We start from the raw sequence: 57,671 nt of genomic DNA on the forward strand, positions 1-57,671 counted from the left end.
ATAGTTACTTACCTGTTTCGTGGCGACTGCAACCTTAGCGATGCAGGCGCAGAGTTTGAAGTATCTCACGTTCAAAACCCGTTCCGGCACAGAGAAATCCATGTCTGTGAAAGGACTGAAGATGGTCTTCACGGGTGGAAACCTTCTGGCTACGAACAAAGAGACCTCGTTAACCTTACCCTTAACCGACATGAGTGACATGACATTCACTGCCGTACCTACTGCAATTGAGGCTGTGGGTGCCGCTACCGACCTTGTAAAGGTCAATGGCAACAGCCTGTGTGTGACGGCACGTAAAGGAACGGCGGTGCATATCTACACAGCCGATGGCCGCTTGATAACCGGCTTTACAGCCAACGGGAATCCCGAAGAAATGTCCCTGCAAAGCGGTGTCTATCTCGTCAGCATCAATGGTAAAACCTTTAAAATCGTAGTGAAATGAAAAAGATATTCCTCCTTCTGACTATCTGTGCCATGGCTTTTTCCGTACAAGCGCAGAATATCTTGGTGTATAAAGATTTGAGTATCAAATCCGTTCCGGCAACCATGGCCGGTACAATCGGTTTTTCTGCCGGCAAGATGTCACTGGTCGGTACCGACTACGACACGTCTCTTATCGACAGCGTGGTTGTGCGCGAAAGCAACGCACCTTTCATTCTTGGCCTTAGTAACGTAACGTTTACCTCTGTAGACGTAGACCTGAAACCTCAGAATGCGAACGACTTGTATTTCATTGCTACTATTTCACGCCGTCTCCTGCGCCGGTATCACAGCAATTCGGTAAAGAAATATATGGAAAACCTGCTGGCCGACGACATGTGGAAAGGCAAAACAATGGCTCAAATCATAGGGAATATTGCCGATAAGGGCGACTATTCCAACACGGTAGAAGAGTTGCTGCCGGGAGAAGAGTATGTGGCTTTCGCTATGGGAATCAATACGCAAGGGCAATTCACCACCGATACGCTCGTCGTACCTTTCCGCATGCGCACCGCTGTCTCTGAGAACACCTTCAGCGCGCAGTTCTCTAACATTTCGTACAATGGTGCTGACGTGAAGATTACTGCCACCAACAACGATACTTACTACTATACGTTCCGCTCCAAGGCATGGACATCACAGTATGCTAGCGACAAGGATTTGCTCGATGCCGTAGCAACGGAAGATGCCATGGTGATTCCTGCCTACGTGAAAAGTGGTAATATCGATGTTCCCAACGATGAAACGCTCTATACCGACCGCGACTATGAGCTGTTGATATTCGGTTATGATATGACTCATTACGTGCCTTCCACCCGTATCTATCGCTTCGCTTTCCGCACGGCTGCTGCCGGAATAGACCCTGCCACGGTTACTTATACGAGCAAGGTCGATAAGATTGGTCCCCGAAGTGCATCCGTTTCTGTTACGCCCAGCAATGAGAAAGTGATGTATTACTGGGATTTGATTCCCGATACCGATTATCAGAAACTCCACGGCGACATGACTTCCTATGCCAATCAGGTGCTCGACCATATAGGCCGTGCCAAGCTCGCAGACCAAGCTCTCTATCGTGGCGAAAGCGAATTCGATTACAACTACGTGCTCGACCCTGCTACGACTTACCATATCTGGGTAGCTGCCATCTCTGAAAATGGCACGATTGTAGGCACGGTGAAGAGTGCCGGCACGCTGACCACTGCACAGGGAAAAGTGAGCAAGACAAGTGCGTCGCTGCATTTTGATAAGTTTTACGATGGAACGGCTGTCTACGATGCCCTTCACGATTCGGCACCATGGAAGTATACCGAAGATTTGAAAGGACGGGCATACGTCCCCGTGACCATGGTTAAGAGCCAATCGCCTAAACCTATGCGAACGAGAGCCATCGCGGCAACGGGCGATTTCACCGATGAAAACGACATCACCGATGAACAAATCATTAAGGTGCTGCAAACCGAGGGCTATAATTGGGAGGGAACCATGGGTATCTCTGTGCCTTACGACGAAGATGTGACATTTATGGCCGTGGCCATGGACTCTGATGGAAACTACTCGAAAGTGTTCCGTAAGAAAGCTCGCTTCAATCCCATAAAGGCTTCTCCCATCAGTGACCTTACGGGTTCGCAAGCTCCGCCGGCAAAGGTGAAACTGTTGAAAACCATCTCTGCACCCAAGGCTTATAAACTGTTGAAAGTCAGTGAATAAGCTCTGATATTCTGAAAGCATAGCTTTTGCATGGTCATCGCTTAGCTTTCATCCCCTCAAAGCATAGCTTTTACATTGTGAAAGCTATGCTTCTTCATTTCCATAGATAATAGCCCAAGGCAACGCCTTAGGTAAACGGGGATAAAAAAGATGAGCGCTGTAAGTGCGATAGACCTTTTTCTTTCATTTTCAAATAGATGTTTGATAAAGATGTGTCGCACCTACAGCGCTCCACTTGGGGAAATGCTATATACCCAGCGCTATGCGCTGGGCTGATATGTTGCGCTCCTTCAGAGCTTATCCCCGTTATATGAACGAGTAAAATGTACATTGGTGAAGATCACAACTACATGCCATTAATGATTGAAAATGGAGTGCTGTAAGTGCGACAGATAATAGCCCAAGGCATCGCCTTGGGTAGAGAGAATGCCAAGCGCTGAAACGAAGTTCGCCGTGCGAAGCAAAGGCAAAGTGCGACAGACCTTTTTATTTCATTTTCATATATATGGATGAACGGGATGTGTCGCACCTACAGCGCTCCACTTGGGGAAATGCTATATACCCAGCGCTATGCGCTGGGCTAACATGTTACGCGCTTGCAGCGCTTACATTACACCTCACACTATTCTAATATGGTGTTGATACACCCCACAAAAATGCCTTGTCGGAACTTATTCCGTACCTCACACAATCATTTTATGACATCTATATGCCTTACAATGTGCCTCTTGCAGCGCTTATTTCTGCTGTATGAGTGAGGAGAATGTACATTGGTGGAAATCGCAACTACATGCCATTAATGATTAGAAGGTAAGCGCTGTAAGCGCGAAAGAGAATAGCCGAGGATAATGCTTTTGGTAAAGCAATGTTATAAAATGGAGCGCTGTAAGCGCGTAAGCTGTCAGCCCAAGGCATCGCCTTGGGTAAACGGGGGTAAAAAAGGTGAGCGCTGTAAGTGCGATAGACCTTTTTCTTTCATTTTCAAATAGATGTTTGATAAGGATGTGTCGCACTTACAGCGCTCCACTTGGGGAAATGCTATATACCCAGCGCTATGCGCTGGGCTAACATGTTACGCTCTTTGCTTTGCTTCCTCTTCGTGTCAGCGAACTTCGTTTCCGCTCCGCTCCGCACAGCGAACGTTCGTTTCAGCGCTTACTCTGCACCTAACCGCATTATAATATACGCGAGTTCGGGATAAGGCTATCGGACTGTAAGCCCCGAGGGGGCGTAAGACCTTAGGCAGGGTGTGAAGCTCGTAAGAGCGTAATTGAAAATCGCCGGCGCAAAACGGAACGTGAAGCGGAAAGGCAACCCCTGATAAGCATGTGCAGAAAGATGAACCCCGTGGGTGATGGAGGATGGAGGGTTAGTGTTCTGTCGCCCCTTCAGGGCTTAGACTGCGGGAATCCACAACACAGGGGCTGCGCTATTGCTTACCCCTGTCTAAGGTCTTATGCCCCCTCGGGGCTATTGGATAAGATTTTCTTATCCCAAACTCGCGTATAATATGGTATCAATATGTCCTATAAAGCAACTTTGCCAGCACTTATTGTATGTCTCAAATCATCATGATACGTTCATCTTTTTTGTGATATAGTGCTCCTTTTCTTGCTTGAAAACGGGCGGAGGAAAGTAGGAATATTATTCTTCCTTGAAGTCCACGTATTCCCCTTCGTTTTTCTTAAATATCTTTTTGTTGGCTTGCGAAGGGTCGCGTGTGTCAATGATACGTTCTTCGGTATCGGAGGTAGATGAGTTGTAACGGTGTTGGGGGTCATTGAAAGCCTCGTTCATCTGTTGCTTGAACCGGTCGGCAGCTTGGCGCATTTGATGGAAAAGTCGAAAAACGGTGACTCCACCGACGATAAGAGCGAAGAGGACACCCAAGAGAACAAGCAACAACAGGAATGCCATAGGACAGGGGAAATTAATCTTTTGTGGGGGCGGAGCGCCGTTGGTAAAAGTCAACGGCGATGGAAAGAAATACGTAGCAAGCAATGATGAGCGCAATGCCGCTTATCCGGAACAACAGCAGCACAGGAATGCAGAAAAGCAAGAATCCGTATTTCACCTCATTGCCTTTCCAACTCCATTGCTTGAATTTAAGTGCAAACATGGGAATCTCTGCTATCATGAGCCAACAACTCAGGCAAATGAGGAGCAGGAATGCAGGTACGACGGCCTTGGAGTTCTCCCACGACGGGGGGAAATCTACAATGAGAGCAGCCCAGAAGAGAGCGTTGGCCGGCGTGGGGAGGCCGATGAACGACGAGGTTTGCCGTTTGTCGATATTGAACTTGGCCAATCGCAACGCGGAAAAGACCACTAAGAAAAAGGCGAGATAGGGTATATAATTCTGTGCGGGCAATAAGGCCGCGGGATAGTTGGCTGTTGAGAGAGAGAATGCCACCATCATTGCAGGCGCAAAACCGAATGTGAAGACATCGGCAAGGGAATCTAATTCTTTGCCCATCGGCGAAGAGACGTGCAGCAACCGCGCACTCATGCCGTCGAAAAAGTCGAATATCGCTCCGATGATAATGAAGAGCAACGCCCGTTCCATGTCGCCCGTAAAGGCAAAAGATGTGGCAATACAACCGGAGAAGAGGTTGCAGCAAGTGATGGAATTGGGAATGTGGCGGGTTATGAAGTTTGCCATCTTTGTTATTTCATTTTGGCGATGACCGTTTGATCGCCTGTCGTGCTTTGCCCCATCTGTACGCAAACTTCGGTTCCGAGGGGCAGGAATACGTCTACACGAGAGCCGAATTTGATAAAGCCGAGATGCTCGTCAATATAGCAGTCTTCGCCTTCCTTGGCATAAGTGACGATGCGTCGTGCCACGGCTCCTGCAATCTGTCGGCAAAGGATGTCGGTTCCGTCGGGCGTGGTGATGATGATGTCGGCATGTTCATTTTCTTCGCTGGCTTTTGGAAGCCATGCTTTGTAGAAATTGCCGTCTACATGTTTCACCTTTTTCACTTTCCCATTGACGGGAAACCAGTTGGCATGGACGTTGAACAAGCTCATGAAAATAGAAATCATCAGTCTCTTTTCGTGAAAATATTCGGTTTCTTCCACCTCTTCAATCACGACCACTTTACCGTCGGCAGGTGCCACAACAATGCGGTCGTCCTCATCTTCGCTGAAGTATCTGATGGGGCATCGAAAGAAGTTTACAACTATGCCGTAGACGATTCCGGCAGTGATGGAAAAGCCCCAAAAGGGAATTTTGCAATCAAACGACCTCCATAAAATCACTGCGATGGCAACAAACAGAAAGAGTCCGTAGAGCAATGTGTCCGTACCCTCTCTGTGGATGCGTATCTTTTTGAGTTTCTTTATATTTTCGGTCATAGCAGTCTTGGTCATAATAACCGGCAGCAAAGGTACTTCTTTTTTGTCAATCACCCAAACATTTAACCTTTATATTTTGGTTATATCGGGTTTTCGGAGTACCTTTACGCCTCGTTTCAACCAGAGCAAAACCATCGTTATGCAAGATTTCGTACACCTGCACGTTCACACTTACTATTCGATTCTCGACGGACAGTCAAGCATCGAAAACCTTGTAGAAAAGGCCGTGGCCAACGGTATGAAAGGGATGGCTATTACCGACCATGGCAACATGTTCGGCACAAAAGAGTTTTACAACTATTGCAAGGGGGTGAATGCGCGGTTGAAGGCAGAGGGTAAACCAGCTTTCAAACCGATTATCGGTTGCGAAATGTATGTGGCACATCGTAAAAAGACCGACAAGGTGTTTGAAAAAGGCGACCGCAGCGGTTACCATCTCATCGTGTTGGCCAAGAATTACACGGGTTATAAGAATCTGATAAAGCTCGTAAGTCGGTCGTGGGTAGACGGTTTCTACATGCGGCCGCGCACCGACCGTGAGGATTTGGAACGCTTCCATGAGGGACTTATTGTGTGTTCAGCCTGTATTGCGGGAGAGGTGCCGCGGAAAATCCTCAGCGGCGATATGGAGGGTGCTCGCGAAGCAGTGGAATGGTATCATCGGGTTTTCGGTGAAGACTACTATTTGGAGATGCAGCGACATGAGGTGAAAGACCCCCATGTGAAAGCCAATAGGGAGACATTTCCACAACAGCAACGCGCCAACAAGGTGTTGCTCACGTTAGGAAAGGAGTATGGAATCAAGGTTATCTGCACGAACGACGCGCATTTCGTAGACCAAGAGAACGCAGAAGCTCACGACCATCTGCTTTGCCTCTCGACGGGGAAGGATTTGGATGACCCGAACCGGCTGATCTATACCAAGCAGGAATGGTTTAAAACGCGAGAGGAAATGAACGAGGTGTTTGCCGACCAGCCCGAGGCACTGACCAATACGCTCGAGATACTCGACAAGGTGGAGGTCTATAGCATTGACAGTCTGCCCATCATGCCGTTCTTTCCCATTCCCGAAAGTTTCGGAACGGAAGAAGATATACGCCGCCGCTATACGAAAGAACAACTCTTCGAGGAATTTACCCGCGACGAGAACGGCAACGAAATCCTCTCTCGCGAAGAGGCCGAGCAAAAGATTGAGAAGCTCGGAGGCTACGATAAACTCTATCGAATCAAGTTTGAGGCCGACTACTTGGCCAAATTGGCCTACGACGGTGCCAAGCCTCTCTATGGTGACCCCTTGCCCGAGGAGGTGGCCGAGCGCATCAAGTTCGAGCTTCACATCATGAAAACAATGGGTTTTCCGGGTTATTTCCTCATCGTGCAAGACTTCATCAATTCCGCCCGAAACAACCTTGGAGTACTTGTCGGACCAGGGCGCGGCTCTGCGGCAGGCTCTGTGGTGGCCTATTGTTTAGGCATTACGAAGATAGACCCTATCAAATACGACCTTCTGTTTGAGCGTTTCCTGAATCCCGACCGTATCTCCCTGCCCGATATCGATACTGATTTCGACGACGACGGACGAGGGAAAGTGCTCGAGTGGGTGGAAGACAAATACGGCCATGACAAGGTGGCGCATATCATTACCTACGGCACGATGGCTACGAAAAACTCTATCAAAGACGTGGCACGTGTGGAACGGTTGCCCCTCGAACAGGCCAATTACCTATGTAAGGTCATCCCCGACCGGTTGCCCGACGGCATGAAAATGAATCTGACCAATGCCATCAAGGCGGTGCCCGAGCTGCGCGAGGCCGAAGCCTCTCCCGATGAGCGACTCAGCAACACGATGAAGTATGCAAAAATGCTTGAGGGTACGGTGCGCGGAACAGGTATCCATGCCTGCGGAACCATCATCTGCCGCGATGCCATCAGCGACTGGGTGCCCGTCTCCGTTGCCGAAGACAAAGCCGACCCGGGGCATAAGTTGCTTTGTACGCAATATGACGGTCACGTGATAGAAGAGACCGGACTTATCAAAATGGACTTCCTTGGCCTGAAAACACTCTCCATTCTTAAAGAGGCCGTCGAAAACATACGCATCTCTACGGGTGATGTTATCGATTTAGACCATATTCCCATTGACGACAAACTCACCTATCAACTCTACTGCGAGGGGCGAACCATCGGTACGTTTCAATTTGAATCGGCCGGCATGCAGAAGTATCTGCGCGAACTACAGCCGTCGGTCTTCGAAGATTTGATAGCCATGAATGCCCTTTATCGTCCCGGCCCGATGGATTATATTCCCGACTTCATCGCCCGAAAGCGCGACAACTCGAAAATAAAATATGACCTCCCTTGCATGGAAAAATACCTGAAAGATACCTACGGAATCACCGTCTATCAGGAACAGGTCATGCTTCTCAGCCGGCAGCTGGCCAACTTCACCCGCGGCCAGAGCGACACTTTGCGCAAAGCGATGGGAAAGAAACAAATTGACAAGATGAACCATCTTGAGGGACTCTTTTATGAAGGAGGGGCGAAAAACGGCTACCCCAAAGAGGTGCTCAGTAAGATTTGGGAGGATTGGAAGAAGTTTGCCAGCTATGCGTTCAACAAGAGTCACGCCACATGTTACTCGTGGGTGGCTTTCCAGACGGCTTATCTCAAAGCGCATTACCCCGCCGAATACATGGCTGCCGTGATGAGCCGCAACCTCAACAACATTGCCGAAATCACCAAATTCATGGATGAATGCAAGGCCATGGGTATTTCTACCCTCGGCCCCGATGTGAATGAAAGCCGGCAGAAGTTCAGCGTGAATAAGAAAGGGGAGATTCGTTTCGGGCTCGCAGCCATTAAGGGAATGGGCGATGCTGCGGCAGATGCTATCATTGCTGAGCGTGACAAGAATGGCCCTTTCAAAGATGTCTTTGACGTGGTGCAGCGCATCAATCTCAATGCCGTGAATCGTAAAGCACTCGAAAGCCTTGTCTTGAGCGGCGGGCTCGATAGTTTCCGTATCGCCCGCGAGAGCTTCTTCGCCCCGGACAATCGCGGTAATCAATTTCTCGACACGCTTATCAGATACGGACAGCTTTATCAGATGGAGCAAAACGAAGCCCAGAACTCCCTCTTTGGCGGAACTGAAGCCGTGGAAATCGCTACACCCTCTGTACCTTCTGCTGAGCCATGGAGCCCTCCCGAACGGCTTAATCGCGAGCGCGACCTCGTGGGCATCTACCTCTCGGCACATCCCTTAGATGATTTCGGCATGATATTCCACAATCTCTGCAATACCGCCTGCACGGAAGTGGGACAGGACGGTCGACGCGAAGAACTATCCAAGCGCGATGAACTCATTTTCGGTGGCATTGTCACCTCTAATAAATCGAAGTTCACCAAGACAGGGAAACCCTGCGGATTCGTGACCCTCGAAGACTTTGAAGGCAGCGGTGAGCTCGCTTTCTTCGGCGAAGAATGGGGACGCTGGCAGGGCATGCTCATCGAGGGAGCCATCGTTATGATACGTGCCAAGTGTGTGCCCCGGTTCCGAGATTCCCACCTCTACGACCTCCGAGTGACCGACATACAGTACATGCAGACGGTGAAGGAAACATTGATAGAAACCTTTACCATTGCTATCAACAGCATGGCACTCGACGAACCGCTCGTTTCCGACCTTGTAACGCTTATCAACGACAGCCCGGGGAAGACCCGGCTCTGTTTCCAAATCAAAGATGCTGAAAGCAACAACGTGATTTCTCTGCGCAGCAAGGCGAAATCAATCGAGATTAAACGTGACCTCATCAGCTTTATCGAACGCAATCCTGCACTCTCCTATAAAATCAATTAACCCATTCTTTTCTGTTATCAACGAGACGGTTTCTATTCATGCGACAACTGTCTTATTAACAGAAATTCATCCGTTGTTATCTCGGTAATTGTCTTGTTAACAGAGAATCGCTCGTGTTGACAATGCCAGACAAAAAAATCTGCCCTTACTCACGCAAGGGCAGATTTCCTATTCACAACTAAAAGAACGGCATTACTCTCTGTATTGGGCAACACCGATTTCATACATGTCGTTGCCTTCAGAGTCTATTGCCACAATAACAGGCAGTTCCTCTACCCGTAGTTTTCGGATGGCTTCGGTGCCGAGTTCGTCAAAAGCGATGACCTCGGCTTCTTTCACGGCCTTTGCCATCAGTGCGGCGGCTCCGCCAATAGCGGCGAAGTAGATGCCGGTATATCTCTTCAGAGCCTCGATGACTTCCTTGCTTCGGGAACCTTTACCTATCATGACGCGCAATCCTTCGCGGATGAGCGTGGGTGAATAGGCATCCATGCGTCCGCCGGTAGTGGGGCCTACGGAACCGATAGGCTGTCCGGGCTTAGCGGGGCAGGGGCCGGCGTAGTAGACAGCTTGTCCGTGGAAGTCGAAAGGCATGGGTTCGCCGGCATCGAGCATCTCGCAAAGTCGCTTGTGGGCAGCATCGCGTGCTGTGTAGATGGTGCCCGAGATATAAAGCATGTCTCCGGCTTTGAGCGATTTTATTTTTTCGTCCGTGAATGGAGCTTCGATGATTCTCTTTGTTTCCATAACCGATGTATGTGGAGTTTATAAATCGCCTTCGGCGTGGCGCGTGGCGTGGCAGCCGATGTTTACAGCAATGGGTAAGCCGGCAATATGGGTGGCGTTGGTAAGTATGTTTACAGCCAATGCCGTGGTGGAGCCTCCGAAGCCGCAGGGGCCGATGCCAAGTTTGTTGATTTCGTTGAGAAGTTCTCTTTCGAGTTGAGCAATGGTGGGGTCGTGGCTCTCGCTGCCGACGGGTCTGAGCAAGGCTTTCTTGCTGAGGTAGGCGGCGCGTTCCATCGTGCCTCCGATGCCGATGCCCACGATGATGGGTGGGCAGGGATTGCCGCCGGCATGACGTATAGTGTCGATAACAAACTTCTTGATACCCGCGATGCCGGCACTGGGGGTGAGCATTTGCAATCCGCTCTTGTTCTCGCTGCCGAATCCTTTGGGGGAGACGGTGATGTGGAACCGGTCGCCGGGCACCATTTCGTAGTGGATGATGGCGGGTGTATTGTCGGTGGTGTTCACGCGGTCGATGGGGTCGCGCACCACGGATTTGCGCAGATAGCCCTTGCTGTAGCCCTGACGGACGCCTTGGTTGATGGCATCTTCGATAAATCCGCCAGTGATATGTACATCTTGTCCCATCTCAATGAAGACGACGGTCATGCCGGTGTCTTGGCACATGGGGCATTGCTCGTTTTTAGCGATGTCGGCATTCTGGATGATAGTGCCGATAATCTGACGTGCCAGCGGCGATTTCTCCACGTTGGAACGTTCGACAAGACGAGTGTAAATATCGCGGGAGAGCACGTAGCACGCCTCGATGCAGAGACGCTCTACCAACTCGGTAATCTTGGCTGCTTCTATTTCTCTCATTTAGCTGTTTCTTGTGAGGAAGTATTGGGTGTTCCGGTTCCGAATGTTTTCGCAATTGTTGTCTACCAATCCGATGAGGCAGTAGGTTTTTGTCTCCTCGTCGTACATGAGTTCTTTAACGAGTGAGAAGTCTTGTATCTCGGCAGTGTTCTTCACCTGCAAGCGAGGGCCGTCGCAATCTACGATGCGCTCACCTATCTTGATGTGTTCCTCGTCGTAGTAGGAGATAGGCTGCTTTTCGGCAATCACGGCCTTTACGTCTTCTTCGAGGCGGGAGATGTCGATGTCTTCCTGCTTGTAAAATTTCATGACGAAGCCGTTTCTGATGTCGGAAAAGAAGTAATGGTCGTGGTCAAGTCCATATTTCTCTTCCAAGATAAAGCGGGTGATTTCTTCCGCAGAGTGCGCCATCTTTCGGTACTTCAGCGATTTGTGCACAATCTCGTAAATGCTTTCGGGTAAAGGTCCGAACATGGAAGGGCGGGTGACGATAATCTCTTCGCCGATGCCCACGATGAGGTCAGCGTTACGTCCGAGGGTGGCGTGCAATAGGTTGAAGTGTTCGATGATGACACGCTTGTTGTGTTCGAGCAGCGTTTTCACGAACTCGGCAATCTCCCACATCTGCATGAACCCGTTGAGAAAACGTATGTCGAGATGGAACGAGGAGGCTTCTCTCACCTCATGCAGGGCGATGGTATCGCGTGCTAACATGATTTTACGTGGGTTGATAACGTCATCGTCGTTGGATAACTCCAGCCCGGGAAACATACCCTTAATGAGCGACGATTTACCGGAGCCTGCATCGCCCACAATACCAATGAGCCGGTCGGAATAGGCTAAGTGCCGTTGTGAGATGTGGTCGCCTAAAAAGATGAGACGTTCCTTGCCGCGCGGCGCAAAATACTGCGAGGCAATGCGGTATTGCTGAATGGGGTTAATCATACGGAAGCGGTAAAACTAAGAGAGAAGGCTCTCCACCCGCGCTGCCGGAGACATGAGCCGGCAACACAGGGAAGAGCCTTGCTCATTACATTTCAAACGAACTTTTCATCAAAGGCACATGCTGTTGTGCACCATACACATCGGTCTCGCCCAACGCTCCCGAGGGGATGGGGCGTACGATGGTAATCTTAATAGCCTTAGCAGGGTCGAAATGTACGATATTGATGATGTCGGACTCCTTGATTTTGTATAAGGCGGCAAACATCTTCTCATTGAAAATCTTGGCGGCCTTTACTTTGTTGTATGTCTCGAAGTCTTTGAAGATAACGTCGAAAGTCAGTTCGTAAGGTCCTGAATTCTTGCTGCGGATGACAGAAGCTACGTCTATCAAATTATACTTTGCCATAATCGTTTTCGTTTAACGGTTGCTTACTCCTTTATTGAATGTAACGTATTCTATCGGGAACAGGCTCACGGGGTCGTCTACCTGCAAGAGGTGATAGATGTTGAACTCGTAGACCTCGCCCATCTTGCAGTCTGACGGCGAGAAGGGAAATGCCAGATTGCCGGCTGTGGAGATACGTCCTTCGTAGCCGAAGTGAAGCATTGTGCTGCGGGCAAAGCTGCAGATGGTGTTAGCCGTCTCTTGTGTGTCGGCCACGGCCTCGATAATGATGAGCAGTTCGTCGGAGTGAGATTCTTCTGCCCCCTCAAACATAGCCATGACACCTTTCTTCCCATATATCTTGAAATCGAGGAAGAAGTCGGTGATGCCGTATTTTTCGAAGTTGTTTTCCACGCGTTCTCTGACGCTCTTGATAATGCTGTCTATCTTTGAAATCATCACAGGGTCTTTCACGGCGGCCGGTGACATGGTGCGGAAACCTACGCGGCGCACACCCTCGAGCTTCACGAAATATTGTTCGGTGGGTACGAACTTACTACCGGAAACGCGCACCTTGTTGTCGTCTATCTGCTCGAATTTAGATTCATGCAGGTCGATAGCACCGCCGGGGCCAGGCAGAACATAAGGATTGGTCTTTTCATATAAGGTGTGAGCAGCAATAGACAACGTTGTGCACTTGCGCAGGGGAGACAGCGGCTCAAGCACGAAGTCATCTTTGTGCAGATAGCCGAACATGCAGTCGCTTCCGCTTCCGGGCAATGCACAGATGGCTGCACACTCCAGAATCTTACCCAGATGGATGGCCAAGCCTTTGTTGAAACCTTCTTTGACGGCGAGGGCAGCAAACACGGAGGGGTCGTAGGAACGGCCGGCAATGATAACATCGGCACCTTCTTCGAGGGCTTTGATGTAGGGCTGTTCGCCGATTTGCGCCACGATGTGCACTGCCTCGTCTACGTCTTTCTCCTGAATAGGCTTGGCCGGTGCTAATGGTGTCACCTTGCCTTGGCGCAGGTTTTCTTTTATAAAATCTTTGTCGAACTCGGACTGGATAACCGCCAACTTGAACGAGAGGCCTTTTTCGTGGGCAATCTCTTTCACGATGTCGATAACAAACTCCACGTGCGGTCTTGCACCACTTCCGCCCGCGGTTCCCACGATGACAGGTATCTTTGCCTCAATGCCGGCCGGTATCATGATTTCGAGGTCGCGTTTCACCGAGTTACGGTCGGTGAACGATTTGCCGGCACCTAAATAATAAGGGCCGGGGTCTGACGAACCGGCATCGACGGCAATCACATGCGGATTGCGTTTCATTCCTTCAACAAACGATTCGAGCGGGAAACCGTATCCCAAAATCGCTGTCGGGGAAAGTATTCTCATTTCTTCCATAATATACGTTTTAAACCTCGGTATCTACGAACTTCCCGAGGGAGTGAATATCTGATATGAATGTTTCGTTAAATCCAAATCCGGTCATGAGACCTAAGAATGGTTGCATCTGCTGATTTTCGGCTTTTACCGGTCATTAGTCATTTATTTTTGGCTTATAGAGTCCCGGCGACCTATAAATAATTTATTTCTGACTTCCGTTTATTCACAATTGCTTATTTTTTAGGTCTCATGACCGAGATTTGGGGTTATGTATTATTTCGTTAATGCCAAGATGCGGCTCATTTCGTTGAACACAATCATATAGCCTTCGTCGACACCCATACCCGGTTTGGCCAGATATTGTACAGGCGATGTAGCCATGGCGATGTGGGCACATACTTCAGCTGAGCGATTGGTCTCATTGCAGGTTCCACCGAGGTATGCCCCCATTTGGTTCTTTTTGCAATAGATAACGGCTTCGATAGCATTGTTGATACCGCCGAGGTCGGGTGTTTTGATTTGTGCCATGTGTCCGGCTTTCTGCTCGGTGAAGTCTTTGATGTCTTCTAAGGTGTTGCACCATTCGTCGGCTACGATTTCAGCATCGATACCATCTCTGTCCATAGCTGCACGAATGGCAGCGAGCGCCTTGATTTGTGCCTGTTTCTCACCCATATCAACGGGGCCTTCTACCCGCAGGTGGAATGGTTTGGCTATCTCTGCCACTTCGCCGATATACTTGGCGATGGCTTCGAAGTCGTTGTTGAAAACGATGCCCAAGGTGCCATATACGTCGATGTGAAGTGTGGGATTGTAGCTTTCACAGGGGCGCAGTTTGATGATTCGATTTCTCAGCCATTCAATGTACTCCTTGATTTTCTCGCCTTTCAGACCCACTTTTGTTTCCACGTGATTGAAGAGCGCATGGGGTAAAACGTCGGCTTCTTTCATAATCATCTTGTCGGCATTCAGATAGCGGTCATCGCCCGACTGAGAAAAAATAGGGATGATGCTGTTAGAAAGTTTCGTACCATATTCCTCTGCTATCACCTCGGCCATCAACTTAGATTGGCTCTTGGCCACAGCATCGAGACAGGCCTGCGTCACACCGTAACGGATTGCCGTATGATAAATCTTGCCGGTAGAGGGGCTCACCGTTTTGTCCACGATGTCTGCCATCTTCCTGAATGAAGAGATTTCCTTGCCTTCATAGAGAGGAGCAATCTCTTTTTCTATCACGGGAATGAAGTCGGCGGCGAGGAAAAGAGGGTCGCGACCGCCGGCACCGGAGTATTGCACTGCAGCACAATCGCCGTGGGCGATGACTCCGTTTTCTAAAATAAACATCACGCTGATAGACTCACCGGCCTGTCTTACGGACGTGAAACCTTGTGTCATCGGCTTTCCTTCGTAGAAAGCACCGTCATTCTTTGCGCCGGCTTTGATGGCTTTTTGGTCATCAAAGAAGAAGCCTGTCTTGCCAGGGGCGCATACCACTTTCTTAATCTTCATGTTCAGAATATATTTAATCGTTAATGTTTCTCGGACGTCCTACTAAGTGTCCCTTACCAATGGCATATACATCATCAATGACCATCTGGAAACTGACGGGACGGTTCTCGTAGCGGGCGCGTTCTTCTAACTTGTTCTTGTGGAAGTCTACCAAGTCTTGTGAGAGAGGCATGTTGCCCAGATTCAGTAGGCGGATAGCACCCGTATTATCGCGTGCCGGCATCACTTTGCCGGCGTTGAATTTGCTGGGTGCAAAAGGTATATCAATGACACCGGCCTCAATAGCGGCCACAGTACCTACGGCATAGTCGCCCTTGCCCAACTCTTCCACTTTGTCGAGGATGCATTTCATTTCCGCCATGATGATTTCGCTCTCGGCAACCACAGCAGGAATTTCCCGGAAGCATTGGTCTTTTAGCATGTTGATAACTTGCTTTGTTGCACGCAGACCAGCAGCATTGGCCTCTTTTGTGGGAATACCCATGGCTTCGTGCGGAGTCTTCACAATGACTTTCGTTGCCTTTGCCAATGCTGCAGCGGCAGCACCCCATGAGATGACGCCAAACGATTTTGCCTCGTCTTGCGGGAATCCACCCATCCATTGGTGAAAGACGGTGGTGATACGGGCATCCGTAAACCCAAAGCGGTCTAAGTATTGGCGTGTCATGATATCAAGAGCGCGGATGGCTGCAACGTCCTGTATCAAGTTTCCGCACTGCCCGTAGCCCACGGTCAAGTCTTTTACACCTTGTGTAGCGGCGAGCAATCCTTCTATCACGGCTACGGCATTTGAAATACATGGGGGGATAAGTGTACCTGTAAGTGGGCCGAACGGCTCTCGGTTGATAGATACACCGGCCTCTTGATACATTCCCACCAGACGGTCGGTATATTGCCAATGGGCAATGGTCTGATCGATGGGATGTGCTTTAGAATAAGGTATGTTGTAAGATATTCCACCGCCTTCAAACGAGGTGAAACCGCCTGCAATAGAAATTTCGGTCAGCAAACGGGCATCGGGCGTTCCATGGCGTACCTGAACGGGATTCTTCAGTGCCGAAGTCACGCTGCGACAGATGTCTACACCGTAGTTTACGATAGGGAAACCATTGAGCATGGAGCGGTTGGTCTCGCGGCTCTTCTGGATGCCTATCTCTGCTTCCTTATATCGGTTCAGACGCGTATAGCTGTCTACGGTAGAAGGAAGGAGGTCGGCCTCTCCTTCTTCCTCAAGGAATTGCAGTAACTGTTTATGTTCTTCGGGTAGCGCTACACCTGCGCGTGGCTGTATCAGTGTGGTTTTATCCTCGACAGCCTTGGTTAGCTTTGCCGAAAACCGCTTTTCAGGTGCAATACTTTTCTGATAGGCAACAGCCTCGTCAAAGTCCACGCCTTTACCTGTCTCCCATTGAGATAGTACTTCTTTTCTCTCTGCGAAGAACTTTTCGTCGGAGAGTTTTTGATTCTTTAATTCCATTGTGATGAGAAGAATGTATTAATTGATATAAGTTATTTCTTTTTTCATGATGCTTAGAGCGAGTTTCGGCTCGAAGCTACTTAGGAGTCCCATAGAGGCGAAGATATACTTCTTATCCAACAAGTAGCGGGGCCTCTTAGGCTTGGCAAACATTACATCCTTGGATGCGGCTTTCTCTGCACCACTGAGGATGCGTTCAGGATGGGCATTATTGATGATAGAACCGCCGATACCGATAACCACAGGTACGTCTGATAGATCTTTCCCTGTCAAGGTAAACACCTGACCCATTGGGGTGTAAGCTGGTTCGAAATAGCCGCAATGTCGCTCCACTGCTATTTTTACAGCATTGCGTGCCAGCCCCTCTTCTATCCTTGTTTCCTCTTCGTCGCAGGGTAATGTGTCGGGCTTTGCTGCACAGGTCTCTATCCATTTTTTCACCTTTCTTATTTCCACTCCTATTTCGTGTGCAAACATCTCAAGGTTCAATTCGTCTGCCATGGCTGCCAGACTGTATCGCATACCGAGGTCGCCCTCTACAGAACGTTTGCTGTACGGCTCCGGCAAACCTTTGGTAATCACTTCCGCCACAGTTGGTTCTCCCGCAGCCATCGAATAAACATCGGTGGTGGCACCGCCTAAGTCTACAGCCATCATGTCCCCGATACCGTCATCCAGACCGTCACCCTTGCTCAGCAATTCGCAGCCTGTGAGTACGGCGAGCGGCGTAGGTATGATGTCGTACCCGCTCATCTGCTGTATGGCTGTCAATCCTTTGGCTTCTATAATTCTGCTAATGAAGAGGTCTTTAATCTTCTGTTTGGCCGGAGTGATGTTGATGATATTAAATTGGGGCATCACGTTCTCGGTAATGGCACATTGTTTATTTGAGTTTTTGAATATTTCTGCAAGTTCATACGATGCGGTCTTGTTACCGGCAGCAATGATAGAGAAGTTTCTTTCTATTTCGCAAAGCCGTTTGGCATTGGCCAAGATCACATCTTTGTTGCCGCCATCCGTACCTCCGCAGAGCAATACAAGGTCAGGATTGATATCGTAAATCTCCTGCTGTTCTGCCTGTGATATCTCGAAGGAGTAGGTCTTTACCACTTTTGCCCCTGCGCTTGAAGCCGCCATTTTGGCTGCCTTGGCTGTGAGTTCGGGCACTAATCCGAGTGCAACCATCTTTAAACCGCCGGCAGCACTGCTACAGCACAAGAGCCTGTCGTATGCGAAAGACCCGATGGCAATCTCCAACTTCTGCAAGGCTTGACAGAAACCCTCCATCACATCGGTCTCAATGGTCGTAAAGGCTGTTGCCGTACCTACCACGCAACCTTGTTCTGTATCAATAGCAGTCAGCTTCGTATAGGTACTACCGAAGTCTGCAGTCAGATATTTCATGCCCTACCCAGAATCTTGTCAAGGTCTGCAATCGTTGTTTCTACAGGTGTTCCCGGGGGGTAGACCTTATTGAACCCCATGGCTTTGAAGCGTTTTTCAACGTCTTCAAAGTTCTGTTTTCCTACGACAAGGTTACCGCCGGCAAGGATTGGAATATCTTTCAAGCCTGCCTCGTCGCATTTCTGACGGAAGCCGTTGCAGTCTATTTCTCCGTGTCCATACATTGACGATACGAGAATAGCGTCTGCATTTGTCTCTATGGCTGCTGCGATATACTCTTCCTGCGCCACCATGACACCAAGGTTTACCACATTGTAGCCGGCCTGTTCCAAAGCAAAAGCCAGAATCTTATTGCCGACAGCATGTGCATCTGCGCCGATGACGCCTGTTATCACCGTTTTCTGTTCCATAAGTTGATTCAAAAGTTATTATATAAGTTTGGTTAGATTGTTTATTTCTTCAAGGACTCGCCTGCCCTGTTGCAAACATATAACCTTAATTTTTTATACGAGTAAAACAAACGTATTTATTAACACTATTAACCTTTGTTTACTTCGTATCGCTATCTGCACTAAGCAAAACGTGTAATTACATTATGAAACTATTTTATCTAAATACAAGTAAATACGGCTGAGAAACAGTTTCAAAATGACAGGAAACCTCGTTCTTACCACCATCTGTCAATTGCCCGATGGCTACTTTATTCCCAAAGAATAGATAGAGATTCTCACTTCTTAATAGTTAATATGTGTTATAATATTATTTCCCTCTTCATTTGGAATAAGGAAAGCCAAATATAATAGTAAAAAAAGAAAGGTTCTTCTCCTCCTTCTTTCCTTGTCATATTGCTATGCGAGAAAGAGGCGGATAGGAGGATAGCCGTTGTTCCATACCGTTGGTGTGTCGGCTCATCCTGCTTTTTCTGCCTTTATTTCTTAGGCTTCACCGTTGCTACTACCCATTCCGAAAGGCGCAATTGTCCGTTCCTGTTGCTCAGGGATACGAATTTTCCCGAACTCCTGCTCATATCTTACAAGGTTCTCCTGCAAGGCTTGCATCAGCCGCTTGGCATGTTCGGGGGCGAGCAGTACGCGACTGTTCACTGTCGCCTTGGGTACGCCGGGCAACAAAGATGCGAAGTCTACGACGAACTCTGAACTTGAGTGCGAGATAATGGCGAAGTTTGAATATACGCCTTGCGCTACTTCCTGAGATAAGTCTATCTGCAGTTGTGGCTCTTGATTGTGTTGATGATTGTTGTCCATACCTGATACAATTAATGTGTAATACCTTATTTTCTATTGCAAAGTGCATGCTATCTATTTGCCGAATGCAACTTACTTTCTACAAAGGTATGTTTTTTCTTTCAAACCGGCAAATAGATAGAACTATAAATCATTTATGGTGACACATATTTTATCCCACATCGGTATAGATGGAGTAAAACCTGTGTGTAGTCTATTCCGGGTCGAAAAAGAGCATTTCTCCCATTTCTCACGATTCAACGGGAAGAATCAGGGAGATAAAAAAGGGAGGAGGACGTAATCACTACGGCCTCCTCCTAAAAAAATTAGAGAGTTATTAAAAAATCAAGTATTTATATTTGCTATATCTTCTTATACTCCCTATCCGCTCTTCCTTGAGAGTAAGAGATAGCGGAACCGGACGGTAATATTACCGTAAGGAGTCTTATTTTTTCTTGTTTGCCTATATGCCGACGTAGAAACGACATCGCATGTCGCTTTTATTTACCGGTCTTTTCCGTACGTGTTATAATCTAATCGTTGAATCTCAATATTTGAGATATCTTCAACGGCGCTCCCGTTGTCAATCTCTTTTACTTTTGCAAATATACGAATATTCTTTTATCTACAAAAAAAATACACGAAAAAGTTGAAATATTTTATTTATTTTTCTGTTGAAGCCGTCTTTTCCTCTCGTTGAATAAGTGTTTTACCCGCTTCTACTGCCGTCATGTTGAGCGGAATGAGCCGATGGTGTCGTTCAGGGAGTGTCTTCCTCAGTGCTTTTTCCAGACCACTCTCGGTCACGATGGGGCAGACCCTGAGGAAACCACCCAGCACTACCATATTAAATACTTTGGAATTTTTCATCTCTGCCACCTTATCCATAGCGTCTATCCGATAGACTTCGATGTCGGTACGTGTGGGAGGATGGAGCATGCCGAAGCCGTCATAGATGAGTATGCCGCCCGTTTTTACTTTCGACTCAAACTTATCGAGCGACGGTTGATTCAGCACAATGGCCACGTCATAGCTGCTCAAAATGGGTGAGGAGATGCGGTCGTCGCTCACGATAACCGTCACATTAGCCGTCCCGCCCCGCTGTTCAGGACCATAGGCCGGCATCCATGTCACTTCTTTTCCCTCCATCAGTCCCGAATAAGCGAGTATCTTGCCCATAGACAATACACCTTGCCCGCCAAATCCTGCTATGATAATTTCTTTTTTCATACCGTTTCTATTGGTTTAAGGATTCCCTGTGGTATCTTTCAAATCCCCTTTCGGATATTGGGGAAGCATGTTTTCTCTCATCCATTCATTCGCTTCGGCGGGTGTCATCTTCCATCCGCTGTTACATGTGGAGACAATCTCCACAAGGCTTGCTCCCCAACCGTTCATAGATGCCTCAAAGGCTTTTCGTATGGCAGATTTGGCTTTTCTGATAGCCGCTACGGTATCTACGCTCTGCCGAGTGACGTAGCATGTGCCTTGTAGTCCGGCTGCAATATCGGTAATGTTGAGCGGATAGCCATGGAGTTCCGCCACCCTACCTTCAGGACAAGTTGCAGTCTTCTGTCCTAAAAGTGTCGTTGGTGCCATCTGTCCACCCGTCATGCCGTAAATGGCATTGTTGATGAAGATGATGGTAATGTGTTCTCCCCGATTCAGTGCATGCAAAGTCTCTGCTGTCCCTATGCAGGCGAGGTCTCCGTCTCCCTGATAGGTGAATACTAACCTCTCCGTCCATAGACGTTTGATACCCGTTGCTAAGGCCGGTGCCCTGCCGTGTGGAGCTTCTTGCCAGTCAATGTCAAGATAGCGGTAAGCGAATACTGCACATCCTACAGGGCACACCCCTATGGCTTTCTCCTCTATGTTCATCTCTTCGATTACCTCTGCCACGAGTTTGTGAACGACACCGTGGGAGCATCCCGGGCAGTAGTGCATCGGCACCTCATTCATAAGCGAGGGCTTCTGATACACGATGTTTTCGGGTGAAAGTATGTCTTTATTCATACGTCGTCTGTCTTTGTGAGGCGGTGTATCACCGACCCGTCAGTTTCTCTTTCAAGGCTTTTACTATCTCGCTCGGCTCCGGCACGATGCCGCCAAGCCGTCCGAACCATTCCACAGGTAACTCGCCATGAGTAGCCAAGCGTACATCTTGCACCATTTGTCCGGCATTGATTTCCACAACCAATATACCTTTCTTTCCTTTTGCTGCCGCTTCTATTTCATGGGATGGGAATGGCCACAGGGTGATAGGGCGGAACAAACCTATGTGTAATCCCTCTTCGGAAGCCAATTCTATGGCTTTTTCTGCGATGCGGGCAGCACTTCCGAAACTTACGATCATGTATTCGGCATCATCCATGTGTTGGGTTTCGTATCTTACTTCCTGCCTTTCTATCTCTTTGTATTTGGCTTGCAGGTGCTTGTTGTGCACTTCCATGACCTCCGGCTTCAGTTCCAGCGAGGTAATGATGTTGGGTTTACGTCCTTTCTGTTTGCCCGTTGTAGCCCATGGACACTCTTTCAGAATCTCCTCTTCTGTGCGTCGCGGTTTAAGTGGCGGCAATACCACTTTCTCCATCATCTGACCTATCACACCATCGCTCAGTATCATGGTGGGATTCCGATACTTGAAAGCCAATTCAAAGGCCATGTCTACGAAGTCGGCCATCTCTTGTACAGACGAGGGTGCTAATACAATGACGTTGTAATCTCCGTTACCTCCGCCCCGTGTTGCTTGGAAGTAATCGCTCTGTGAAGGCTGTATTGTGCCTAATCCGGGGCCGCCTCGTTGCACGTTTACTATCACTCCGGGCACTTCTGCTCCGGCCATATAGGAGATGCCCTCCTGCATGAGTGCCACACCCGGGCTCGACGATGAAGTGAATGCACGCTTACCCGCACCTGCCGCACCGTAGACCATATTGATTGCGGCTACCTCGCTTTCAGCCTGCAACACCACCATTCCGGTGGTCTCCCATGGCTTCAGCAGTGCAAGGGTCTCTATGATTTCACTCTGCGGTGTGATAGGATAACCGAAATAGCCGTCGACGCCACATCGTATAGCGGCATAGGCGATGGCTTCGTTTCCCTTCATCAATACGGTTTCTTGCTCATTCATGGCATTACTCCTCCTTCTTCTTTCGGTAAACGGTGATACACCCGTCGGGGCATACCATGCCGCAGGCGGCACATCCGATGCACTTGTCGGGGTGTGCGGCCTCTGCATATATATAACCTTGTGTGTTTACGCGGTTTGATGCCATGGTAATCACCGACTGCGGACAGGCAATGACGCACAAGGAACATCCCTTGCATCTGTCCGTGTCTACTACGATGGCTCCCAACATTTTACCCATAGTGCTTTTGTTTGTTCGCTGTTTCCGTCTGCCCGTGACAGGCAGACACCGAAGACATCTGTGCCATGTGCCTTCCGGGAATGTCTGTTTGCCGACGGAAAAAATCTTGTTCTGTCAAGGATTGTAAGTATCCTTATGATAAAAGCGATAGATACGTTCCAGCATTTCTTTCGCCTGTACAGCCGGACTATCGGGGTTCAGTGCGATGGCCTCCATGTAACTGTTCATGGCTGCCTGCCAATCTCCCTGTTGCCGGTAGGCGTTTCCTTGCTTGTAGTAATCTTCGCTGTTCATTCTTATTATATAAGTTGTTGTCCGAGAGTTCCTGTTCGGGGGCTTTACCGGTAATACTCTTTCTTGCCGGCGGCCAAGGTGTTCTTCATCAGAGAACAGATGGTCATGGGGCCTACACCGCCGGGGACGGGTGTGATATACGCACATCGGGGGGCTACCTCATCGTATTTCACGTCGCCGCGGAGTCGGAATCCGCTCTTGTGGGTGGGGTCTTCCACGCGGGTGGTACCCACATCGATGACGACAGCACCCTCTTTTACCATGTCGGCTGTCACGAATTCGGGACGTCCGATAGCCGCAATGATGATGTCAGCGGCACGACATTCTTCTTTCAAAGTCTTGGAACGAGAATGGCATACGGTCACAGTGGAGTCGCCATACTGCTTCTGCATCATGAGTTGCGCCATGGGTTTGCCCACGATGTTGCTGCGTCCGAGTATCACGCATTTCTTACCGCTTGTCTCTATCTTGTAGCGTTGGAGCAGCGTAAGAATACCTAAGGGTGTGGCAGAAATAAAGCAAGGGAGACCGATAGACATGCGTCCGACGTTGATGGGATGGAATCCGTCCACGTCTTTGCGGTAATCGATGGTCTCGATAACTTTCTGTTCGTCGATGTGCGCAGGTAGAGGCAGTTGCACGATAAAACCGTCTACATCGGCATCGTTGTTGAGTTTCTGCACTTGTGCCAGCAGTTCGGCCTCGGTGACATCCGCCTCAAAGCGAATAAGCGATGACTTAAAACCGCATTGCTCACAGGCTATCACCTTGTTCTTCACATAGGTTTCCGACCCTCCGTCGTGGCCTACGAGGATGGCTGCTAAGTGAGGTTGCTTGCCGCCGCCGGCGACAATCGCTTTCACTTCTTCGGCTATTTCTGCCTTGATAGCGGCTGCCGTGCTCTTTCCGTCTATGATTTGTGTCGTCATATCGTATGAATCTTTCTGAGTTTGTGTCGTATCTTTATAGTTGTATCATCCCATTCCGGGCATTCTGCCCCGCATATTTTTCATGGCACCTGCCATGCGCATCATGTTGCTGCCTGCACCTCCGGACATCATTTTCATCATCTTCCGCATCTGCTCAAACTGTTTGAGCAGTTTATTTATCTCCTGTATATCGGTGCCGCTGCCTTTGGCAATGCGCTGCTTCCGGCTGGTGTTGAGTATCTCGGGGTGCGTCCGCTCCTTAGGGGTCATGCTTCTGATGATAGCCTCTATACCTTTAAAGGCATTGTCGTCTATGTCTATGTCTTTGATGGCCTTACCTACACCGGGTATCATAGCGGCTAAGTCTTTCAGGTTGCCCATCTTCTTGATTTGTTGAATCTGGTTCAGGAAGTCCTCGAAGTCGAATTTGTTTTTCTGAATCTTCCGTTGCAGACGTCTGGCTTCTTCCTCATCGAACTGTTCTTGTGCCCGTTCCACGAGCGACACGATGTCACCCATACCTAAAATTCTATCCGCCATTCGGTCGGGATGGAATACATCGATGGCCTCCATCTTCTCGCCTGTACCGATAAACTTGATGGGTTTCGTGACGACGGTACGGATAGAAAGGGCTGCACCGCCTCGCGTGTCGCCATCGAGTTTGGTCAATACCACACCGTCGAAGTTGAGCCTGTCGTTAAACTCTTTGGCGGTGTTTACGGCATCTTGTCCTGTCATGGCATCTACCACAAAGAGAGTCTCGTCGGGTGTGACGGCCTTTTTCAATGTGGCAATCTCCGACATCATTTCTTCGTCTACAGCCAAGCGGCCGGCAGTGTCTATGACCACCGTGTCGTAGCTCTTAGCCTTGGCGTGTTGGATAGCGTGTTGGGCAATCTCCACCACGTCTTTGCTGTCGGGTTCGCTATATACCTCGACACCTATCTGTGTGCCTACGACGCGCAACTGTTCGATGGCTGCGGGACGATACACGTCGCAGGCCACCAGCAACGGATGCCGATGTTGTTTGGTTTTGAGCAGGTTGGCCAGCTTACCGCTGAACGTTGTTTTACCCGAACCTTGCAGACCCGACATGAGGATAATGGCAGGACGATTCTTTAAGTTTACCTCGGTGGCTTGCCCGCCCATCAGTTCGGCCAGTTCGTCGTGCACAATTTTTACCATCAACTGCCCGGGCTTTACCGCTGTCAGCACGTTCATGCCCAAAGCTTTCTGCTTCACCGTATCGGTAAAAGTCTTAGCCACTTTGTAGTTTACGTCGGCATCGAGCAACGCCCGCCTCACGTCTTTCAGCGTCTCGGCTACGTTTATCTCGGTAATCTTGCCCTCACCTTTCAGTATTTTAAAGGAGTGTTCAAGTCTATCGCTTAGATTTTCAAACATGAATAGGTCTTATTTTTCCTCGTTTTTCTTCTATTTTTTATCTTTATACAAAGGTACGCATGAAAGGTTGGAAACGGGTCTGTGCTCTCCTCCTTTTAACATGATTTAAAGCTCTTGTTGCCAAAACTGCGCATACGCTGTGTAGCTGTGCAATATGTGTTGGGGGATTCTTTATTCGCTTTTTTCCCAACGCAAGTGTACGACCAAGGGAAGGTGGTCGCTGATGCCACCGACATAGCGGGTGCCTCTGAACGAACGATGAGGCATTCGTCCGCCGTAGGTAGGGTCGTCTTCCGTGAGAAACGGAGCATCATTGATATAGCATTCTTGAATGAAAGGCAGCAGAGAGGGCGAGGCAAACAGATGGTCGAGGCTGCCCCATTGACCTTGGTAGCGATACGTTCCACCGGCACCCTGTTTTCCGGTGGCGTGTTCCGAGACGTCAGCCATGCCTTTTGCCACAATGGAACGCACTGCTTCATTGTCGGAATAATCGTTGAAATCGCCTGCAATCAGTATCTTTGCCTCCGGCGATTGCCGACGTATCGAGTCTGTGACGGCAACGATACATTGGGCAACCTTGCATCTGTAAGGGCGCGTTTGCGGTTCGCCACCCATCCGGCTTGGAGCATGTACGACGATGATATGAAGGGTGTCGCCGGCAGGAAGCCGGCCTGCCACGTAGAGAATATCGCGCGTGGGACGCATGCCTTCGGGAGGTGGCACGCGGAAGGTGCAATCTCTGATGGGTGCAAAGGTGGCGGGCGAGTAGAGCAGTGCCACATCCATGCCGCGACGGTCGGCAGAATGGGTCATCACATAGTTGTAGCCGGCAGCACGTAAGAGCGATTTCTTTGTCAAATCGGTCATCACCGTATCATTTTCTACCTCGCAGAGTGCTACGACATCCGGCAATGCCGCTCCGCCGTCGATGCCTTTTCCACAGGATACGATGGTGCGGGCAATGCCGTTCAGCTTTGCCCAATAGCGGTTGAATGTCCAATGCCGGATGCCTGTTTCGGTAAATTCGATATCGTTTTTCCCCGTGTCGTGTTGCGTGTCGAACAGGTTTTCACAGTTTAATTGTACAACTGTGAAGATGATGGCTAACAGTTGGTATCCCATTTTCTCTGCTTTTCCTTTTCGCAAAGATAGTCTTTTTTCTGGCAATCCGGCAAGGAAGCATGCTGTTGTTTCTAACCCTAATCGGTCATGAGAACTTGTATTTGGCCATTTCTTTTGGCAAGGATGCGGGGAACAGATGGCGTTTGTTAGTGGAAAGGTCGGCAACCTTTCTCGGTGCGAATCGTATCGGTTGGGAGATTCTGTCGCACCTACAGCGCTCCATTTAAGGAAATGTTCTATACCCAGCGCTGCGCGCTGGGCTGATATCTTGCGCTCTTTCAGAGCTTACATTACACCTTGTACCATTATAATATGGTATCGATGTGCCCTACAATGTACTTCTTTCAAAGTTTACTCCTGCTTTATGAGTGGGGAAAGTATGGGGCGGTGGAAATCTCGACTATATGCTCTTGATGGTTGAAAGGTAAGCGCTGAAACGAAGTTCGCTGTGCGGAGCGAATAGCGGAGCGGAAAGCAAAGCGCGCGCAATATATTAGCCCAAGGTAACGCCTTGGGTAAAAAGAGGGTAAAAAGGTGAGTATTATAGGTGCGAACGACCCTCTTTTGTATAATGCATTGTGCATTAAAACAAACTTTTACCCTTATGGAGGAAGGCGGAAGGGGAGAGATATTCGGTATCGTTTACCACATAAAAAAGGAGGGAGGGTATGCCGAAATGGCACACTGACAAGATTGCAGACGGGCGGACACGAAAAAGGGGGATTCGGAAGCCTGAGTGACTTCGGATCCCCTCTATATCCTGTTTATCCGCATACAGGAAAGTTGCATGTAAGAAACCGTATCGCATCAGCATTATCTGCTGAAGCGGAAGCGGCTGGTGGTATATGCTATATCAGAGCAATGCCTTGAATTTCTCGTCGAGTGCGGCTTTGTTGGTAGCACCGACGAACTTATCTACCTGTTGGCCGCCCTTGAAGAAGAGGAGGGTAGGTATATTACGGATGCCATACTGCATAGCGATGTCGTCGTTTTCCTCTACATCGCATTTACCCACTACAATTTTTCCATCGTACTCTTCGGCAAGTTCGGAGATGATAGGCCCTACCATGCGGCAGGGGCCACACCATGTTGCCCAGAAATCAACTACGAAAGGCAAGTCGCCGTTCTTATAGCTCTCGAAATTCTCACTTGTAATCTTTACTTCCATATTGCTGTTTTTTCTATGTTAAGTTAATATTTGCAGTATGCATTCTTTACCATAGAAGTACTATCAAACACTATGCCAAAGAAATGCTTTCACAGAAAAAGGCGGAGAGCAAATGCCAAAGATGCTTTGCTTTCCGCCTTTTTCGCCTGAGTAAGTAGATGGATAATCCGAGGTTTATTCGGTCATCGTAACGCTTTTGTTATGTTCTGTTTCGCTATTGGGATATACCCATGTCCACTTATTAGCGGCCTCTACGGGCACTGTGATGGCCACGGAGATATGGGCGTTGCCACCTTCTGCGAAGCTGTGACGCACAACGGGCTGATTCCAACGCTTATAGTCGCTCCATGCAAAGCCCTCGCCCCATAGTTCGAGTTCGCGATAGTCCTTGATTTCATTCAGCAGGTCATCGCCCATCTTCGTACACGTATAGGCGGCGTTACGGCCAGAGGTGGCGTTGAGCGTTACGAGGGCGGCCTGTGCGTCGGCAGTATTACCGAGAAAATAGTTGGCTTCGGCCTCGATGAGTACCATCTCGCTTGAGCGGATGAAAGGGAGATAGCTCACGCCGGGTTGGTCAATGACCCAGAACTTAAGGTGTCCGTCGAGATAGACGATGCCGTTAGGATAGGGCTTAGAAAGGCCTTCCACGGAGTGTACCTTGAGGATAGAGTCTACTTGAGTTGCCAAGAAAGCGGTATCGGTATTGATGATACCGAATGTCTGGTCTACCTGTTCGGCGTCGGTGATGTCGATAGTGGTGAATTTATCTTCGGTGATAAAGAGCTGTTTGCGGGCATCATTGTTGGGGATGCGCTTGATGAGTTCATGTCCGATAGTGCCTGCGCCGGTGGGATTCTCGGTGGTGTGGTTGCCATTGCATGCTCCCTGCACACCATACGCCCAGTACCATAACTGCTCTGAAGATGCACCATAACTACCGAAAATCCACTCACTTGTGGGCTTGCAAAAGCCGGATGCATAGGCTGCATTGCTCATGAGTGCATAGTTGGAACGGGCAAGTTTGGCCTGTGCAAGGGCAGTGGCATAGTCTTGTTTGGCAAGGGCAGCACGGGCATAAACGGCATGTGCCACATTGATGTTGGGCATCCACACCTTTCCGCTCTCACGCTTCAGACCGCTGGAAGTAAAGAGTGTGATGGCCTCTTGGCAGTCTGTGTACACCTGTGCATAGGTTTCTGCGAGTGTAGAAGCCGCCAAGTTGTCTGTTTCTTCACCTAAGCGGAGAGGCAGACCACGGGAGGCACCGTTGTTACTATCCTGCCAGCGATAGCAATAATAGCGGATAAGCTTCTCGTAGGCATAGGCTCGGAAAGTGAGTGCTGCGGCTTTGATGAATTTCTTTTCAGCGTCTGTGCCTTGTGCCTTGTCGATTTTGGCAATGATTTGATTGGCACTTCCGATGATTTGGTAGTAGTAATTCCATCCGTAAGCGTCGTATTTCGAGTCTGCGCGATAGTGGAAAGTCTGGTTATGTATCGGTGCCCAGCCCGATGCATAGTAGTTGTAGTTGTAGTTCTGGCTGGGTAAGTTCTCATACAGTCGCATGATGACATTCTCTCCGGCGAAGGCTTGTCCATAGAAAGCATGCTGTGTGACCATGATTTTAGCGATACCGTTGAGGGCTTTCTGTCCCATTTCGGTCGTTGTCCATACATGGTCTTCATTGACCGACTGTGTGGGTGTCGTGTCCAGATAATCGCTTGCGCACGATGCCAAGGCCGTTGTTCCGAGCAGCAGGGCACCGATATATAAATGTTTGAAAATACGTCTCATGTTGTGTCGTGTTATGTTTTGTTTGTCGATACAGTTGTTTTCTTACCCGTCGGTTAGAAGTCTAACGCCATACCGAAGCTGAATACTCTTGCCGATACATAGGTGTTGTCCGAGTCTCCGTTGAAACTGAATTGCGGATTCAATCCCTTTCGTGAGGTAATCGTGAACAGATTCTCGATACCAGCCTTTACACTGATGCCGCCAAGTCCCCATGATGTAACCAATGGTTTAGGCAAACGGTAGGTCAGCGTGATGTTCTTCAACACGAGGTAAGATGCGCTTGTGAGCCAGCGTGAACTTGTTGCGTTAGTGTCGATGCTGCGGTTGAAATCAAGCAAAGGTATGCCATTGGGGTCAATACGATTGGCAGATGTAGCTGTCATACCCGCAGGTGCTGCCGTCCACGATTTAAGAACATCTTTGTGTAATGCGGAGGCCGAAGAGGCCGAAGCCGTAGACATCAGTGCACGATAGGCATCATCGTATATCTTTCCGCCTAAACTATAGGTCATTAACATGCTGAGGGAGAGGTCGCGCCAACGCAGTTGAGACCCGAATGACCCATAGACCGACGGTAGAGCTGTGCCCGCCCATTCGCGTTTCGAATAGCTAACAGATGTCGTGTACTTTGTGCCATTGATTTCAACAAGTGCATCATTGGCCAATGCTGTTGCCTCTTTGTCGGGATCAAGGTTGTAGAGTGAAAGTCCGGTCATTTGGTCTACGCCCACAAAGTGATAGGTGTACCATTCATATGCGGAGTGGCCTTCTGAGTAGTTCTGTTCCCCATGGAGGATGTCTTTTCCTCCGGGTAGTTTGATGACTTTATTCTTCAGTGTGGTGGCATCAAAGGCAAGGTTCCATGTCCAATCCTTGTCTCGGATGACATCTCCGTTAAGAGAAATCTCGAAACCTCTGTTAGAGATGGTACCGATGTTCTGGCTGATAACGGGGTTCATGTTCTTATCGTCGCCGAAGAAAGCACCGAGAGAACTTGGCATACGTACCTCGAATAGCAGGTCTTTAGAGCGTTTGTCGAAGTATCCGATGCTGAAGTTCAAACGATTGAAAAGCGAACCCTCGATACCGAAGTCCACAGTCTGTGTGGTCTCCCATTTCAAGTTTTCCGTGCCACGTGTCTGTTTCATCAAGGCTGCGTTACCCCCGTTCTTATCAATATAGTAGAGCGATTGATAGGCATAATAGCCCACGCCGGCATCATTGCCCACCTCTCCATAAGAGAGACGTGTACGAAGTTGGTCTATCCATTTCACATCTTTAAGAAAGTTCTCCCGCTTCATATTCCAATTAAGTCCGAATGAGAAGAAATCGCCCCACCGATGGTCTTTATGGAACTTCGAGGAGCCATCGCGACGATAGGAGAAGTCGGCGAAGTAACGTTCGTCATAGTTGTAACGTATGCGCGTCAGGTAAGACTCCGTCCTGTACACATCATTGTAGCCCTCTGTCGTAGCGTTATTCAAGAAGTTTCCGAGTGTCAGGTTGTTAGGAACGGCCATGTTGGTGTTCATCACCATGTCGTACTTACGTTTCCAACTGAAGTTTTCATGTCCCACCAGTACATCTACATGGTGTACATCGAAGTCGTGGCTCCAATCCAACAGCTCCTGTGCTGTATAGGTGGTATATTGGAAGTTGTACAGGTTGAGCCGTCCGTTGCTGCTTGCGCCGTCTCCGATATTAGGGTTGCTATACCTCGTCCGGTTGTTTGTGGCATGGTTAAAGTTGGCTTTTGTCGTGAAGTTGAAGCCGTATGGCAGACTGATTTTTCCGTAAATCTGGCCATCGAGCACACTTCTCTTGTTCTTGTCTTTATCCGTTCGTATTTCGTAAGCGATGTTACGGTTAGACAGATACGAAGAAGAGGTATCGTATTGCTTGCTTCCGTCGGCGTTGTAGATAAACGAGCCGTCGGCGTTATGGGCATAATACGAGTAGATGGGTGCCATGTATCGCGCCATGTTGAATGGATTGCCGAAGAAAGTACCCGTTGCGCTCTCGTTGAAATCACGGTTTGCGATTGCTCCGTTGAGGTTTAAACCCAGCTCAAACCACTTTGTGGGATTGAACCTACTGTTGATACGCGCTGTAAAACGCTCATATTGGGAGTTAATGGTATAACCTTTCTCTTTCAAGTAACTTGCCGAAGAATAGACGTTGAACTTCTCTCCCGACACACCCGACGAAAGGTTGTATTCCTGTCTATACCCCGTTCTTTCCACGGCATCCTGCCAATCGAGGTCGTTGTAGTACGGATTTTTCGAGGCCGTGAGCTTGCCGTTTGCATCAAACAAGGCATTATCGGCCGCATTGTAGATATTCTTTCTGGCGAAACTCGATATGAGATGATTCGTGGCAAAAGCTGCAGCTGCCGTCTCTGAGAGGTGCATACTTCCCGACATGGCATAGTTCTTCATTGCTATCCACGTTGATTCCATCCATTGGTCAGCACCTAAACGATCGTATTCTGCGATACCTCGGGTATAGAACCCTTGGTCTATTTTCAGCGAAAGACTTGGTTTCGAGGCATATTTGGCACGTTTCGTTGTAATCAACACCACGCCATTGGCTGCACGGTTACCATAAAGGGCGGCTGAAGAGGCATCCTTCAATACCGACATATTCTCAATATCATTGGGATTCAGCTCTGCGATATTACCCTCATATGCCGTTCCATCTACGATATACAGCGGCTGGTCAGCATCTTTTACCAACGTTCCTACACCGCGGATATGTATCTTCGGGGCAGCACCGGGTTCTCCATACGAGTTGTTTACCTGCACCCCGGGGGCAGCACCCTCAAGAGCACCGGTCACGGATGTAGCGATACGTCCTTCGATGTTCTTGGCATCGACCACAGCAACCGAACCCGTAATGGATTGGCGTTTGGCCGTTCCATAGGCAACCACCACCACTTCATCCAGCGTTTTCTGGTCTGTTTCGAGTGTGATGCTCATGTTGTTTTCTGCCCGAACAATCTTTGTTACCATACCTATGTACGAGATTTCCAACTGCGCGCCTTTGTTTACCGACGCGAGAGAGAAATGTCCGTCAAGGTCTGTCACTGTTCCTGTCGTCGTTCCTACTACTTTTACGGATGCACCGATAATGGGTTGTCCGTCTTCTTGAGAAACTACTGTACCGGAGACAGTCGATTGGGCTACGGCCATTCCTATGCTCAGGAACAAGCCGGCCATCATCATTACTAACTTCTTTACCATTCGTGTTATCTCTGTTTAAAAGTGGAAAAAATAAATAAAATAAGGGTGCAAATGTAAGAGAAAAGGATGAAAAGATTACGCAGCTTACATCGAAACCTTTCAAAAAGTTTCACTTTTAACATGTTGGAGGAGGAATAACCCGATAAAACCGCTGCTTTTTGAAGTTATTCACATTCTTTTGGGGCAATCAAGCCTCTGTTTTTTAATGCAGCAACCCGTACAGTGTCACGAGCCAATGCAAGCGACGCGACCGATGATTCTGTCTCCACAACCGGATAAACCTTACGCAAAACAGCGGTTTACTCATCAACAAACGCCCGCATGCCTCATACATTTGCGGATGCAATGCCTGCAGTTTTTCGTCCAAGTCAATCAGATAAGGGTTGTCGAAGTCGTGTTGTCTTAGCAGATATGTTCTGTAAATCAGGCGTAAACGTCGCAAGAGCTTATAATTGAGCAATCCTTTCACTGCTTCCGAGCATGGCGGTAGCGTCTTCCATTGCAAGAGCATATTGTTCGTACACACCACGTTGTGATGAAAATTCCTGTTCGTATGGCTCTTTCCCACTGTCTGTCCTTCTCGTCCGAGCAGGTATCTATACACCGTCAGGTTTAAGTAATAGGCCGTGCGAACGGTCGATAAAGGGGCGAAAATCCATTGTTGATCGGTATAGGAGATACCTTCCGCCTGTCGGTAGCCCATCTCTTGCAAGTTACGGGTGCGATATGTCACATTGTGCATCCACAGATTGCGTACGGATGGCTCATGGCATATCTCGTCGAAGGGCAGGATACGTCCTGCGGGCAGTGAGAGATGTTCCTCCTTGTGGTGTCCGTCGGTATAGTCCTTGATAAGGTCTGTCATCACCAAGTCTACATCTATGGTGCGTAAAGTCTCAACGAGCCGAGCCAAATTCGCCGTTTCAAAACGGTCATCGGCATCCAATATCTTCACATAACGACCGCGGGCAACGGGTAGGGCGGCGTTGATGCACGAGCCATAGTTACCGTTGGGTTTGTCTATGAGAAAGAAAATGCCTGCATAACGTTTGGTATATGCTTCGGCAATCGCCTTCGACCTATCGGTGCTCCCATCGTTTACAACCCATACTTCGAGGTCTTCCAAGTGCTTGTCTATGAGCAATGAGGAAAGACAACGGTCTAAATAATCCTCCATATTATATGTAGGAATCACAATAGAGAGCACTTTTTCTGTCTGTAGAGCCATGATAGGGTTGTTTTTAAAGGTTTTTCAAAGATGGGGGATGGGATGATGGAGAAGCACGGCATACAGCTTACAGCTCTTCGGAGCATGACCATGCTATCTCGCCGCTTCCGAAACAACGGTGATGTTGCTCGTCATACACCACGCAGAACTGCCCGGGTGCCACTCCTTGTACCGGCTTTTCGGCATGTACTGTGTAAGCACCGTTACCCCGTTTTTCGAGCTTTGCTTTGTGGTATTCAGGTGTATGACGTATCTTGAAACACACGTCTTCCATCTCCACAGGCAGTGTGAGGAAGTGAAAGTCGGCTATCTCGAAGTCCCGACGGTAAGCCGTTGCAGGCTCAAAGCCCTTGCTCACGTAGAGTATATTTCGCTTCACGTCTTTTCTGACAGCATACCACGGGCCGCCGCCGAAGCCCAATCCGTGGCGTTGCCCTATGGTGTGGAACCAAAGTCCCTTGTGTTTGCCGATACATTTGCCTGTTTCTAATTCCACCACTTCGCCCTCGTTTTCTCCTAAGTAGCGGCGTATGTAGTCGTTGTAGTTGATTTTTCCGAGAAAGCAAATCCCCTGACTGTCTTTTCGTTTGGCATTAATCAGATGCTCGCGTTCGGCTATCTGCCTCACCTCCTCTTTCCTGTAATGTCCTATAGGGAAAAGGGCTTTGCGTAATTGCCAATCGTATAACTGTGCAAGAAAGTCGGTTTGGTCTTTTACAGGGTCAGGACTTGTTACCAGCCACTTGTGTCCGTCAATGATTTCGGTCTGTGCATAATGTCCCGTTGCTATGAGTTCATACTCGTGTCCTTTCTTTTCATCGAACGCACCGAACTTAATAAGCCTGTTGCACATCACGTCGGGATTGGGCGTAAAGCCCGCTTTCACTTTCTCGAGGGTATATTTCGTTACCTGATTCCAATATTCCTGATGGCAATCCACTACCTCTAACCGGCATCCATAGCGAGCTGCTACCGCACCGGCCATCTCCAAATCCTCTTCCGAAGAGCAGTCCCACTCTTCGTGTTCCTCGGGGCCTATCTTGATGTAGAAGCAATCCGGCTGCAATCCGGCACGCGATAGTTCGTGTAAAACCACCGAACTGTCTACACCGCCGGATAGCAATACGGCTATCTTTCGGTTGCTGAGACTTTCTTTCATGCGTGCAAAAATACATAAAATTCGTGGCTTTTCATCCTCATGCGACGGCTTTCTCATCGAAAATGGCTAACTTTGACCCATTCATCCGCAAAAAGATACGACCCATGAAGAAAAGAGAAATCAATGTGGCAGACCATGCCTGCGAAATTCTGAAAGCCTTGAAAACAGGCGTGTTGCTGACCTCCTGTGCCGACGGACGTGTGAACACCATGACCATCAGCTGGGGTATGTTGGGTATCGAGTGGAACTATCCGCTCTTCATCACGGTCGTCAGAGAAGGACGCTTCACACGTTCCTTGCTCGATAAGAATGGCCAATTTACCATCAACATTCCCCGAGCTGACTCTCCGATGAAAGCCCTTGCCGTCTGCGGCACCAAGAGCGGACGCGACATCGACAAGATTGCACAGCTCGGACTGACACTCGTTGACGGAGAGGAGGTATCCGTGCCGGCCATCAAAGAGTTTCCGCTCACGCTCGAATGCCAAGTTGTGTACAAGCAACTGCAAAACCTCGACGCGCTGGAAGACCGCACCGCTTACGAAAAATGTTATCCGCAAGACATATCCGGCACATCTTCCGGTTCCAACCGCGATGCCCATATTGCCTATTACGGCAAAATTCTCCGCGCTTATATGATTGAAGAATAGGCCGTAGCCACATGCCTGTAAAACCTTCATGACTATCCTGATGGGTGCTTGTTTTACACCGGTCTCCACTCCCAAGGTAACCTTCTGATGGAAAGACTGTTAGAGGCATCTCTCTAAAAGCATAGCTTCCAAGGCGCGAAAGCTTAGCTTTGACACGCTAAAAGCTAAGCTCCTACATCGTAAGAACTTAGCTTTTAACAGATGGGAGGTGAGCCGGAGCCTTTTCCTCCCTTCCCGTCTGTCTGTTCAGGGCTATTCCTTTTTCCGCTTCTTCCTGTGGAGAAAGGGGCTAATAACTTGCCGTCTACTCCTCTACTTCCAAGACCAACGTCTCCCGAGGGGCAAGAGATAAGTCTTGTTGAAGGCTTACGGTGCGTCCCGTGAGTACGTCTTGTCCCATGCGCGCCTTGCCTATCACCTCGGCATAGCGTGCCACTTCCAGTGCAGCCGGTTTGCTTGTGCCGTTGAGAATGGTGAGAACGGTGCAGCCATCATGCTGTCTGGCCACGACATAGACACCCTTATGAGGGATAAACTGTGTCTGTCGTCCTTTTGTTATCACGTCGTTGCCCTGCCTCCAATGCAGCAATCGGCTCATCCAATCAAACATAGCGTTTTCTTCGGGCGTGCGTCCCTCACGGGTAAAGGCATTTCTCGAATCGCCCGGGAAGCCCCCGGGAAAGTCTCGGCGCACATCGCCGTCCGTGCGTTCTTTCGTGCCGTTCATCAAAATCTCTGTTCCATAATAGAGCTGGGGCGTACGGTTGATGGTGAGCAGCAGTGCCAAGGCCTGTTTCAGTGCCAAGGTATCACGGCCATTTCCCAGAAATCTGTCGGTGTCGTGGTTTTCGATGAATGCCATCACATGAGAGGGATCGGTATACAAGTAGTCGTAGACCAGACTGTTGTAGATGCGGTTGTAGCCCTCCCACCATGCGTCTGTTTCCTCTTTCTTGGCTTGACTGAGCTTCTCGAAGAAACTGAAGTCCATCACGGATTTGAGATAGCTGTTGATGGGAGACAGCTTCGAGTCTTTCTGCCACGCAGCGGTATAGGCGGGTTCGGTGACCCACGTCTCGCCCACTACATTGAAATGAGGGTATTCGGTGTCGAGTGTTTTCATCCAATGTGCCATCGCCTGTCGGTCGGCATAGGGGTAAGTGTCCATTCGTATGCCGTCTATTCCTGCCGATTCTATCCACCATACGCTGTTTTGGGTGAGGTATTTCATCACGTGAGGATTCCTTTGATTCAGGTCGGCATAAGCAGAAACGAACCAACCATCTACCGTTTCACGCATATCCACTTGCGAAGCGTAGGGGTCGAGCACAGGGGTGAGTTTATAGCTGGTCTGCAAATAGCCGTCGTGGCCTTGGTGGCAGTTGAACCAATCCTTAGAGGGTGGGTTGAGACACCATGGATGGCGCACGTCGCAATGGTTGAATATCATGTCCATGACTATCTTCAGACCCTTTGAATGGGCTTCGTCAATCAGTCGTTTATACGCTTCGTTGGTGCCGAAACGCGGGTCTACACGGTAGTAGTCGGTAGTGGCATAACCATGGTACGAGCTGTTCAGACCGGTATCGGGTGTGTTGTTTTCCAATATTGGGGTAAACCAAAGGGCGGTCACGCCCAGCTGGGTGAAGTAATCCAGATGCTTGCGAATGCCTTCGAGGTCGCCGCCGTGGCGCAGGCTGGGCTGCGAACGGTCTACGGTATAGGTGTAGAGACCTTTGATCCGGTCGTTTTTGGTATCGCCCGATGCAAACCTGTCGGGCATCAGCATATAGAGAACGTCGGCATTGGAGAACCCTTTGCGCTCATCGCCACTCATGACGCGAGGTTTTAGCGCATACTTTACAGCTGTCTGTCGGCCGCCGTTCTTGAAACGGAGGGTCAGCGTGCCGGCGTTCGCCTCTTTCAGGTTGAGGTAAACAAGCAGATAGTCGGGACTGTCTAACCTTACAATGCTGTCGATGCGAACTCGCGTATCGTCTATCGTTACCTCGGCATCGCGCACATCATTGCCGTACACCATGAGTTGCAAAGACGGCTCTTTCATGCCGGCAAACCAATAAGACGGCTCTATTTTATTGATTTTCAATGCAGCGTTGGCTATACCGGCAGTCAGCAAAAGGAGGGAAAACAAGATGATTTTTTTCATGTTTCGTTTTTATGATTTGTGTTGAATGAGTGAGCAATGCGCTATTTCTCGTACATGATGAGAGCTGATTGCGGCGTCACAGCTATGCTATCGCCCTCTATGTGATCGAGTCCGTTCTCGTTGATGTGGCCGTTCTGGCAGACCACGGTATAGCTTCCGTGGGGCACTTTCACTGTTTTTGTCTCTTGATTGGCATTTAGGATAACGGTGATATTTCTCCATTCATCCCCGCCGGCATTGCCTTCAAGCCTGTAGCCGATAAGACACGGCTCGGTAAGAAAGAATGATAAATGCTTTCTCACTAAGTCGGCATCGCCTAAACGAAACGCTTTGTGGTGGCGGCGCATAGCTATCAGCCCCTTGTAATAATCGAATACTTGCGGGAAACGTTTCAGGTTATCCCAATCGAGACTGTTAATCGAATCGGGAGAGTTGAACGAATTATGCACGCCCTTTTTGTTTCTGAACATTTCTTCACCGCTAAGCAGGAAGGGGATGCCCTGTGATGTGAAGACAGCAGTTTGCGCCAGCAGGTCGAGACGTATGAGTTCATCTTCTGAAAGTTGAGGTATCGAGGCACGCAAGCGGTCGGTCAAGCACATATCGTCATGGCAACTGACGTATGAAACCATCTGTGTGGGTTGCGTCGCCCATGGTGTTTTGCTGTAGTTTACCCGGCTCATGTCTACTTGCGGGTGGGCTATCGCCCCGGCAATACCGAACTTCAAACTCTCTTCTCCTCCGAAGATACCGGCCAGAAATGCCCCTTTCGTATCGTCACTGAATGGCCCCCGCAGGGCATCACGCAGTTCATCGCTGAATGCTGCGATACCTTTCATGAGCGAAATGTTGGCTTTCATGGCTAACTTCTCTTGTGGATAAGCGCATGTTCCGGCACTCCAGCCCTCTCCATAGATAAAGATGTTTGGGTCGATGGCTGTGAGTTTGGCTCTTATGAGGTTCATGGTTTCAATGTCGTGGATGCCCATGAGGTCTACGCGGAAACCGTCTATATGGTATTCCTGTGCCCAATATTGAAATGATTCGAGCATGAATTGTCGCATAAGAGACCGCTCGCTGGCTGTTTCATTGCCGCATCCCGACCCGTCGGAATATCGTCCGTCGGCCGTCTTACGATAGTATTCATCGGGGAAAGTGCGCTGGAAGTTGCTGCCATTGATGTCGTGTGTATGGTTGTAAACAACGTCGAGTACCACTCGGATACCGGCTTTGTGGAGTGCCTGCACCATTTCCTTAAACTCGCGGATGCGTGTTTCAGGCGTGTAGGGGTCGGTGGCGTAGGAGCCTTCGGGCACATTGTAGTTCAACGGATCGTAGCCCCAATTGTATTGTGGCTTGTCGAGACGGGTCTCATCTACCGTAGCATAATCGAACGAAGGCAAGAGGTGAACGGCATTTACACCAAGTTCCTGCAAATGACGGATGGCTTTCGGTTCGGTGAGGGCAAGGAATTGACCCTTATGAACGAAACCTGATGAGGGATGAATAGAGAAATCTCGGTGGTGCATCTCGTAGAGCACGAGGTCGGCTGGAGTAGCCAGCGACAGACGCGCATCGGTCTCCCAACCTGTAGGGTCAGTGCTTTTCATATCAATAACGGCCGCTCTTTTTCCATTCACGCCCACTGCCTTGGCAAAAACACCGGGCGTTTCGCCGTGACCGATGTCGAAGGTGTAGAACTTACCTTTGAGGTCGCCTTTCACGGTGGCTGTCCAAACGTTGGGTGAACACTGAACGAGCGTCACCTTTTTATAGGCCTTTCCGCCCAGCCCCGCATCGTAGAGTCGAAGTGTTGGCTTGGTGGGTGCGTTGAGCTTGAATACAGTGGCTTTGGGTGAGTAGGACATCTCGTTGAATGTCTGCTGTGCACCGACACGTTGCGCGAAGATGAACGCAAAGAAAGAGACTGCTATATGCTGTTTGATATTCATATTGCTGGGGGATTTATTTCTATCGTATGACTGCTTTCAAGGATGGATTGGCCTCATAGAGGCTCATTGCGAAACCACCGCCGGGTGCTTGTTTTATCTTTAGGATATCGCCTTTCTTCACTCGCTTCTTTTGGATGGTATATGCCTTTGGGTTCTTTTTGTAGTGGGCATTCTTTGCATCAGCATAGATGGTGCAGTTGTAGTAACCATCGGTTTCGAGGAAGTCGAGCTTAATAACGCTGGTATGTCCGTCTTCATTGCATTTGCCGCCAACGTACCAGCAATCGACGCCCTCATAAGGAGCTTTGCGAGCAACGGTTACATAGCGTGCAGGTTCGGCCTCAAGATAGATGCTTTGTTCCCAATTACAGGGCACATCGCGAATAAATTGGAAAGCATCGGCATATTTGGCATAGTTCTCCGGCAGGTCGGCAACCATTTGGAGTGGACTGTACATGGTTACGTAGAGTGCGAGCTGTCCTACGAGCGTTGTGTTCACCTGATTCTTGTTGTCGCTCCATGTGTTGAGTTGCGTTTCCAGAATACCGGGCGTGTAGTCCATGGGGCCACCCTGTAATCGGGTGAAAGGCAGGATAACGGTGTGGTCAGGCCTATTGCCACCGAAGGCTTCATATTCTGTTCCGCGTGCCGACTCATTGCCAATGAGGTTGGGATAGGTGCGGCATAAACCTGTCGGCCGGGTTGCCTCGTGAGCATTGACCATGATGCGGTGCTTGGCGGCTTCTTCGACTACGTGCATATAATGTTTGTTCATTGACTGTGAATAGTGGTGGTCGCCGCGGGGAATGATGTCGCCCACGTAGCCGGTCTTTACGGCATCATATCCCCAACGGTTCATGAAGTTGAAGGCTTTTTCGAGGTGTTGCTCGTAGTTTGTAACGCTCGATGATGTTTCGTGGTGCATCATCAGCTTCACACCTTTCTTCTTAGCGTAGTTGTTAAGTTCCCATAGGTCGAAGTCGGGATAGGGTGTAACGAAATCGAAGACATATTCTTTCCAGTGCCCGAACCAGTCTTCCCATCCGATATTCCATCCTTCGACGAGCACTTGGTCGAGCCCGTTTTTGGCAGCAAAGTCTATGTAACGCTTCACATTCTCTGTGTTGGCTCCATGTCGGCCGTTAGGTTTGGCTGTTTGATAGTTGGTTCGGTCAAGGTCTACGGAAAGGAAGTCGTCCGTGTAGCTCCATGTGCTTTTGCCGACAATCATTTCCCACCAAACACCGCAGTATTTTGTTGGATGAATCCAACTTGTGTCTTCAATCTTACACGGTTCGTTGAGATTGAGGATAAGGTTGCTTGAAAGCATGTCTCGGGCATCGTCGCTCACCATCACCGTGCGCCACGGCGTTTGACAAGGCGTCTGCATAAAGCCCTTTAAGCCCGTTGCGTCGGGAGTAAGCCACGACTCGAAAGTCATTGTTTTGTCATCGAGGTTGAGGTGCATCGTGGCGTAATCCACGCAGGCTGCTTCATGAATATTGATGTAGAGGCCGTCGGCCGATTTCATTTGCAGCGATGTTTGCACACCGGTTTCAGAGAATACGCTTACCGAAGAGTTACTCCAGTTCACTGCATCGTGGAATCGCGAGCGAATCTCGGAGAGCTTTGACTCCTGTGTCTCTTGCTCCTGCGTGTCGTAATCGCCGGGAATCCACCAAGCAGTATGGTCGCCGGCCATAGCAAACTGTGTGTGCTCTTCCTTTATAATGAAATAGTTGAGGTCGGGTTGCTGTGGAAATTCGTAGCGAAAGCCTACACCGTCGTCATAGACACGGAAGCGGAGAATCATGATACGGTTCGTTTCACGCTGTTTCAGCGTAACTGCCAACTCGTTATAGTTGTTGCGTATCTCACGCGTCTCTCCCCATACAGGTTGCCATGTCTCGTCGAAAGTAGATTTCTTGGTATCTACAAGCTGGAAGTCCCCCATCAAATCGGTTTCCTCCAACCCCTTGCTGGCGTGCTTATCTTTGGCGAGTTCCAATCCCAAATATGACTTTTTCACCACAGGCTGCTGCTTGTAGGACACGCTATAGTAAGGACGTCCTCCGTCGATACTAAACCATAAAAAAACGCTTTCATCAGGAGAATATAACATCTTTGTACTTTCATCTACCATCACTTGAGCCATCGAAGTGATAGAGAAGAGGCATGTGATTGTCAGTAATTTTATTCTATTCATGTCCGTTTTGTTTATCCTTTATACATATACGAGCAGTGGGACACAAAGAATTGTGTCCCATTGCCTTATTTGTTGTTATCTTCCAGACTGTGCAATCAAGTTTGTAATATCATAATTGAAATCATTTCTCTCCATTAAGTCTTCCAGCGAGACGTGCATCCGGTATCTCCAATAGTGTTTAGGATTAGCCGGAATATTGATTCGTTCGGCATCCGGGTCGTCGAGTCTCAAACTTTCGTCAATGGCCATCCAGTCTTGAATGGAAAGAATGCAGAGCATGGACGGGCAGGCAAGATGCTGCGCCACGATGTCTCTTGCCAACCAGCCGGGCAATGGATGAGGAGCAGCTCCTCCGCGATAGAGCACAGTGTTGTAATAGGCTTGTGTCCGGTTGATATCTTCGTCCCACCATTGGCGCAAAGTGGGCATGTCGTGCGACGAGATGGTGCAGACCGAACGGTAGGGATTGTGAGCGAGTATGCCGAAACGGACATCCGGATTCTTCGGCATAGACTGCAATTCGAGACTTAAAATCTTCAACTCGTTCATCACCCATGATACACAGTCGGGCACCATACCAAGGTCTTCGGCACATGCCATCATACGGGTGGCCTGCACAAGTATGGGCAGTTTCTTCATGGCCTCATAGTACCAGAACTGATTGTTGCGACGGTAGTAATAGTCGTTGTAGAGCTTGTTGAACACGAACTTGTCGCTATCGTAGAGTGACTCGTAGATGAAGTCGAGTTGAACGGATATTCTGGGATGAAACTTATCTGTGTCTCGATGGTCGCGAACGAAGAGTACATCGCTGATTAAGGCGTACAATCCGTCGCGAATCCAAATGTCTTTATCACTTGTTTTACCCTCGAAGGCCGCTTCCACCTTGCGCTGCGTGTCATAATCGGGGTGCATTTTGTAGCGTCCGTCGTGAGTGGGCACGACGTAGAGCCTGCGCACTTCGTCGGCATGCTCTTTGAAGATGCGTTCCAACACCCAGTCCATGATAAAGGGTTGGGTGAAGAGTTCTTCCTGCCAGTGTAAGCCATAGGCTTCTATCTCTTCGCGCGTCATGCCTAAAGCGGGAGCGAATTGCCCCAGAAGGCCGTGCACGGCATGCGAGGGAATTTCCCAAATACGGAAGAAACCCAGTACATGGTCAATGCGATAGGCATCGAAATACTTGGCCATATTCGAGAAACGACGTATCCACCAACGGCATCCATCTTTCAGCATGGCCTCCCAATTATAGGTAGGAAAGCCCCAGTTTTGGCCGTTAGCAGAGAAACCGTCGGGTGGAGCACCGGCTTGTCCATTGAGATGGAAGTACTCCGGTTCTTGCCAAACATCGCAGCTATAGCGATTCACACCAATGGGAATGTCGCCTTTGAGCACCACGCCCCGGTTTCGGGCATAGGTATGGGCATCGGCCATCTGCCTGTCGAGTATGTATTGTACGAAATAATAGAACGCCACCTCTTTATAAGCCTTGGTGCGAGGCGAAGAGAGGGCAGCACGGTCGGCTTCTTTCCATTGTTCATTTCCTTTCCATCGGCTGAAGTCGGCTGTACCTTCCGTATCGCGTAAGTGGCAGTATCGGGCGTAGGGAACGAGCCAATATTGCTCTTCTTCAAAAAAGTTTTTAAAGCCCTGTGTGCTCATCATGCGGCTACCCTCTTGGTCGAAAAGCAGTCGAAGGTAAGCCGTTTTAGCTTCGTTCACGCGTTCGTAGTCTATTTTATCAAGGCCGTTAAGCTCGTTTTGCAGGGTGTTGAAATGCTCTGCAGCGACTTTGTCTTTCAGCGCCGGTAAGCTGCGGAGGTCGACAAACTGCGGATGCAGGGCATAGATGCTGATACAGCTGTAGGGATAAGAGTCCGTCCATGTGTGTGTGATGGTGGTATCGTTGATGGGAAGCAGTTGCAACACGCGTTGCCGGGTGGAAGAAACCCAATCTATCATCTGCTTCAGGTCGCCGAAATCGCCCACTCCGAAACTGCCTGCAGACCGCAAAGAGAACACGGGAACGAGGGTTCCCGCGCAACGGGTGTTGGGGATGGGGAAGAATGCCTGCGGGAGTTCGTAGACTGTTATCTCACCGCTTTTCATGGAAGGGATGCTTATCTTTCGGTTCAAACCCTCTTCCCAGAAAGGTACGAAGTCGGGAGCATCGCTCACAACGGCAAACTTCAATTCCACAGTGTCTGTCTTGAGCTTGGATGCATCGAGGTTTACTACCCATTCATTGATGTTGTGTTCGGTCATACGAACGGCCTTTTGCAGATTCCAACTGCCGAGAGTGGGTACGTCTCCGGATATGACCAATGTTTCTCCGGCACGCAACTGAGGTGCTCGAACCTTGATTCTGAGGGTGCGGGAATAGGTGGAGGCACGCATCGGAGTGCGTTCCCGATGATAGATACAGTCGGAGAAAACGGTGGTATAACGATAGGAGTCTTCGGGCATGTCTACCCAATGGTCGTAAACCGTATAAGCAGCATTCTTGCCGCCGGTAAGCTCCAGCCGATGGGGGATGGTCTTCCACTCGCAGCGCACCTCGCAGCCGTCGCGTTCCACGCTGTAATAGTAATCTTCCACGGCTCCGCGTTCATCTTGTGAATTGACCTCACACGTCCAATGCAGGCCGTCATTGGTACTCATTCGATAACGAGAAATGCTCTCTTTATGGCCGGTCTTTCCATGTATAATATTTAATATCAGGTCTTCTCCGAAGACAGTCTGATAAGCAATGTTATATTGTACTCTCATAGATGTTGGGTTAGTATTTTCGGGTAAAGGTACGAATAAAAGGTAAGGATAGGGAAGCCCTATACGACGAAAAAAGGCATTTCTTATGCAAACGTTTGCATTTCTTGATAATTATAGTTTTACGATGAGTTGTAAGCCATTGGGAGCTACTGCTACACTGTATTTGCTTTTCTCGCCCGTGAGTAGGTCGCCAAGCCTATAACAGGCTTCTGTTGAGAGGATTCCAATGCCAGCTCCAACGGCTACGTCAGTCCAATCGTGCCGATGTCGGCACACCCTGCTTATGGCTGTAGCTGTGGCAACGCCATAACCGGCCACGGCTATCCACGGGCTTACGCTACCATATTCTTTACATAGAACTGTGGCTCCGGCAAATGCGAAGCTCGTATGACCGGATGGAAAGGCCTGGCGATTGGTACCGTCGGGGCGTTTTTTATGGATAATTTGCTTCAATGTGAAAGTGATACCGGCCGTCATTGCGCCCGATGCCGCAGCGCGGAGTGTTAGTTGTTTCCATGAGTGGGTACTTTCTACGCCGATGGCCTTCAATGCAAAGACCGAGGTAAAAGGCACGAAGCGCAGGTAGTCATCAATGCCATCTCCATGGTAAGATTTGTTGGCTTGTGCCGTTGCTATCATGGAAAAAGTAGTGAAAAAGAGGAGGAAAATCAGTTTTACTCGTTTCATGTGTGCAAAGTTACGAAATAAACCCTCATTTACAGAGTTGATAGCTCTTTTCTTTCATAGTGGAAGATGGGATTTTCTTGCGCGCGTATTATAATAAAGGTGAAGTGATGATGACAGGCTTTTCTCGCTTCAGTGCATATCTCGAATAACAGGAAGTCTATGTGTAACGGGTATCATCATCTGTAAAAAAACAATATCTTCTCTAATATTTTATAGAAAAAGGTAATGGAAATAAAATATTATTTTCGTATATTTGCAGCATTGGTAGTAAAACCAACCCAGAAAAACAAGACTTAAACAAACTATTTAAACATGAGAACCAAAAGACTTTTATTGTTCGCTGTCTTCATGCTAGCGGCTATGGTGACGTTCGCACAACGAAGTATCACCGTGAGAGGTACGGTAGTGGAAGAGAACGGCGATGTCGTTATCGGAGCTACTGTGAAAGTGAAAAGCACTTCTATTGTGGCTGTTACCGATATGGAAGGACGCTTTACGCTGAACGACGTGCGACAAGGAGCTCAATTGGAGGTGACATACGTGGGTATGAAACCTTTTACGGGCACGGTGAAACCGGAAATGAAAATCGTGATGTATAACGACGATTCCGTGCTCGATGAGATTGTTGTCACCGCTTTCGGTGAACAAAAACGCTCCGCCTTTACGGGCTCTGCCGCTGTAGTAGACTCCAAGAAGTTTGAGAACAAGCAATTAACCAACGTTTTAAGTGGCTTGCAAGGCGAGGCCGCCGGTGTGCAGATGCTGAACAACAGCGGAGATCCCGGCTCGTCGCCCACTATCCGTGTACGCGGTTTTAGCAGTATCAATGCCGGACAAGACCCGCTTATTATTGTAGACGGTGCACCTTATGATGGCGGCTGGAGCAATATCAACCCTGCCGATGTGGCATCTGTGACGGTACTGAAAGATGCCTCTTCTACAGCACTCTATGGTGCACGTGGCGCTAATGGTGTCATTATGATAACAACCAAGCGCAGCCAAACGGGTGATGCTGTGATTACATTTGATGCCAAGTGGGGAGCCAATAGCCGTATCAAGCGCGACTATGAAACCATCAATGACCCTGCACAGTATTATGAATATTACTACAAGGCGTTGTATAACTATCAGGTGAATGTCATGGGACTGACAGGTTCTGCGGCTACAGCGGCAGCCAATGCACAGCTGACGGGTAATACTACGACCGGCGGATTGGGTTACATCGTGTACAATGTGCCGACTGGCGAACTCTTGATTGGTGAAGACGGTAGGCTGAATCCGAAAGCCACGTTGGGCAATCAGGTAACATACGGCGGAAATACCTACACCATTCGTCCCGACAACTGGGAGAAAGAGGGATTCCGTAACGGCTTCAGAGAAGAATATAATGCCACAATTTCCGGTGGTAATGATAAGTTGCTGTTCTATGCTTCGTTGGGTTATCTGACGAATGACGGCATTGTGCGCAATTCTGATTTCAATCGTGTAACGACTCGATTCAAGGCCGATTATCAGGCAAAACCATGGCTAAGGGTGGGTACGAATATGAACTTTACACGTAGTAAGTATAACTCAATCAAACAAGACGAGAGCGGTCTTTTCTATCAAATCAACAACATGGCACCCATTTATCCCGTATACATCAGAGATGCTAACGGTCATATTATGCGCGACAGCAACGGGAAAATGTACGACTATGGCGACGGTGCCGTCATCGGCCTTAGGCGTCCGGTGCTTCCCTCCCTCAATCCTTTGCAACAAAATGAAATAGACACCTACAAAGGAAAGGACAACATGTTCTCTGTATTCGGTTATGCCGACATTACACCAGTCTTTGCAGAGGGTTTGAAAGTAACGGTCAATGGTACGGCTACTACCTATGATACACGTAGTGTGAAGACTTCAAACCCCTACTACGGCTTTTCTTCAACGCTTTACCCCGATGGTTACATATCGAAAACCAGCTCTCAAACCTATTCGTATAACTTCCAGCAACTTATTAATTACAGGCGTGAGTTCGGTAAACACCATGCAGAATTGCTGTTGGGTCACGAGTACTATCGCTACCATTACGAATCAGTGTGGGGTGCACGCACCGTTATGGCCAATTACAAAGCGGCACAGCATCTGTCAGCAGCCGTGAAAATAGACAATGCCGGCGACAGTAATTCCGATTACAACTCTGAAGGTTACTTCTTCCGCGGACAGTACGACTATGACCAGAAGTACTTCGGCAGTTTGTCTTATCGCCGCGATGCCTCCAGCAGATTTCATCCCGACCACAGATGGGGCGACTTCTATTCCATCGGAGGCGCATGGATTATCTCTCGAGAGCAGTTCATGAAAGACATAAAGTGGGTAGACCAATTGAAGTTGAAAGCCTCTTTCGGACAGCAAGGTAACGATAATATAGACAACTACCTCTACGTAGACACCTATTCCATTGTCAATAACAATAACAAAGTAGGTTTGGTATTGAATACGAAAGGTAATCCTAAGATCACATGGGAAACCAATAATAACTTCAATATAGGTGTAGACTTCGAGTTGTTCAAAAGTCGTTTGCGCGGCGGCATAGAGTACTTCTATAAGAAGACTACCGACATGCTGTGTTTCATTCAAGCACCTTATTCGGCCGGTTATGCAGGCTCTTACGATAACGTAGGTAACCTTGTGAACAAAGGAATAGAGATAGATCTCAGCGGTACAGTTATCAAAACACGAGACCTTACATGGGATATTAACTTTAACACCACCCACTATGTAAACAAAGTAACTTACTTGGAGCCCTCAATTAAGGGCGACCTCAACATCGACGGTCACCCGGGCTACATCAGCGGAAGCTACTATTACGGTGAAGGACTGCCCCTCTATACATGGTACATGAAGCGTTATGCCGGCGTATCAAGCGATGGCTTGTCGCAATGGTACTATACAGACAGCAACGGTGAGATGAAGACTACCACCAATTATGGTGACGCCAGTTTCTATCTCTGTGGTAATCCGCACCCTGATTTGTATGGTGGTTTCGGTACGACACTCAGTCTTTACGGCTTTGATTTATCGGTAGCGTTCAGCTATTCTATCGGCGGCAAAGCCTACGACTATCAGTATGCTGGCCTGATGGGTAATCCTGCGGGTGGGCTTGGAGGCTACTCTATTCATAAAGATGCTCTCAAAGCGTGGAGTACGGATAACCCTAACAGCAATATTCCCCGCTGGCAATACAACGACCTGAATACCGGTTCACAGAGCGATCGTTTCTTGTTGAATGCAAGTTATCTGACGTTCCAGAACATCAACTTAGGCTACAATTTACCGAAGGAATGGGTAAATACGCTTGGTCTGGGCAGTATCCGCGTATATGTAGCCGGCGACAATCTCTACTATTGGAGCAAACGCAAAGGCTTCGACCCCCGCGGTTCGTTCAGCGGAGGTACAAGTACTACCATTTACAGTCCTTCGAGAACCGTTTCCGGAGGCGTAAAACTCACATTCTAACATTAAACAGAGTAAACGATGAAACACCATATTTTCAATAAAATAGTGGCATTGACCGTAATCCTTTCTTCACTCGGCCTCGTGAGCTGCATTGATGAGACCATGCCATCAGCCACTTTAACTGCCGACCAAATCAAGCGCATGGAGTCGTCGCAAAAGGCTTTACTTAGCGGTATCGTGTCGTATATGGTTACTTATAACACATGGGGGTCAAGCGGCGAATACACACAAGACTTCGGATATCCCTGCCAAATGATTTTCCGTGAGGTACAGGGACAGGATTTCCCCTGCTATGACGACGCCTACAACTATTGGACCAGCGTAGAGGCCGCTACGGACTTACGTTATCCGCCTTACTATACGTATTCTTATTACTACCATCTCGTGCAGACCTGCAATGCCCTGATTGACGTGATAGATCCGAATACAGCCTCCACCACATCGAAGAACTACTTAGGTGCAGCCCTCACTTATAGAGCATTGGCTTATCTTGATATGGCACGCATGTTTGAATTTAAGAAGACCGGCGTAACATCCGTAGACCAAAAAGCCGACGAGTTGAATTGCTGGGGACTGACTGTCCCCATCGTAAAAGAGGGAATGACGGATGTTGAAAAGAAAAATAATCCCCGTGCACCGTTCTATACAATGTATCGCTTTATCATGACCGACCTGAATAACGCCGAGACCTATCTTACCGGTTATACGCGAACAGACAAGACGCTTCCCGATTTAAGCGTAGTCTACGGTCTGAAAGCCCGTCTATGGCTGGAGTTAGCCACCCGCTTTGAGACCACACCCGAAGACCTGACAGCCACTATCAATGCTGACAATGCCGCCACGGATGGCTACGATAAACTGAATATTACGTCGGCCAATGATTGCTACACAAAGGCACTTCAATACGCTCAGCAGGCGCAAAGTGGCTATACGCCCACGACTGAAGCACAGTGGCACGATCCCGAGACCGGCTTCAACAAACCGACCAATGCGTGGATGTGGGACATGTCTGTCAGCACCCGTGAGCAGGTAGGTTCCTACTATTGCTCTTTCCCCGGCGTTATCTGCACGGAGCCAGATTGGAATATGCCCCGTTCGTTTGGGACTTACCGCTTGATTGGTAGCGCACTGTACGACCAGATAGGTCTCGGCGATTGGCGACGTTATTCGTGGATTGACCCTGCCGCCGCAGGAACCGATGCCGGGTATACACAATATGCAACCATCAATATCAACGGGAAACCGGTGAAACACTCGCTACTCTCCAAAGACGAATGGCTGCGACTGCCGGCATACGCCAATACAAAGTTCCGTCCGGGTAGGGGAAACTTAGACGACTTATACGTCGGTCTACTCGTAGATATTCCCTTGATGCGCATGGAAGAGATGAAGTTCATCGAGTTAGAGTGCAAGGCTCATCTCAACGGAATCTCTGCCGCAGCTACGGAATTGGAGGCTTTCATCAATACCTATCGCTATACCGACAACTCGTATTCCGCAGCCAGCATCTCTACGATGGACGACTTCAACAATGAGCTTCTGCTGCAGAAGCGTATTGAATTCTGGGGCGAGGGAATCACCTATTTCGACTATAAACGTTTGAAAGCACAGGTACGCCGCAAGGACAACACGAACTACAATTCGTTAGCCATGTTCAATTCTAAGCCCGGAGGATATGTTGCACCGTGGATGAACTACTTCATTCTCGAGTACGAAACCAATATCAATACAGCCTGTGTGCCTAACCCCGATGCTACGGGTTGCATCAGTCCGGCCACTTCCTTTTAATTCTCACCAACACAAATAGTAAAGACCGCACATGGCTCGTCCGTGGTGCGGTCTTTACTATCCCTAATTGTCATTAGAAGTCTGAACAACCCCTGTCAGTAACATATACGTGAGTTTGGTATAAAGGCCGTTTGCTGCGAGAAAGGTTGCCGACCTTGTCATGTACAAATCGTATCTGTGCCAGGTACAAACGCCATTTGTACCATGTACAGATACTGACTTATGAATTATAACTTTACGACCCCGAAACGTTACCATCTCGTATTTTTCACTCATAAATACTGAAAAGCTATCACAAAAACCGGGTGAAAAGTTACGGATTCAAGCCACCGGAAAATCATAAATTACGTGAGTTCGGGATAAGGCTATCGGACAGTAAACCCTGACGGAGCTTACCCGCATCCCCGAGGAGAGAGGACACCGAAGAGCAAAGTAGCCGCACGCTTGGAGGTAGAATGATAAAAAAATACCAGAGTGCGGCACTCTGAAGATTAAAAGTTAAAAGAAGTATAGGAGTACGGCACTCTGAAGCATAAACGTAAAAATACGTGAGTTCGGAATAGGGTTGCCGGACTGTCGCCTCTTTGGGGCAATTAGATAAGATTCTCTTATCCCGAACTCGCGTATAAATTGGAAAGTTTTGAATATTCCACTCTCATTCTTTCACAGGCCGGATTGCTCCATATATTGAAAATATTTCTCTCAAAGGCATGAACTATTCAGATTTTATTTATATATTTGCTGCATCGCTCAAAGTGTTGCAATTGTTTTGCAATTGCAACACTAAGGAAAGAAAATACACAAGAAACCTAACATCATGAAACAAAAGTACTTATTTTTGCTCACCCTTATGGTGATGATTGCCCCATTACAGGCAAAAGCTTTCAACATTACTTTGAATGTTGATGATGCTTCTAAGATTACAGTTTATTTGGGTTCATCCCGTCAAACATTATCAAATGGCGATAATGTGCTTGATGTTAAAACAGGTGATCGGCTTTCCATCTCGTCGAATACCGGTTTTGTTATCAAATCGGTGATGAATGGTAGTACCTCGGAGATTGCCCATCCGGTTACAAGTTTCGCATTCAACCTGAATGAAGCCACACACGCGGATGCGAAGTGGAGTATCACAACTTGCCCGCTCGACGAAGCTCGCACGGCAGTGTGTAAGGTGACAGTGGATGATGCATCGAAGGTAACGCTCGGAATGTCGGGAACATATACCACTTATTCTCTCGTGAATGGGGAGAACAGCGTGAAATTCGTTCCGGAGCTGGAGTCCCCATTCGCTATTTCATCAAAAGAACACTCCGTTCCTTTGTATAGCGTGAAGAAGAACTCCACGCCTGTATCTGCCGCATATGGCACATATAGAGTTGCTGTGGTGAATGGCGACGAAATTGAAATCAAGGCCAACTACCCGGACAAAGATTGTAGCGTTAAATTCAATCTTAGCGAAAAGGCTGAAGGCTTTATCACTAAGGTTTCGGTGAATGGCACTGAAGTGAAAAACTACTTGAACGACCATTTCACGGTAAAGGCCGGTGCGACGGTCGTAATAGAAGGTAATACGAATGGCTATGCATTGGAGTCGTTCAAGGTGAACGGAGCTGATGTAAGTTTCTATGGTAGCTATAGCTTCATGGTGATCGGAAAGACTACAGTAGATATTGTAGCCCGTAAATATGGTAATCTAAAGGCCGTTATCAATATCGACGACGCATCACACGTAACCGTATATAAGGGCTATTCTTATTATGGAAATAAGGTGAAGGTGACAAGTGGTCAAAACACCATTGAGGTGCCGGAGACTACACCTATTATCGCGATTGCTGCAAACAGTGGATACACGCTTGTAAGCGTAAGCGATGGGACGACGGATTTCGTGAAGCGTGATGGTAACAGTGAAGTAAATGTGAACGTGAAAGACAACATGAATGTTACGGTAACAACGAAAGAGTTGGTTCGCGATAAGAATGTTATGGTCTATATGGATGACACAACAGTGCCTTCTTATATTCGCTTTATGCGAAAGGATTACACCAAGATAGACATGGCAACGGGCTATAATCCGGTGGCATTCTATGACGGCGACCTGCCTTTCAGCGCATCATTCTATGGTACAACAACCCTGAATGTGTATAAGAACGAGCAACTCGTGTCGCCAACTTCTGGAGGAGGTTCATCTTATACGCTAAATGTAGAAGATAAAGACGTAGTGAAATTCTTCTTCACAAAAACTCCTATTCAGGTGAAAACCTATATTCATGTGAAGGGCAATGCCGACAATCTGGTTGTAATGAAAGACCGAATCAATGTAGTTTCAGATTTCAGTACCCCTCTCTTAACTCTTGAGGATACGGAACTATCATTCAGCACGGGCGGGAAATCAAAGATTAAATCGTTCACATACGGCACAAAAGCTGTTAAACCAGAGGCAGATGGTACTTATAAGGTAATCCTTACAAGTGATAACGATATCAAGGTAGAAGTGGATGTGACGTCGGGCATCGAAAACGTGAAGGCTTCGGATAATGATGCGAACAGCATTTATACTATCGATGGAGTATTGATAATGAAAAATGCCACACCCAGCCAAATCGAGGGTCTGGCAAAGGGCATCTATGTCATCAATGGTAAGAAAGTAATACGTTAGTAAAATGAGGAATATAGTAAAATTATTTGCGGGATTAGCTGTGTGCAGCTTCTCTTTGGCTGCACATGCAGCCTCGCCGGACGATACGCAGATGTGTGTTGTCTCAAAAGATGGAAATACGAAGACTTTCAATCTTCGCGATTTAAAGAAAATCGTATTTCACGAGTCTGAATTAAGTATTGTTGATCGCAATGACAAAGAAAACAAGGCTGAGTATTCCAAGCTGCGTAAGCTATGGTTCCTTCTGAAGCCTACCGATGTTTCAAGTGTCACTACTAAGCGTCTCTTCGTGTCATATCGTGATGAAGCGATTTATGTAGACGGATGGACAGAGGAAAATGCCGACGTAGCCATTTATGATGTAGGCGGCAGCTTGTGTACTACGCTCAAGGCATGGAATGGAGGAAAGATAAATGTAAGCCACCTGCCTAAGGGTATGTATATTCTGAAAATCAAGAGTTATTCAATGAAGTTTATCGTAAAATAAAAAAATCAAATAAGATATGAAAACACGTTTTTATGTAATCGCACTTATCGCATTGTTTTTGTGTAATATAACAGTATCAGCACAAAAGCGGAATCCCAACAGAATGGTCTTCCATAAAGACAATCGTGTTATCAAGACCTACTCTGTGGAAGAGGTAGATGATATCACTTTCGAATATGTAGAAAATAAGGAAGTGGGAATCTCTGTAGTGAATGTAGAAAGCAATAGCTGCAAGGTGAGCTTTACCATGCCCGACAATTGTTCTTCTTATTATGTGGGGGTGATACCAGCCGATTCTAAAGAGGATTTTACACAATATGTTCAGACGCATAACTCTGCTAAATTTACCGAGAGCAAGGAATATACGTTTGAGAATCTGAAGGCGGGCGTAGAGTATTATATCTTGGCGTTGCCTATTGATAAATATGGATTGTCAACAATACTTTCAAAGCAGAAGGTGAAGACCGTTTCAAATGAATATAAGAATAGAGCGTCCACATTCTTCGATGTGGATTATTGGGCAGATGCATTTATGAACGGCTACCAGAATTTCGTTATCCGTCTGGGCGATTGCCCACACGATGGTGTGTATCCAAAAGGTAACGGACGGCTCTATCATTTCAGTATATACTGCAAGACGGCAGATGGCACAATCAATCCTATGCCTCAGCCCGGAACCTATTCATATTACACGGGAGACACCCCTATAGACATGTGTATGGACGATGATGAAAGTATGTTGACTGAATATTACGAATACGAGTCCGACAAAAACTATAAGAATAAGGATGTGAAGTATAATGATGCCACTCTGACGATAACGAAGAATGGTGACGGAACTTATACTGTAAAAGCTCTGATACAACAGGCAGATGGTGAGCTTGTCGCTCTCACATATACAGGAAATTTTGCTTATAGAGACAAGTCATTTAAGGGCTATACAGGTCCAAACCTTGACAGGGACATAGCGTTCACTTGCGATCATGCCTCTCCATACGACTTGGATGGTATATGTTTTGAAATTATGGATGGCGGCGATCCTTATGCAGAGGGAGCCTCATGGTATAAGCGCAATCGTGTGATGATTTTCATGTCTGATGATGGTCATGGTATGCCACGCGTTGGCACATTCCCCGTAACAGAGGATGGTTCAAACGGAACCGTGCGTAAGGGCTGCTATAAGAACTTTGGCGGTGGCGCAAAAGGGTCTGACGGTACACGCTATGAATACGTAGAAAGTCCTATAGATGAGTCTACATTCGGCTTCGTAGAGAGTGGCTCCATTACAATCAGTAAGGATACCGCAACAGGGAATTACACGATTTCTACGGATTTCATTACAGATAAAGGTAAGTCTATCAAGGCTACATACACAGGGCCATTCAAGAGCAACGGAAAGACACCTGCCGGCAAACAGCGGGTTGCACGTTTGCAGCCGGTTCTCGGCAAGTAATTCGTTAGGTACAGACTTTTTATAATAAAGTTTGATATAACAAAATAAAAAGAATCTCATCCTACAGCGCAAGTGATGAATGATAGTCACATCGTCGTGTAGGATGAGATTCTTTTTGCGTATATATTCATGCCCATCGCTTTCCGGCTTTCATCATCGAGAAGTAGAGTGTGAGGCCGGTGAGCCATCCGCCCAGCACGTCGATAGCGTAGTGGGCATAGATGTAAACGGTGGAGAGACAGAGCAACACGTAGAATGGGATGAGGCAGATAAAGAGGCGACGGTTGCGGCTGTGCCATGCCAACAGCATGACAATGGTGCTCACGCCGACATGACTGCTTGGGAAGGCTGCGGTGGGACGCTCGCCGGCTTCGTGGGCGCTCTCTACCATCTGGTAGAAGAATCCGTCGGTGTACCCCGGGCTAACCATGCGGTAGCTGTGGTTATAGAAATAGTCGTGAAGATTGGGGAAGATGCCCCGTGCAATCTCATTGAAGCCCACCGCCGGATAGTAATACTGCGGACCGGTAACGGGAATGAGCACATAGAGGGAGTAGTAGATGAAGAACGAACCGATGAGCACGAAGGAGGCGCGTCGGAAATCGTCGTATCGAAAGAGGAAGTAGAAGAGTACCACGAGTACCATCATGGGAAAGTAAGAGGCGTAGCCCATGTCCATCAGTTCGCTGACCACGGGATGTGAGAATGTGGAATGGAAGAGCAACGCCGGCTGGCATCCGAAGAGAGACTGCTCCCATGTGGCGAACAGGTGGTCGAGGTTGGGGAGCAGGCGGTTGATTTCATAGGTATCGGGATACCACCACGCGAGTAGCGCCATTTGTCCTGCGACTCGTGCCAAGAGGGTCATTCTGCAAGGATACATTCTGTACACAGCCCACAGTCCTGCGGTCATTGCTGCAATGCGCACTCGTCCCCATATCATGGAGTCGGGGTTTTGCAGTTTGGTATAAGCAAAGAGGATAATGAGGAGTGTGAACACCCAATATCCTGCCATGGGCCATTCGAGGCCGAGCAGTCCTTTGCGGGGTTTTGCTTCGGGCTTGAAGTATTGCCAGAGTTTGTTCATAGCCATCCGTTTTGTCGATACCACGCGATGGTTTCTTTCACGCCGCGTGCCAAATCGTATTGGGGTCGGTAGTCCAGCTCGCGGCAGGCCGGCGTGATGTCGCATCGCCAGTTGCGTTGCTTCATGATGTGGTATTTATCGTTGTTCAATGCCGTCACTTTGCCGCGCAGTCTGCCGATGTATTCGCCGAAGAGGGTGACGAGGCGCAGCACCGCGATGGGGGCTTTGATGCGCAGGAGCCATGGGTTGCCCAGCTCTTGGCGGATGAGGTCGCTGAAGGTGCGCGAGGCGTATATGTGGCCATCGCTCAGGAAGTATTTGCTGCCGGCATGGCCTTTCTCCAAGGCGAGGAACACGGCCTGCACTACATCGCTTACGTAGACAAACGTGAGTACCTGCGGCCGATAGCCCACGGCGAAGTCGGTATGCCCTTTGATGCTGCGTGCCATGAGGAAATAGTCGTGTTCGCGCGGTCCGTATACGCCCGTGGGGCGCAGCGTTACGCAGGGAAGTCGGTCGCCAAGGCTGTCCAGATAGTTCTCGCCGGATAGTTTGCTGCGTCCGTAGGCCGTATTGGGACGGGGGATGTCGTCGGCCGTGATGTCGGTGTACGGTTGTTGTTCGCGGATAGGTCCGAACACGCTGAGGCTACTGATATAGACGAATTTCTTTAGGTTTTTATGGGTTTCCATCAAAGCCTCCGCCAAGTGGATGGTGCCCTCGGTATTGGTCTTGTAGAAGTCGTGTTCATGCAGACATTTCGTTGCACCGGCGGCATGCACCACATAGTCGAAGCATTGCCCCTCGAGTGCGGTTTTTAACTTGCCTGCGTCCGAGAGGTCAAGCTCAAGGAAGTGGATTCGCCTGTCTGTGAGATAGGCGCGCGAGCTGCTCCGCCTGATTCCCGCCCATACTTCCATGCCTTCTTTCAGCGCATGCTCCACGATGAAGCTGCCTATGAAACCGCTGGCTCCTGTTATCAATATTTTCATGTTTCAGGGTTTTGTTTTTGCTAAGAAATGCTGCAAAGATAAGCCTTTCCGTTGAATTATCGGCCGGAAATCCCGTCTTTATGGGGAAGCGATGTCGGACAGAAGTCCCACGGAGGGCGAGAAATCGGCCATGCCGGTAGTGCACGGCGATGAAAACATTGGGGAGTGCCGCCGGCGAGAAGT

Annotated in this window: 42 protein-coding genes; 9 read left to right on the top strand and 33 right to left on the bottom strand. The window is 48.6% G+C overall.

Going from position 1 to position 57,671, the window contains the following annotated elements; genetic code table 11:
• The first annotated feature begins 190 nt into the window (after nt 1–190).
• Entirely contained in the window at nt 191–442 is a 252-nt protein-coding gene (locus HMPREF0658_RS11760; RefSeq protein WP_211203969.1) for a T9SS type A sorting domain-containing protein, read from the top strand.
• Nucleotides 439–2,187 carry a hypothetical protein gene (locus HMPREF0658_RS07710; protein ID WP_006949907.1) on the top strand — a complete coding sequence of 583 codons (1,749 nt, stop codon included), beginning with the start codon at nt 439–441 and terminating at the stop codon, nt 2,185–2,187. Before HMPREF0658_RS11760 ends, HMPREF0658_RS07710 begins: the two co-directional genes overlap by 4 nt.
• A 1,644-nt stretch (nt 2,188–3,831) precedes the next feature.
• Here the strand turns inward: HMPREF0658_RS07710 and HMPREF0658_RS07715 are convergent.
• From HMPREF0658_RS07715 to HMPREF0658_RS07725, 3 genes are read right to left on the bottom strand one after another with little or no spacing between them, the layout of a single operon-like run.
• Nucleotides 3,832–4,104 carry a DUF4834 family protein gene (locus HMPREF0658_RS07715; protein ID WP_006949911.1) on the bottom strand — a complete coding sequence of 91 codons (273 nt, stop codon included), beginning with the start codon at nt 4,102–4,104 and terminating at the stop codon, nt 3,832–3,834.
• Between the two features lie 13 nt (nt 4,105–4,117).
• Entirely contained in the window at nt 4,118–4,849 is a 732-nt protein-coding gene (gene pssA, locus HMPREF0658_RS07720; protein ID WP_006949915.1) for a CDP-diacylglycerol--serine O-phosphatidyltransferase, read from the bottom strand.
• Between the two features lie 5 nt (nt 4,850–4,854).
• Nucleotides 4,855–5,547, bottom strand: coding sequence for a phosphatidylserine decarboxylase family protein (locus HMPREF0658_RS07725; RefSeq protein ID WP_024990944.1), 693 nt, complete (start codon nt 5,545–5,547; stop codon nt 4,855–4,857).
• 139 nt (nt 5,548–5,686) lie between these two features.
• Here HMPREF0658_RS07725 and dnaE point away from each other — a divergent pair, with 139 nt between their 5' ends.
• Entirely contained in the window at nt 5,687–9,403 is a 3,717-nt protein-coding gene (dnaE, locus tag HMPREF0658_RS07730; protein WP_006949917.1) for a DNA polymerase III subunit alpha, read from the top strand.
• 192 nt (nt 9,404–9,595) lie between these two features.
• Here the strand turns inward: dnaE and HMPREF0658_RS07735 are convergent, their stop codons facing one another.
• From HMPREF0658_RS07735 to mnmA, 23 genes are all read right to left on the bottom strand, one after another.
• Nucleotides 9,596–10,150, bottom strand: a complete 555-nt coding sequence (locus tag HMPREF0658_RS07735) for a Fe-S-containing hydro-lyase (protein WP_006949918.1) — start codon at nt 10,148–10,150, stop codon at nt 9,596–9,598.
• An 18-nt stretch (nt 10,151–10,168) separates the two neighbouring features.
• On the bottom strand, nt 10,169–11,011 hold the full coding sequence (locus HMPREF0658_RS07740) for a fumarate hydratase (RefSeq protein ID WP_006949919.1): 843 nt from the start codon (nt 11,009–11,011) through the stop codon (nt 10,169–10,171).
• Nucleotides 11,012–11,956 (bottom strand): P-loop NTPase family protein, encoded by a 945-nt coding sequence (locus HMPREF0658_RS07745; protein ID WP_006949921.1) that lies wholly within the window; start codon nt 11,954–11,956, stop codon nt 11,012–11,014.
• A gap of 85 nt (nt 11,957–12,041) precedes the next feature.
• Complete coding sequence (locus tag HMPREF0658_RS07750; protein WP_006949922.1) at nt 12,042–12,362, bottom strand: DUF4387 domain-containing protein; 321 nt, start codon at nt 12,360–12,362, stop codon at nt 12,042–12,044.
• Between the two features lie 12 nt (nt 12,363–12,374).
• Nucleotides 12,375–13,754 carry an acyclic terpene utilization AtuA family protein gene (locus HMPREF0658_RS07755; protein WP_006949923.1) on the bottom strand — a complete coding sequence of 460 codons (1,380 nt, stop codon included), beginning with the start codon at nt 13,752–13,754 and terminating at the stop codon, nt 12,375–12,377.
• A gap of 255 nt (nt 13,755–14,009) precedes the next feature.
• A complete protein-coding gene (locus HMPREF0658_RS07760; protein ID WP_006949924.1) occupies nt 14,010–15,248 on the bottom strand; it encodes a methylaspartate ammonia-lyase in 1,239 nt (412 codons plus the stop codon).
• A 13-nt stretch (nt 15,249–15,261) separates the two neighbouring features.
• Nucleotides 15,262–16,725: a methylaspartate mutase subunit E gene (locus HMPREF0658_RS07765; RefSeq protein ID WP_006949925.1), complete on the bottom strand. Its 1,464-nt coding sequence runs from the start codon at nt 16,723–16,725 to the stop codon at nt 15,262–15,264.
• 18 nt (nt 16,726–16,743) lie between these two features.
• A complete protein-coding gene (gene glmL / locus HMPREF0658_RS07770; protein WP_006949926.1) occupies nt 16,744–18,129 on the bottom strand; it encodes a methylaspartate mutase accessory protein GlmL in 1,386 nt (461 codons plus the stop codon).
• Nucleotides 18,126–18,539, bottom strand: a complete 414-nt coding sequence (gene glmS / locus HMPREF0658_RS07775) for a methylaspartate mutase subunit S (protein ID WP_006949927.1) — start codon at nt 18,537–18,539, stop codon at nt 18,126–18,128. Before glmS ends, glmL begins: the two co-directional genes overlap by 4 nt.
• A gap of 525 nt (nt 18,540–19,064) precedes the next feature.
• The gene (locus tag HMPREF0658_RS07780) at nt 19,065–19,394 is read right to left on the bottom strand and encodes a DUF3467 domain-containing protein (RefSeq protein WP_006949928.1); all 330 of its coding nucleotides are present in this window, start codon (nt 19,392–19,394) and stop codon (nt 19,065–19,067) included.
• A 642-nt stretch (nt 19,395–20,036) separates the two neighbouring features.
• Nucleotides 20,037–20,603, bottom strand: coding sequence for a 2-oxoacid:acceptor oxidoreductase family protein (locus HMPREF0658_RS07785; RefSeq protein ID WP_006949929.1), 567 nt, complete (start codon nt 20,601–20,603; stop codon nt 20,037–20,039).
• 15 nt (nt 20,604–20,618) lie between these two features.
• Nucleotides 20,619–21,389 (bottom strand): thiamine pyrophosphate-dependent enzyme, encoded by a 771-nt coding sequence (locus HMPREF0658_RS07790; protein WP_006949930.1) that lies wholly within the window; start codon nt 21,387–21,389, stop codon nt 20,619–20,621.
• A gap of 28 nt (nt 21,390–21,417) precedes the next feature.
• Nucleotides 21,418–22,506, bottom strand: a complete 1,089-nt coding sequence (locus HMPREF0658_RS07795; RefSeq protein WP_006949931.1) for a 3-methyl-2-oxobutanoate dehydrogenase subunit VorB — start codon at nt 22,504–22,506, stop codon at nt 21,418–21,420.
• A 4-nt stretch (nt 22,507–22,510) separates the two neighbouring features.
• Nucleotides 22,511–22,744, bottom strand: coding sequence for a 4Fe-4S dicluster domain-containing protein (locus HMPREF0658_RS07800; RefSeq protein ID WP_006949933.1), 234 nt, complete (start codon nt 22,742–22,744; stop codon nt 22,511–22,513).
• 114 nt (nt 22,745–22,858) lie between these two features.
• Nucleotides 22,859–23,038, bottom strand: a complete 180-nt coding sequence (locus tag HMPREF0658_RS07805) for a tetratricopeptide repeat protein (RefSeq protein ID WP_006949936.1) — start codon at nt 23,036–23,038, stop codon at nt 22,859–22,861.
• 44 nt (nt 23,039–23,082) lie between these two features.
• Nucleotides 23,083–23,967 (bottom strand): bifunctional methylenetetrahydrofolate dehydrogenase/methenyltetrahydrofolate cyclohydrolase FolD, encoded by an 885-nt coding sequence (gene folD, locus HMPREF0658_RS07810; RefSeq protein ID WP_006949938.1) that lies wholly within the window; start codon nt 23,965–23,967, stop codon nt 23,083–23,085.
• Between the two features lie 45 nt (nt 23,968–24,012).
• A complete protein-coding gene (ffh, locus tag HMPREF0658_RS07815) occupies nt 24,013–25,371 on the bottom strand; it encodes a signal recognition particle protein (RefSeq protein ID WP_006949940.1) in 1,359 nt (452 codons plus the stop codon).
• 171 nt (nt 25,372–25,542) lie between these two features.
• Nucleotides 25,543–26,496: an endonuclease/exonuclease/phosphatase family protein gene (locus tag HMPREF0658_RS07820; RefSeq protein ID WP_040557720.1), complete on the bottom strand. Its 954-nt coding sequence runs from the start codon at nt 26,494–26,496 to the stop codon at nt 25,543–25,545.
• Nucleotides 26,497–27,349: 853 nt separating this feature from the next.
• On the bottom strand, nt 27,350–27,664 hold the full coding sequence (gene trxA / locus HMPREF0658_RS07825; RefSeq protein WP_006949947.1) for a thioredoxin: 315 nt from the start codon (nt 27,662–27,664) through the stop codon (nt 27,350–27,352).
• 174 nt (nt 27,665–27,838) lie between these two features.
• Complete coding sequence (locus HMPREF0658_RS07830; RefSeq protein ID WP_006949949.1) at nt 27,839–29,461, bottom strand: RagB/SusD family nutrient uptake outer membrane protein; 1,623 nt, start codon at nt 29,459–29,461, stop codon at nt 27,839–27,841.
• A gap of 53 nt (nt 29,462–29,514) precedes the next feature.
• Entirely contained in the window at nt 29,515–32,703 is a 3,189-nt protein-coding gene (locus HMPREF0658_RS07835; RefSeq protein ID WP_006949951.1) for a SusC/RagA family TonB-linked outer membrane protein, read from the bottom strand.
• Nucleotides 32,704–32,905: 202 nt separating this feature from the next.
• Nucleotides 32,906–33,931 (bottom strand): glycosyltransferase family 2 protein, encoded by a 1,026-nt coding sequence (locus HMPREF0658_RS10695; protein ID WP_006949952.1) that lies wholly within the window; start codon nt 33,929–33,931, stop codon nt 32,906–32,908.
• 67 nt (nt 33,932–33,998) lie between these two features.
• Nucleotides 33,999–35,090, bottom strand: coding sequence for a tRNA 2-thiouridine(34) synthase MnmA (mnmA, locus tag HMPREF0658_RS07845; protein WP_024990943.1), 1,092 nt, complete (start codon nt 35,088–35,090; stop codon nt 33,999–34,001).
• A 104-nt stretch (nt 35,091–35,194) separates the two neighbouring features.
• Between mnmA and HMPREF0658_RS07850 the strand changes: the two genes are divergently transcribed.
• On the top strand, nt 35,195–35,740 hold the full coding sequence (locus tag HMPREF0658_RS07850) for a flavin reductase family protein (protein WP_006949957.1): 546 nt from the start codon (nt 35,195–35,197) through the stop codon (nt 35,738–35,740).
• Between the two features lie 304 nt (nt 35,741–36,044).
• On the opposite strand, the gene HMPREF0658_RS07855 is transcribed toward HMPREF0658_RS07850, so the two are convergent.
• From HMPREF0658_RS07855 to HMPREF0658_RS07875, 5 genes are all read right to left on the bottom strand, one after another.
• Nucleotides 36,045–37,907: a glycoside hydrolase family 13 protein gene (locus tag HMPREF0658_RS07855; protein ID WP_006949958.1), complete on the bottom strand. Its 1,863-nt coding sequence runs from the start codon at nt 37,905–37,907 to the stop codon at nt 36,045–36,047.
• A gap of 41 nt (nt 37,908–37,948) precedes the next feature.
• Nucleotides 37,949–39,859: a type I pullulanase gene (gene pulA / locus HMPREF0658_RS07860; RefSeq protein ID WP_006949959.1), complete on the bottom strand. Its 1,911-nt coding sequence runs from the start codon at nt 39,857–39,859 to the stop codon at nt 37,949–37,951.
• Nucleotides 39,860–39,878: 19 nt separating this feature from the next.
• The gene (locus HMPREF0658_RS07865) at nt 39,879–42,002 is read right to left on the bottom strand and encodes a glycoside hydrolase family 97 protein (RefSeq protein WP_374188086.1); all 2,124 of its coding nucleotides are present in this window, start codon (nt 42,000–42,002) and stop codon (nt 39,879–39,881) included.
• Nucleotides 42,003–42,140: 138 nt separating this feature from the next.
• Nucleotides 42,141–44,834 carry a 4-alpha-glucanotransferase gene (locus tag HMPREF0658_RS07870; RefSeq protein WP_006949961.1) on the bottom strand — a complete coding sequence of 898 codons (2,694 nt, stop codon included), beginning with the start codon at nt 44,832–44,834 and terminating at the stop codon, nt 42,141–42,143.
• Nucleotides 44,835–44,945: 111 nt separating this feature from the next.
• Complete coding sequence (locus HMPREF0658_RS07875; RefSeq protein WP_006949962.1) at nt 44,946–45,521, bottom strand: phosphatase PAP2 family protein; 576 nt, start codon at nt 45,519–45,521, stop codon at nt 44,946–44,948.
• Nucleotides 45,522–45,833: 312 nt separating this feature from the next.
• Here HMPREF0658_RS07875 and HMPREF0658_RS07880 point away from each other — a divergent pair, with 312 nt between their 5' ends.
• The 5 genes from HMPREF0658_RS07880 (at nt 45,834) to HMPREF0658_RS07900 (ending at nt 55,409) form a co-directional block, all read left to right on the top strand.
• Nucleotides 45,834–49,022, top strand: coding sequence for a SusC/RagA family TonB-linked outer membrane protein (locus HMPREF0658_RS07880; RefSeq protein WP_006949963.1), 3,189 nt, complete (start codon nt 45,834–45,836; stop codon nt 49,020–49,022).
• 18 nt (nt 49,023–49,040) lie between these two features.
• Complete coding sequence (locus tag HMPREF0658_RS07885) at nt 49,041–50,810, top strand: RagB/SusD family nutrient uptake outer membrane protein (protein WP_006949964.1); 1,770 nt, start codon at nt 49,041–49,043, stop codon at nt 50,808–50,810.
• Nucleotides 50,811–51,627: 817 nt separating this feature from the next.
• A complete protein-coding gene (locus tag HMPREF0658_RS07890) occupies nt 51,628–53,469 on the top strand; it encodes a hypothetical protein (protein ID WP_006949965.1) in 1,842 nt (613 codons plus the stop codon).
• 4 nt (nt 53,470–53,473) lie between these two features.
• Nucleotides 53,474–53,956, top strand: coding sequence for a T9SS type A sorting domain-containing protein (locus HMPREF0658_RS07895; protein ID WP_006949966.1), 483 nt, complete (start codon nt 53,474–53,476; stop codon nt 53,954–53,956).
• A gap of 16 nt (nt 53,957–53,972) precedes the next feature.
• Nucleotides 53,973–55,409, top strand: coding sequence for a fibronectin type III domain-containing protein (locus HMPREF0658_RS07900; RefSeq protein ID WP_006949967.1), 1,437 nt, complete (start codon nt 53,973–53,975; stop codon nt 55,407–55,409).
• Between the two features lie 127 nt (nt 55,410–55,536).
• On the opposite strand, the gene HMPREF0658_RS07905 is transcribed toward HMPREF0658_RS07900, so the two are convergent.
• Nucleotides 55,537–56,496: a phosphatase PAP2 family protein gene (locus HMPREF0658_RS07905; RefSeq protein ID WP_139047744.1), complete on the bottom strand. Its 960-nt coding sequence runs from the start codon at nt 56,494–56,496 to the stop codon at nt 55,537–55,539.
• Nucleotides 56,493–57,488 carry an NAD-dependent epimerase/dehydratase family protein gene (locus HMPREF0658_RS07910; protein ID WP_006949969.1) on the bottom strand — a complete coding sequence of 332 codons (996 nt, stop codon included), beginning with the start codon at nt 57,486–57,488 and terminating at the stop codon, nt 56,493–56,495. Before HMPREF0658_RS07910 ends, HMPREF0658_RS07905 begins: the two co-directional genes overlap by 4 nt.
• Between the last annotated feature and the right edge of the window lie 183 nt (nt 57,489–57,671).

Origin of the sequence: Hoylesella marshii DSM 16973 = JCM 13450, assembly GCF_000146675.1 — a bacterium.
GTDB classification, from domain to species: domain Bacteria; phylum Bacteroidota; class Bacteroidia; order Bacteroidales; family Bacteroidaceae; genus Prevotella; species Prevotella marshii.

Coding starts and splice junctions, on each gene's coding strand:
- HMPREF0658_RS07760 (WP_006949924.1), bottom strand. CDS start 15,248: ATGAAGATTAAGAAAGTGGTATGCGCCCCTGGCAAGACAGGCTTCTTC.
- HMPREF0658_RS07865 (WP_374188086.1), bottom strand. CDS start 42,002: ATGGTAGATGAAAGTACAAAGATGTTATATTCTCCTGATGAAAGCGTT.
- folD (WP_006949938.1), bottom strand. CDS start 23,967: ATGACGACACAAATCATAGACGGAAAGAGCACGGCAGCCGCTATCAAG.
- HMPREF0658_RS07890 (WP_006949965.1), top strand. CDS start 51,628: ATGAAACAAAAGTACTTATTTTTGCTCACCCTTATGGTGATGATTGCC.
- HMPREF0658_RS07725 (WP_024990944.1), bottom strand. CDS start 5,547: ATGACCGAAAATATAAAGAAACTCAAAAAGATACGCATCCACAGAGAG.
- HMPREF0658_RS07900 (WP_006949967.1), top strand. CDS start 53,973: ATGAAAACACGTTTTTATGTAATCGCACTTATCGCATTGTTTTTGTGT.
- HMPREF0658_RS07790 (WP_006949930.1), bottom strand. CDS start 21,389: ATGAATAAAGACATACTTTCACCCGAAAACATCGTGTATCAGAAGCCC.
- dnaE (WP_006949917.1), top strand. CDS start 5,687: ATGCAAGATTTCGTACACCTGCACGTTCACACTTACTATTCGATTCTC.
- HMPREF0658_RS07715 (WP_006949911.1), bottom strand. CDS start 4,104: ATGGCATTCCTGTTGTTGCTTGTTCTCTTGGGTGTCCTCTTCGCTCTT.
- ffh (WP_006949940.1), bottom strand. CDS start 25,371: ATGTTTGAAAATCTAAGCGATAGACTTGAACACTCCTTTAAAATACTG.
- HMPREF0658_RS07820 (WP_040557720.1), bottom strand. CDS start 26,496: ATGGGATACCAACTGTTAGCCATCATCTTCACAGTTGTACAATTAAAC.
- HMPREF0658_RS07765 (WP_006949925.1), bottom strand. CDS start 16,725: ATGGAATTAAAGAATCAAAAACTCTCCGACGAAAAGTTCTTCGCAGAG.
- HMPREF0658_RS07735 (WP_006949918.1), bottom strand. CDS start 10,150: ATGGAAACAAAGAGAATCATCGAAGCTCCATTCACGGACGAAAAAATA.
- HMPREF0658_RS07885 (WP_006949964.1), top strand. CDS start 49,041: ATGAAACACCATATTTTCAATAAAATAGTGGCATTGACCGTAATCCTT.
- mnmA (WP_024990943.1), bottom strand. CDS start 35,090: ATGAAAGAAAGTCTCAGCAACCGAAAGATAGCCGTATTGCTATCCGGC.
- glmL (WP_006949926.1), bottom strand. CDS start 18,129: ATGAAATATCTGACTGCAGACTTCGGTAGTACCTATACGAAGCTGACT.
- HMPREF0658_RS07750 (WP_006949922.1), bottom strand. CDS start 12,362: ATGGCAAAGTATAATTTGATAGACGTAGCTTCTGTCATCCGCAGCAAG.
- HMPREF0658_RS07905 (WP_139047744.1), bottom strand. CDS start 56,496: ATGAACAAACTCTGGCAATACTTCAAGCCCGAAGCAAAACCCCGCAAA.
- HMPREF0658_RS07755 (WP_006949923.1), bottom strand. CDS start 13,754: ATGGAAGAAATGAGAATACTTTCCCCGACAGCGATTTTGGGATACGGT.
- HMPREF0658_RS07870 (WP_006949961.1), bottom strand. CDS start 44,834: ATGAGAGTACAATATAACATTGCTTATCAGACTGTCTTCGGAGAAGAC.
- trxA (WP_006949947.1), bottom strand. CDS start 27,664: ATGGAAGTAAAGATTACAAGTGAGAATTTCGAGAGCTATAAGAACGGC.
- HMPREF0658_RS07740 (WP_006949919.1), bottom strand. CDS start 11,011: ATGAGAGAAATAGAAGCAGCCAAGATTACCGAGTTGGTAGAGCGTCTC.
- HMPREF0658_RS07710 (WP_006949907.1), top strand. CDS start 439: ATGAAAAAGATATTCCTCCTTCTGACTATCTGTGCCATGGCTTTTTCC.
- HMPREF0658_RS07910 (WP_006949969.1), bottom strand. CDS start 57,488: ATGAAAATATTGATAACAGGAGCCAGCGGTTTCATAGGCAGCTTCATC.
- HMPREF0658_RS07800 (WP_006949933.1), bottom strand. CDS start 22,744: ATGGGTAAAATGTTGGGAGCCATCGTAGTAGACACGGACAGATGCAAG.
- HMPREF0658_RS07880 (WP_006949963.1), top strand. CDS start 45,834: ATGAGAACCAAAAGACTTTTATTGTTCGCTGTCTTCATGCTAGCGGCT.
- HMPREF0658_RS07895 (WP_006949966.1), top strand. CDS start 53,474: ATGAGGAATATAGTAAAATTATTTGCGGGATTAGCTGTGTGCAGCTTC.
- pulA (WP_006949959.1), bottom strand. CDS start 39,859: ATGAATATCAAACAGCATATAGCAGTCTCTTTCTTTGCGTTCATCTTC.
- HMPREF0658_RS07855 (WP_006949958.1), bottom strand. CDS start 37,907: ATGAAAAAAATCATCTTGTTTTCCCTCCTTTTGCTGACTGCCGGTATA.
- HMPREF0658_RS07830 (WP_006949949.1), bottom strand. CDS start 29,461: ATGAGACGTATTTTCAAACATTTATATATCGGTGCCCTGCTGCTCGGA.
- HMPREF0658_RS07795 (WP_006949931.1), bottom strand. CDS start 22,506: ATGAATGAGCAAGAAACCGTATTGATGAAGGGAAACGAAGCCATCGCC.
- pssA (WP_006949915.1), bottom strand. CDS start 4,849: ATGGCAAACTTCATAACCCGCCACATTCCCAATTCCATCACTTGCTGC.
- glmS (WP_006949927.1), bottom strand. CDS start 18,539: ATGGAACAGAAAACGGTGATAACAGGCGTCATCGGCGCAGATGCACAT.
- HMPREF0658_RS10695 (WP_006949952.1), bottom strand. CDS start 33,931: ATGGCTCTACAGACAGAAAAAGTGCTCTCTATTGTGATTCCTACATAT.
- HMPREF0658_RS07785 (WP_006949929.1), bottom strand. CDS start 20,603: ATGAAAAAAGAAATTATCATAGCAGGATTTGGCGGGCAAGGTGTATTG.
- HMPREF0658_RS07805 (WP_006949936.1), bottom strand. CDS start 23,038: ATGAACAGCGAAGATTACTACAAGCAAGGAAACGCCTACCGGCAACAG.
- HMPREF0658_RS07875 (WP_006949962.1), bottom strand. CDS start 45,521: ATGAAACGAGTAAAACTGATTTTCCTCCTCTTTTTCACTACTTTTTCC.
- HMPREF0658_RS11760 (WP_211203969.1), top strand. CDS start 191: ATGAGTGACATGACATTCACTGCCGTACCTACTGCAATTGAGGCTGTG.
- HMPREF0658_RS07850 (WP_006949957.1), top strand. CDS start 35,195: ATGAAGAAAAGAGAAATCAATGTGGCAGACCATGCCTGCGAAATTCTG.
- HMPREF0658_RS07745 (WP_006949921.1), bottom strand. CDS start 11,956: ATGATTAACCCCATTCAGCAATACCGCATTGCCTCGCAGTATTTTGCG.
- HMPREF0658_RS07780 (WP_006949928.1), bottom strand. CDS start 19,394: ATGGACAACAATCATCAACACAATCAAGAGCCACAACTGCAGATAGAC.
- HMPREF0658_RS07835 (WP_006949951.1), bottom strand. CDS start 32,703: ATGGTAAAGAAGTTAGTAATGATGATGGCCGGCTTGTTCCTGAGCATA.